Origin of the sequence: Mesorhizobium sp. M0239 (genome assembly GCF_040321815.1) — a bacterium.
Classification (GTDB): Bacteria; Pseudomonadota; Alphaproteobacteria; order Rhizobiales; family Rhizobiaceae; genus Mesorhizobium.
This window is the reverse complement of sequence record NZ_JAMYSG010000009.1, coordinates 166,071-215,592: the sequence shown is the minus strand read 5'-3', so window position 1 is coordinate 215,592 and position 49,522 is coordinate 166,071. Positions and strand designations below refer to the sequence as shown.

Genomic DNA, 49,522 nt, shown 5'->3' with positions numbered 1-49,522 from the left:
CACCCGCGGGCGGCGGGCCCCGCCCCCGCTTTGCACGGGCTGGGGGTTGCGCCCGCGGGCGGCGGGGGCCTCGTGGCGGCGCCCAACCCCCCCCCGGGTTTCCGCGGCGGGCCCCCGGGCCCCGCCCGCGTCCGTTTCAGAACCAGACGTCGCTGAGGCGATGCCCTCGTGGATAAGGGTCTGTCGGGTCGAGGCCGTACTGGCCAATGCTGGTAATCCAGGCCTGCCCGGCAATGGTGACCACGACAGCGTCGCGATCGCCGACGCGCGCATTGGCGATCACCCGGGAATCGAAATGGGTCCCGATGATCGACTTGTTGCGGAACAGCTCTCCCTTGGCGATCTGCCCCTTTGCCGACATCACCGCCAGCCGCCCGGTGGTGCCGGTGCCCGTAGGCGAGCGGTCGAGCCTGCCATGCAGACACACCGTGCCGTTGACGCTTTCCACGCGACCGTCGACGCGCTTGATCGGGCCTTCGAAAATCACGTTGGACACGTCGCGGATCTTAGCGTTCTCCGGATGCACGACAACGAGCTGTTCGTTGGCCGCCTTCTTGATACGTTGGCCCATCAGCGACATCTGGTGTGCCTCGTCGGGTGTTATGGAAAAGCCCAGTGCGCGCGCGTTCACATGGGCGAAAGTCATGCCGCCATAGGAGGTGTCGACGGTGATCGTGCCGAGCCCCTCGACTTCGACAGGTGTGTCGAGGTGGAACGCGAAAGCCGGCACATTGGTGAACTCCACCTGCTTCACCTTGCCGTTCTCGCAGAGGCAGCGCACCTCGATCATGCCGGCCGGCGCCTCCATGCGCAGCCGCGTCTCGGGTTCCTTCATCGGCACCATGCCCGTTTCCAGCGCCACGGTGGCGACGCAGATGGTGTTGGAGCCCGACATGGGCGGGTATTCGGTGCTTTCAATTATGACGTAACCGAGATCCGCCGAGGGATCGCAAGGCGGCAGGATGATGTTGCCGTTGACGTAGGGCGCACCGCGCGGCTCGAACAAGAGCAGCCCACGAATGTCGTCCATATGCGCTTCGAGATACTCCTTCTTTTCGAACATGGTCTTGCCCGGAACGTCCTTGACGCCTCCGGTGATCACATTGCCGACTTCGCCCTCGGCATGGCAGCCGACGACCGTGAATGTTTTCGTCCAGCGCATTTTTCTCCTCCAGTGATTGATCTTGGCCCTGGCGATACCGATTCAGACCGTGTCGAGCCCCCGTTCGAGAAAACGATCGAGTTGTTCCATTTCCTGGTGCGAGAGGACGATACCGTCGCGCTCCGACGTCTCGCGGGCTAGGAACCGCCTTTGCGAGGGTAGGCGCGCACCTTGGCCCAAGATCGCCTCGAACAGCGCTTCAGCACGGCCCAGCGGATTGCCGGGCCGGCCGGCGGCGAAGGCTTTCGGCGAGAAAGCGATGACCAACTCTCCGTGCGACGGATAAAGCGTCGTGGTGCCAAGCAGCTCGAGCGCCCCGGGGCTGGTCAGGTCGCCGATCATGATCCCGGCGAGCAGTTCGATCATCGTCGCGATGGCGGAGCCTTTGTGCCCGCCGAAGGGAAGCATGGCGCCCGCCAGGGCAGCTTCGGGATCGGTCGTTGGCCTGCCGTCCGAATCCATGGCCCAGCCTTCCGGCAGCTTCTTGCCTGCCCGGCGGTGGAGCTCGATCTCGCCGCGCGCGGCAACCGAGGTCGCGAAGTCGAAAACGTAGGGAGGCTGCTCTTTACGCGGCCAGCCAAAGGCAAAAGGATTGGTGCCCAGCAACGGTCCGTTGCCACCGGTCGGAGCGACGGTGGCATAGCTCGGGCACATGGCCAGGCCGGCAAGGCCTGCCTGGGTCAAGGCTTCGACTTCCACCCAAAGGGCGGAAAAATGCACGGCATCGTTGATCGCTAGCGCGGCGATGCCGCAGGAGCGTGCCCGCTCGACCAGCACCGGCAGGCCCAGTTCGAAGGCCGGGTTGGCGAAGCCGTGCTTCGCATCCACTTTCACAATGGCGGGAGCGTCTTGCGGCAACAGTTCGGGCACCGCGTCTGGGTTTACCTTCCCTGCCTTGATCGTTCGCAGCGCGCCTTCGATCCGGTAGATACCATGCGATTTGCAGGCATCGCGCTCCGCCGCGACGATGACCCGTGTGATGGCGCTGGCCTGGATGGGGTTCAGTCCGGCCTTGCGGAAAATTGCATCGACGCGCTTATGCAAGGCATCGATGGTGAGGGCGGTATTGTTCATTTCTGGCCTTCGGGTTTGGCTGCGCGCAAACGCTGCCTTTAAAAATCCAGACCGCCGGCAAAGGCTCTTATATTCTGTGCAAGCAAAGCGGGCTGCTCGAGGGCTGCGAAATGACCACCGCGCGGCATCGCTGTCCACTGGCGGATGTCCTTGAAGACGCGCTCGACCCAACTCCTGGGCGGCATCGGCAGCTCTTTGGGGAACAAAGCCACTGCAAGCGGGACGTTGATCGCTGTGCCGGACGCGAATGCAAGCGGACGGGCGCGCGTTTCCCAATAGAGTCGCATCGACGAAGCGACGGTCCGGGTGAACCAGTAAAGCGAGATGTTGGCGAGCATGTCGTCGCGCGAAAATGCGGCGTTGGCCAGATCGCCATCGCAATCGCTCCAGTCGCGGAACTTCTCGATCATCCACGCTGCCAGTCCGACCGGCGAATCCGTCAGCCCATAGGCAAGCGTTTGCGGGCGCGTCGCTTGAATATGAGCATAGGCGCCATGAATATCCGCCCATTCGGCTTTCCGTTCCAGGAAGGCGCGTTCTTCCAAGCTTAGGTCGCCATCCGGGCCTGGATCGTGAGGAGGTGAGTATGAGCCGGGGATGAAGTTCAGATGCACCCCGGCGAGACTGTCTGGATGCGCGTGCGCCAGGCAGGTCGACACGCCGGCGCCCAGATCGCCACCTTGCGCGAGATATCGTTTGTAGCCGAGACGGCTCATCAACTCGGCCCAAAGGTCGGCGACGGTGAACAGGTTGAGACCAGGCCTGGTCGGTCGGCTTGAAAAGCCATAGCCGGGAATCGAGGGGACCACGACGTTGAAGGCGTCCTCCTGTCTTCCGCCATGCGAAAGCGGGTCGGTCAGAAGCGGGATCAACTCATGAAATTCGAAGACGCTGCCTGGCCAGCCATGGGTGAGTATGACCGTTCTGCCGGTTGCGACAGCGGCGCGCGCATGGATGAAATGGAGGGTTTCGCCGCCGATATCCGTCTGGTAGTGCGGATGGATGTTCCAGGCGGCTTCCTGCTTGCGCCAATCGAAGCCAGTGCGCCAGTGTTGCATTAGTCGGCGCAGTTGCTCGTGCTCCGTTCCCTGCGTCCAGCCTATTGCCTGCAACTGGTCCGGCTCGCGCCAGATCGAGATGCGCTTCTTCAAATCGTCGATTTCAGACTGGGCAATCTCGATGGTGAAGGGGCGAATTTTCATGGAGCCCTCTGCTCGCCGGCCATAAGGTTTCGGGCGGCGATAAAGTCGTGACTTTGCTGCCGGTTCGCGCGAAGCGCTTCTGTCGACGCTTCGATCGAGACCGGCAAGAAACGTAGGCGAGCGCCGACCGGCGCTTGCGCCAGCCGCCAGAAATCGGCTTCGATCACCGTGGCGATCTTCGGATAGCCGCCGCAGGTGTTGGCATCGGCAAGTTGGATGATCGGCTGGCCGGACGGCGGCACTTGAACAGTTCCCGGCACGATGCCGTGGGACAGCAATTCCAGCGGCGAGAGGAGGGAAAGCGTCGCCCCGGCAAGGCGATATCCCATACGGTTGGCGTCGTTGGTGATGCTCCATTCGCTGCCGGTGAAAGCCGCCTGGGCCTCCGGCCTGAAGGCGTCGAACTCGGCGGCCGGCAAAACCCGCAATTCGATTGCCGAGGCCAAGCCGTCCGCCGCGCCTCGCCGCTCTTCCAGCGCTGCGCCGATGCCGCCCGCGGGAAGGCGGCATTGCGCAGGGTTGAGCGCAAGCCGGTCACCGCGGGACAGACCGCGTCCGGCGAAACCGCCGAAACCGCCTTTCACATCCGTCGCGCGCGACCCCATGACGGACGGCAGATCGAGCCCGCCGGCAAAGGCGATGTAGGAACGAGCACCGATGCGCGGGGTTTCGAGGACTAGGGTCTCGCCGGCGCGGATCGTCATGGCCCACCAGGGTGGACAGGGCCGATCGCCGACGCTGACGGCGCAATCCGCGCCGGTGATGGCGACGGCGGTGTCGATATGCACGCGCAGCCGGAACGGATGAAGCGCGACCTCGATCCCGGCAGCCGAGGGGTCATTGCCCAGCATGAGATTGGCGATCGCCAGCGCCTGCCTGTCCATGGCGCCGCCATGGCTGACCCCCAGCGCCAGATGACCGGGCCGGCCGAGATCCTGGACCGTGTTCGGCAAGCCGGTGGTGAGGATCTCGATCATGCCTCGATCTCTGCGATTGCGAATCGGATTTTGTCTCCGGGCCTGAGCAGCACGGGCAATTCCGCTTCGGCCTTGAACAGCTTCACGTCGGTATGGCCGATTATGTGCCATCCGGAAGGCGCAGTCATCGGCATGATACCCGCCTGCGCGCCACCAATGATGACGGCGCCCTCAGTGACTTTGAGGCGAGGCGTGCTGCGCCTTGCCCAGGCAAGCAGCGGGTCGAGACCGGACAGATAGGGAAAGCCCGGCATGGCGCCGATGGCGGCGACGGTGTAGGTGGCCGCCGCGTGGCGGCTGACGGTCTCGTCGACAGACATGCCGCAATGTGCGGCCCAGCCGGCGAGATCCTCGCCGCGCGCGCCGCCATAACTGACGGGAATGGTATGATGCGTGCCGGTCACCGCGTGGGCATCGGTGCAAGCCCAGAGCGACATCAGCTGACCCGTGACGCTGTGGGCGTCCGTAGCGAGTGGGTCAAACACCACCAGCAGGTTGTTCATGCCGGGAACGGCCTCGCGCACCCCCTCTAGGCGCAGCGCGGCATTCGCCACCGCCCAGACCAGTTCCTGGGTGGCATCGCTGAAAGCCCCCTGCACGCCATCGAGCAGCAGCGCGCCCGATCCCGCAAGACTGATGTGAGGCGTACCGACAACCATGGGCGGTCAGTCCTTCACCGGCACCGTATAGTTCAGGATCAGGCGACCGCCATCCGGATAGATGGTCTGGCCGACGATGTAGGAGGCATCGTCGCTGGCCAGGAAGGAAGCGACGCTGGCGATCTCCGATGGTTCGCCGCATCGGCCGCTTGGCGTGCGCGACAGGATGGTCTGGCGCTGCGCTTCGCTGGCCATGACCGAACTCTTGACCATGTCGGTCAGGATGGTGCCGGGGCCGATGGCGTTGACGCGGATGTTATGCGGGATCAATCCGACGGCCATCACCGCCGTCAATTGCTTGATGCCACCCTTGGACACGGCATAGGCAACGGAATTGGGGATGGCCAGGATGGCGTTGATCGACGACATGTTGATGATCGAGCCGCCGCGTCCCTGCGCGATCATGGCCCTTGCCGCGGCCTGCCCGAGAAGGAAGGGCGCCTTGAGATTGACGCGCTGAACCAGGTCGAAGGCTTCCTCGGGGAAGTCGACGAAATCGTCCAGATGGATGATGCCGGCATTGTTGATGAGGACGTCGACACCGCCGAATCGCTCTGTGGCCTTGGCAACAACATCGGCTGCCATTTCCTGCGTGCATTCGGAGAGATCCGCCGATAGCCAGGCGGCACGCTCACCAAGACGTTCGGCATGCTCGCGCCCGCGATCGGCCTGCACGTCGACAAGCACAACCTTGGCGCCATCGGCATGAAAGCGCTCGGCGCAGGCAAGGCCCAGGCCTTGTGCCGCCCCGGTAACGATCACGACTTTTCCTGCATGCTTCACAGCCAATTCCCTTTTTACAATCATGGCGTTTATGGATATGTTATCCAATATATCTTGAACTTTGCCGCCATTGCAAGCCCGGACGGGTGGGCCTTTGCCGTCATGTTTGCCCAAGTGGCGGCGTTTATGGGCTGCTTTGGCTTTTTTCTGCCGACCATTGCAAGCCGGTTGACTCCATTGAATTAATTGTGATTGGATACTATATTCATAAAAGTGCCGACGACGGGGAGTGCAGACGATGGCGGATGGATCACAGGAAAGCGAACTGATCGACGCGTTCCGCGCTCTGGCGACGCCGTTGATCAGCGACAATCTCGCCCGTGTCCCCGGGGCTGTCGGGTTGCGGCCATTTCACCGGGTGGGCGGCGTCATGGCGGGGAGGGCGCTGACGGTCAGGACCCGCCCCGGCGACAACCAGTTCATCCATCGTGCGCTCGATCTGTTGCAGCCCGGAGACGTCATCGTCGTCGATGGCGGCGGGTATGAAGGACGCGCGCTGGTCGGCGAGATCATGACAAGTGTCGCGGCGTCGCGCGGCGCCGCAGGCATTGTCATCGACGGCGCCATTCGCGATGCCGGTGCCATCGGCCGCAATCCGTTTCCATGCTTCGCACGGTCGGCCATCCATCTCGGACCTTACAAGGATGGTCCGGGAGCCATAAATGTTCCCGTCTGCATAGGCGGCATGGTCGTCGGTCCCGGCGACATCGTCGTCGGTGACGAGGATGGCGTCGTGGCATTTCCAATCGAAGATGCCGCGGCTTTGCTGGCCGCCGTCAGGGCGCAAGAAGCGCGTGAGGCCGAGATCATGCAGAGCATCCGGGAGAACCGCTACCAGGGAGCCTATGCCCGGGCTGCCGGCGGCAGTCACTGATCGGCGGGTCAGGTCCTGCCGGTGACCATCGCGTGGCCGGCTGGCGATCCTGCTCAACATAACCGCTCCCCAGCTAACCGAGGGGCGAAACAATGCATTTCGGGCACGCCGCCTGGATGCGCCAACAGGGGAAATGGAGAGAATTAATGGTTGTTTCCTTCAAGAGGCTTGCCAAGAGGCTTGCTTGTGCCACCGCCCTTGCCGGGCTGGCTATGACCACGATGGCCGCGGCTGCCGACATCAAGATCGGCATTGTGGCCCCCATGACTGGCCAACTGGCCAGTGAGGGGCAGGATATGGAGAACGCCGTGAAGATGGCGATCGATGCCGTCAACGCCAAAGGCGGCGTCAACGGCGACAAGATCATCACCACTACCGCCGACGACGCCTGCGATCCGCAGCAGGCGGTGACCGCAGGCAGCAAGCTTGTCTCGGAAGGCGTGACCGCCATCGTCGGCGGCTACTGCTCGGGCGCCGTCTTGCCGACATTGAAGATCTATGGTGACGCCGGCATTCCATTCGTCATCATCGGAGCGAACTCGACCAAGCTGGTCGCCGCCAATCAGGGCAATGCCTTCCTCGCCAATTCGACCGGCGACATGCAGGCGACGACAGCTGTCGAGCTCTTCAAGAAGAACGGCTACAAGAAGATCGCGGTCGTGGACGAAGGCGATGCCTATTCGTCCGACCTGGCCAAGCTGACCGCCGAAGCCTTCAAGACCGCAGGCGGCGAGATTGCCGCCAAGGAGACCACCACGGCCGGCGAGCAGGACTATTCGGCGGTCGTCACCAAGATCAAATCGAGCGGCGCGGACGCTGTCTTCTGGACCGCCTACCATGCCGGTGGCGCACTGCTCACCAAGCAGCTTCGGCAGGCCGGGTTCCAGGGTGGCGTCGTGCTTGGCGATGGCAACAATTCGCCGGAGTATCTGGAAATCGCCGGCTCGGCCGGTGAGGGCGTGTATCTGCTGTCCCCGCCCACCGTCGACCTCCTGTCTGGCGCCGCCGACTTCAAGGCCAAGTACAAGGAGGCCTATGGCCGCGACGCCGGCGCCTATGCAGCTCTCTCCCATGATGTGGGCGACCTGATCGTCGATGCCATCACGCGGGCCAAGTCGGCGGATCAAAAGGCAATCATCGAAGCGCTCAAGGCAAGCGACTTCAAGGGCCTTGCCGGTGAAATCAAGTTCACCGACAAGAACACGCTCCAGACGTCAAACTTCCGCCCGGTGATCGCCAAGGGCGGCAAGTGGGTAGCCGAATAAAGGCCAACCGGATTGACGCCGAGGCAGGCCTTGTGGCGGCCTCGGCGTCACCGCCGATTGTCTGGTGTGCCGACGCTGCGCTCAGACAAGACTTTTTCAATTCTGCCCTGGAGCATCAATGACGCTCGACCTGCTTATTCAGCAACTGGTGAACGGTCTTATCGTCGGCTCGTTCTATGCCCTGATCGCGCTTGGCTACAGCATGGTCTTCGGCGTCATCAAGCTCCTGAATTTCGCCCATGGCGACATCTACATGAACGGCGCCTTCGTCGGCCTCATCGTGTTCTCCTTCGTCGGCATATGGGTCGGCAATGGCTGGCTGGGCGTGGTCTGCGCCCTGCTTGTGTCGATGCTGGCTGTCGGCTTGCTCGGCGTCATCATCGAACGCTTCGCCTACAGGCCGATGCGCAATGCGCCGCGCCTCTCCATCCTCATCACGGCGCTCGGCGCGTCGATGGTGCTGAACGGCACGGCACTCGCCCTGACAGGCGGGCGGCATTACGCCTTCAACACGGACCTCGGTTTTGCCGGCGTGGATATTTCCACCGTTCACATCACCTACACGCAGATGGTGCTGGTGGCCGCCTCCATCGCTCTTATGGCCGGCATGCAGGCCTTTGTCTCACGCACCATGTACGGCAAGGCGATGCGCGCCGTGTCCATCGACATGGGGGCGAGCCGCCTGATGGGCATCGATGTCGACCGGGTGATCGCCTTGACCTTCTTCATGGGCTCGGCGCTCGCTGCCGGCGGCGGGGTCATGGCCGGCGCCTATTATGGCAGTGTCCATTTCTTCATGGGCTTCATCATGGGGCTCAAGGCCTTCACCGCCGCGGTCATAGGTGGGATCGGCAGCGTGCCGGGCGCCATGCTCGGCGGATTGCTGCTCGGCCTGCTCGAAGCTTTCGGTTCGTCCTTGCCCTTCGTCGGCTCGGAGTGGCGTGACGTCTTCGTGTTCGGGACCCTGATCCTGTTCCTTGTGTTCAAGCCGACCGGCCTTCTTGGACGCTCTGTCGTGGAGCGGGTGTGATGACCGACGAAGTGAGAACCATGCCGACCGCCGGGCAACCGCAATTGATGCGCTGGTCCGTCGTGCTGCCCGGCCTGGCGGCGCTCACCTGCGCGCTGGTGTTGCCGCAATTCGCCAACGCCTATGTGACGGAGGTGGCAACCACGGCGCTGCTCTATGTCGTTCTGTGCCTCGGCCTCAACGTTGTCGTCGGCTATGCAGGCCTGCTCGATCTCGGCTACGCCGCCTTCTTCGCGGTCGGCGCCTACACATCAGGCATCCTGACCGCGGAATTCGGGTTCAATTTCTGGCTTACCATCCCGGTCGCCATGGTCGCCGCCTGCGTGGCCGGCATCATCATCGGGGCTCCGACATTGAGATTGCGCAGCGACTATCTGGCGATCGTGACGCTGGGCTTCGGCGAAATCGTGCGCATCATCGCCCGCAACCTCGACATCACCGGTGGCGCGAGCGGACTCATCGGCATCGAGCGCCCGGAGATATTCGGCTTCAGGCTGATGCAGGTGCAGCACTTCTACTATGCGTTCCTGGTGCTTGCGCTTCTCACCGCCTTCGTCTGTCTGAGCGTCGAGCGATCGCGAATGGGACGAGCCTGGTTCTACGTTCGCTACGATGAGGACGCCGCCGCTGGCATCGGCATCAACCGTGTCACGGCCAAGCTGCAAGCCTATATGATGGGCGCTGTGATCGCTTCCGTGGCCGGATGCCTCTACGCAGCCAAGATGACGGCCATCTCGCCGGAGAGTTTCACCTTCAACCAATCGCTGCTCATCCTTCTCGGCGTCGTCCTGGGCGGCATGGGCCGCATTCCCGGCGTCGTCCTTGGTGCTGTTCTCGTGGCCCTGCTTCCGGAGGTGCTGCGCGGCGCGGGAACCTATCGTCCCCTGGTGACCGCGGTTGCGCTGCTGGCAATCATGCTCTTCAGGCCGAACGGGCTGTGGCCGGACAAGCGAGTTTGACCATGGCGCTGCTGGAAGTCCGCGACCTGCGTCTCAGTTTCGGAGGACTGAAAGTCCTTCACGACATTTCGTTCTCGGTTGAGAAAGGCGCCATCAACAGTCTTATCGGGCCGAACGGGGCCGGCAAGACATCACTCTTCAATTGCCTGACCGGCTTCTACAAGCCGAAGGGCGGCTCGATCAGTCTGGGCGGCCGGCCAATCACCGGCTTGCCGCCGCATCGCATCACCGCGCTCGGCCTCGCCCGCACGTTCCAGAACATCCGGCTGTTCAAGGAAATGACCGTTCTGGAAAACGCCATGTCCGGCCAGCATTGCCGCAGCCGCCACGGCATCATGTCGGCGATCCTGCACTTGCCGGCACAGCGGCGCGAGGAGGAGACGATCCGCGCGGCTGGCATGCGCTGGCTCGATTTTGTCGGCATCGAGCAGCATGCGCATCGCCGTGCCGGTGGTCTTTCCTATGGCGATCAACGGCGGCTCGAACTCGCAAGAGCCCTGGCGTCGGCGCCCGAGCTCATCCTGCTGGACGAGCCCGCCGCCGGCCTGAACGAGCGCGAGAAGCTGGACCTTGTTCACCTGATCCGCCGCATCCGTGACGAAACCGGTGTCACCGTCCTGCTGATCGAGCACGATATGGGCCTGGTCATGCAGGTGTCGGAGAAGATCGTGGTGTTCGACTATGGGCAGAAGATCGCCGACGGACCGCCGGAGGCCGTGCGAAAAGACCCCAGGGTCATCGAAGCCTATCTCGGTACGGAGGACTGATGGACGCCGAAATCGTTCTTTCCGCGGACCGCATCGTCGCACGCTATGACGGCATCGAAGCCCTTCATGGTGTCAGCCTTTCGGTCAAGCGCGGCCAGATCGTCGCCCTGCTTGGCGCGAATGGTGCGGGCAAGAGCACCACCCTGCGCACGCTGTCCGGCCTTGTTGCCGCATCCTCCGGATGTGTCCGCTTCCTGGGCGAGGACATAACCAAAGTCCCTGCCCATCGCCTGCCGCATCGCGGGCTCGTCCACGTCCCGGAGGGAAGGCGTATTTTCGGCGACATGACGATCAGGGAGAACCTCGACCTGGGCTCGTTCACGCTTGCCGACGACGTCGAGCGCCGGCGGCGGCTGGATCATGTTTTTGAGCTCTTCCCCATCCTGGCGCGCAGACAGAATGGCGATGCAAGGAACCTCTCGGGAGGCGAGCAGCAGATGCTGGCGATCGGCAGAGCCCTCATGGCCGCGCCCAAGGTGCTGTTGCTCGATGAGCCTTCCATGGGTCTGGCGCCGCAACTGATCAAGGAAGTCATGAACATCGTGCAGCGCCTCAATCGTGAAGGCGTGACCATTCTGCTTGTGGAGCAGAATAGCAAAGTCGCCTTGAAATTCGCCGACTACGGCTACGTTCTCAAGGCCGGACGCGTTGTTCTTGAGGGACCAGGCAGCGATCTCGCGAGCAATGAAGCGGTTATCAGCGCCTATTTAGGTGGCGTCGCTGCTTAGCTGGCAAAGCTGCCAACGCCCGGATTTTACAGAATGAGGCCGCCGCTCCAGTCCATGATTTGCCCGCCTTGCAGGAGTGGGATCAGCCACAACGAGTTGATTCTGTAGAAACGTTGACCTTCCGGGCCTACCATCCAGTCTGTGTTCCGACCCCGGGGACATAGCTGACAAAACCTCGAGGGACGCACGGAAACCAGCGGATTGCCGCAACCGCGACGGCGATCCCATAATGGCTCAGGAGTGATTGTTCATCCGCTCGAACAAAGCTTCGCCCATCCGGCGCGTATGGGCCAAAATACCGACAAGCACCTCGTCCTTGTCCGCTTCGAATGCGCAGCGCCTCGGTGGCGAATTCGTCCGGACTGACCATCATACGGTTGGCTGTTCCTCCGCTGCGGGTGCTGCCAACGAGACCGGTATCGACAATTGGCGGAGCCATCTCCACCACCCGAATTCCGCTCGACCTCAATTGATGACGCAGACTGAGCGTAAAGGAATGGATCGCGGCCTGTGAGAGCAAGACAAGCGCCTTGCTGTCGAGTTCCAGGAACATCCGTCGTTGATTTGCGTTTGCTCTCCGAGGTTAGACGTTTTCAAACCGAAGGAGAACGGTGTCATGGACTGGAACCGCGTGGAAGGAAACTGGAAACAGGTGAAAGGCAAGGTCAAGGAGCAGTGGGGTAAACTCACGGATGATGACCTTGACCGCATCGCCGGCAAGCGCGATCAACTCGAAGGCAAGATCCAGGAGCGTTACGGCCTCGAAAAGGACCGTGTGCGGCGCGATATCGATGACTGGTACGGTCGGCAGGGCTGGTAGGCGTGTGAGCCCCGGCTGCGGCCAACTCCAAGACGCGGCCCGGGTGCCAATTCGGCAGGTCCGGGCCATGCAGGCGCCGAGCCTTATCGTCAGTTGAATTTTGCAGCAAGGATTTCGTACTGTGTCAGAAGATATCTCTCGCAAGCAAGAGCAACGGGGGACAAGAAGGATTGTCATGTGGGCGGTCGCAGTTATCGCTGTGATTTTCCTTGTTCTGCTTGCTACATTCGTGTTCGGCCCGTTGGTGTGATTTTCGTTGCGATGATTGAGCTGTTTCCTGCACGATCCAGGGATGATCGGGCGTTTGAGGGCGCTTGCAGCGGCCACCAGTGAGCGACGATGTGTTTGGCGAGGATATGCGGCTGGCGCTGCTTCCGCGGCCGGACGGCGCAACAAGCGGCGCTTATACCGACTGCCGTCGCGCGGCTAACAGTCTGCGGTAGCCTGAAACCGTTTCACAGGAATTTCGCTGAACACGATTTCGCCGGGAACTATCAGCAAAGGATTGGTTTGGTGGCGGTACACAACCAGGAGATCCACCATGATTGTCAAACTTCTCTCCACCGCTGTGCTCGCGCTCACATTGGCCACATCGGCAATGGCGCAGTCGAACGGTTCAAGCTCCAACAGCGGTTCGGGCACGACGCCCGGAACCACGAATGATGCCAATGGTACCGCCGGTTCCGGTTCCGGTACTTCGACAACCCCCGTTGACCCGAACGCAACAAATTCGACAACCACCCCGAACGGCATGAGCGACCGCTGCAAGGACGCCGCGGGCAATGATACCGACACAAACACCGCCTCCGGCACGACAACGTCGAATGTGCAGAACTGCAACAAATAGATTGGTGCCTCGGAGCGCTGCCGGACATTGCTCCTTTCCCTGGGGCTGCGATCGGGCCGCGTTTTGCGACTGCGATGGCATGCGCGGATGAGCCGACAACCCGTCAGGCTGATGCCATCCGCGCTGCCCTGGGTGGCAGGCGTATCCGCGGCAATCGTCATTATTCCGGTAGTTTGCGCCGTCAACTTGGTCCGCGGCGACAATCTCCGGGAAACCACCATTGCACAGGCCATCGGTGGCGACCCTGACCGGGCCGTCCCGGCAATGATCCGCCACGGCTGTGGCGGATGTCACGAAATCCCGGGGGTACCCGGCGCCCATGGCACCGTCGGTCCGTCCCTGCAAGGCGTCGTCGAAAGAGGATATATCGGGGCGTCGCGAGCCACCCCGGATGCGATGATGCGCTGGATCAGCAGGGCGCGGGATGTAGACCCGAAGGCGGCCATGCCCAATACAAATCTGTCGCTTCAAGAGGCGCGCGACATTACCGCCTATCTCTATGCGCGAACATGAGGCGCGCTGAAGTCGCCCCACGGCGCAGGCGTCTTGCCAGCAAAAGCAGCAGGCCAAGCATCAACACGGCGGCGCCCGCTACAAGTGATTGAGCCGCCAGAATCATGATTGTCTGGCTGGTTGTCGTTCCTGCTCGCATCTGGCGTACATCGGCCGCGGTGACGCTGAGGTCGGGATTTCCGAACCGCGCGGTGACGTAATTTGCAAGAGCTGCCATCTGGCCATTGTCCAGCCAGCCGCCGAAGGCCGCCATCGATTGACGCCCGGCCACGTCACCAGCTTTGACGCCTTCAAGGATGGTCATGACGACATCCTCGGGCGTGGCCGCGCCGGGGGTGCTGTTGCGGGTCAAGGACGGATAGTATCCGTCGGGCGATCCGCCTCCGTTCGCCCCATGGCACGTCGAACAGAGCGATCGATAGAGATCATCGCCGGTTGCGGTCCCGCTGCCTTGCGTCATCCCCTCGGTTCCAGCATCGCCGTCGGCCGCGGCCGCGGCCGCGTTACCCCATGAGAAACGCGGCTGCTTCTCGTCTCCCGGTTGGGTGGGCACGTCCCTGAGATAGGCGACAATAGCCTGGATGTCGTCGTCGGAAAGATGCTGCAGGCTGTTCATGACCGTTTCCGCCATCGGCCCGCCCGCGTAGGCCTTCCCGGGCACGGCGCCGGTTTTGAGAAATCGAGACAGCTCTTCGTTGCTCCAGCCGCCGACGCCTGCGATCTTGTCGCTGGTGATGTTGAAGGCGTGCCAGATGCCGGCGGTGCCGCCGGCAAGCTTGTGGTCTTCATCCATGCCGAACGTCGCATTCCTTGGCGTGTGGCAGGCACCGCAGTGGCCGAGCACCTCGACAAGGTAGGCTCCCCTGTTCCATGCGGCGGTCCGGCTCCGATCAGGCGTGAAACTGCCGGTTTGGAGATTCGCGAGCTTCCACAGCGCAACCGTCCAGCGCTGGTTGAATGGAAAAGGCAGAATGTTTCGCGGCCGCGGCTGGGAAATCGGCGGCTGCGCAAGGATATAGGCCCGAATTGCAAGCACGTCCTCGCGGCTCATTGCGGCGAAGCTGTCATAGGGCATGGCGGGGTAGAGATCGGCTCCGTCGCGCCTGATACCTTTCTTGACGGCTCGCACGAACTCGTCCGCGGAATAGCGTCCGATGCCCGTTTCGAGATCTGGTGTGATGTTGGTCGAGTATACATCGCCGAACGGTGTCGGCACGCGATAGCCTCCAGCGAAGGGGCGGCTCGGATTGGACGTGTGGCAGCCGATGCAGTCGGCCGCTCGCGTGAGATATTCACCCCTCTGGATTTCGCTCGCCCGCAGCTCGGTGCAAAGCGCCAACGACGACAAGACGAGTACGACCGCCCGAGAAATGACGGGTGGGAATGGAATGCCCGTGGCAGGCCAAAGCGCGTACCGGCGGTGGATGGCCAATCTCCGCGTCTTTGGCGTCGTCACAGTTCGCACCCGCTGAAGATCAGCCCTGCCACCACTTGCGCCAGCAAGATGAGCGTGAACAGCGCCCCGACGCCCACCGAAGTCCTGGCAAGGAACGCACGCGTGCGCGCCCTCCGGGGCGGGATCGTACCATGTCCGCGGTCATGAACGGCGTGCCACGACAGCAGCGTGCCTGCCAGGGCGACAGCGGCGCCTATCAATGAGAACAAGGCAGTGGGACGAAAGCCGGCATGGCACTGCCAGGATGCAATGGAGTAATCGAGCTGCAGGGCTATTGCCCACGCAACTGGCCCGCTGACCAGGCCTGCCCAGGAAACGCCGGTACGGATCGCCTGCATCTCACATCCTCGGAGCCCAATAAATAACAAGATAGAGCACGACCCATGAGACGACGACGAAGTCCCAGTAGAACGCATTGTCCGAGACGTCGCTGAAGCGGCGGCCCGCCTTGCCTTTTTGCGTGAACATGAGAACCGCCAGGACGATCGTGTCGCCGACATCGGTAAGAAGATGCGTCGTATGCAGTCCAAGCAGGAACCACACGATCGATCCGTAAGCGTTCTGATCCCAGGAAATCCGCAGAGCCGGAAATTCCCAGATGCGAACGATCAGCGGAAGAATCCCGACGATCGACATGACGACCATGCCAAGGCGAACTTTCGCGAGGTCCTGGCGACGCGCCCAAAACTCGATCAGGTGGTTGGGCACGACGCTCGCAACCAGAATAATCAACGCTGCCGTGCCCGGCAGCAAATCTGGCGCCGGGGCTCCGATGGGCCAATGCCGGGCCAGCACAGCCAGATAGAAGTAGGTGCCTATCGCCAAGGCAAAACCTGTTGCCTCGAGAGCAATGAAGGCAAGGGTTCCCCACCACATCGGGCTCGCCGACCCGAAATCATATGTGGGCAGGTGGCTGACGTCGGCGACGGGACGGTGCCTCATTCCTCGTCCTCCGGCTCGCCTTTCGGCCAGAACCAACAGATGAAGCCGATCGAAACCGGGATCGCTCCCCAGACCACCGCCCATGGCGTGTATATCGAACCGAGAAATGCGCCGCCCACCGCAATGGCCGACAGCAGCGGCCAGATCGAGTTGTCAGCCGATGGCACCCTTAGTTGCGGCACCGCATCGGCGACCGTGCCGGCGAGCACCTCGCGTGCGTCGACACGCAGACCCTCGACCACGGGAAGCGTATCGGGCTCGGCCCAAAGCGGTTCGCGGTGAGTTACCACGGGCAGCCGCGAAAAATCGTAGGAGGGCGGCGGCGACGTCGTCGCCCATTCGAGCGTGCTCGCGCCCCAGGGATTGTCTCCGGCAATGCGGCCGTTGCGAAGGCTGAGCAGGAGGTTCAGGAAGAAAAGCGCAAAGCCGGCGAACACCACCAGTGAAGAGAGGCTGATGAGGAGGTTCATCTCGCCCCAGCCGCTCGCCGGCGGATACGTATAAACGCGGCGCGGCATGCCTTGCAGACCGAGAATATGCATGGGGAAGAAGGTGAGATTGAACCCGAGGAAGACGAGCCAGAAATTCCAGCGGCCGAGCCTCTCCGACAGCATGCGTCCGGTGATCTTGGGAAACCAGTAATAAACGGCGCCGAGCAGGGGGAAGACGGCGCCCCCGACCAGCACATAGTGGAAATGGGCAACCACGAAATAGGTGTCGTGCACCTGCAGGTCGAGCGGCACCGAGGCGACCATGACCCCGGTCAGGCCGCCGATCACAAAGGTGAAGATGAAGCCGAGCACGAAAAGCATGGGCGTGGCGAAGATCGGCCGGCCGCCCCAGATCGTCGCAATCCAGCAGAAGATCTGAATGCCGCTCGGAATGGCGATCATCATCGAGGAAGCGGTAAAGAAGCTTTCGCCGAGCTGCGGCAGGCCGGTAGCGAACATGTGGTGCACCCACAGGCCGAAGGAAAGAAAACCGATCGAGATCAACGACAGGACGATGCCGAGATAGCCGAAGATCGGGCGGCGAACGAAGGTCGGCAGGATCGCGGAGACGAAGCCGGTCGCCGGAATGAAGATTATGTAGACCTCGGGATGGCCGAAGAACCAGAACAGATGCTGCCACAGCAGTGCATCGCCGCCTGCTGCGGGATCGAAAAATTTCGTGCCGACCAGGCGGTCCAGGATCAGCATTGTACTCGAGACCATCACGGCCGGCATGGCGAACAGGATGACGAAAGCCGTAACGAGGACGGACCAGACATAGAGCGGGATGCGGTCGAGCGACATGCCGGGAGCACGTTGTTTGAACACTGTCGCGATGATCTCGACCGCTACCGCGAGCGCGGACACTTCAGTGTAGGTCACCATCTGCGCCCAAAAATCGGGGCGCTTGCCGATGCCATATTCGGGTCCGGCGAGCGGTACGTAGGAAAACCAGCCGGCATCCGCACCGGTTTCGAAGGCAAAGGCGATCCAGATCATCAGCCCGCCGGAAAGATAGACCCAGTAGCTGAATGCATTGAGCCGCGGAAAGGCGACATTGCGAGTGCCGATCATCAGCGGCACCAGGTAAATGGCGAAAGCTTCCATCACCGGCACGGCGAACAGAAACATCATCGTCGTGCCATGCATGGTGAACAGCTGGTTGTAGAGATCGGGGCCGATGTGGCCGGCCTCAGGCTGGGCAAGCTGGAAACGCATGGCGAGCGCTGATAGACCCGCAAGGATGAGAAACAGGAAAGCCGTCACGATATAGCGCCGTCCGATCAGCTTGTGATCGACCGTGACCAGCCAGCCGTAGAAGCCTTTCGGCGTTCGCCAGGCATGCGCCAGAAAAGCGCGCAGTCTCACCTCTTCGAGGCCGGTGTCACGGATGCCTTTCAAGCCCTGCTCGGTATGCTCGGCCGGCTTTCCCGCAATGCCGCTCATTCGAGGCTTCCGAGATAGGTGACGACCGCGTTGAGATCGTCGGCGCTAAGGGCAATGCGCGGCATCTTGGCGCCAGGCTTTATCGACTGTGGATCGGCAATCCAGGCGGCGAGTGCGCCAGGGGTCATGGCCAGCGTATCCGCGGCCAGTGCACGTCGGCTGGCGAGATGGGTAAGATCAGGTCCGACCGTTCCGCTGGCAGGCGTGCCTCTTATCGTATGGCAGAGCGCACAGCCGGTGGAAAGAAATGCCTGTTGGCCGTGGCGTTCTTCCTCGCCGCCAGGCGCCGATGCGACGGCGTTTTGCCTGGATTGCCATGCTTCGAACGCTTCGCGGCTTTCCGCGATGACGGTGATGGCCATATGGGCGTGCTGATAGCCGCAGAATTCGGCACACTGGCCACGATAGATGCCGGGCTTATCGGCGATGAGGGTAAGCTGGCTTAGCCGGCCCGGAATGAGATCGCGCTTACCGGCAAGGTTCGGCACCCAGAAGCTATGAATGACATCGAGCGAATCGAGTTCGACCTTGACCGGTTCGCCAACCGGGACATGGATTTCATTTGCCGTGACGATCGATTGCGAGGGATCATTACCGGCATACCGGACCTCCCACCACCATTGGTGCCCCGTGATCCGCACGGCAAGCGTTTCCGTTCCGCTCAGCGAAGCAATGGATTTGCCGGCGAAAAAACTCGCTATCGTCATCATGACGAGCACCAGAACGGTCAACGCAATGGCGCTGCCGACAGCGCGGGTAAATCGGCGCTCCTGATGTGAATCGATCTCGAGCGGCGAGCGCGTTGTCTCGGACAGGCGGCGATGCAAAAGCGCTGCCGCCAAGACCAGCATGACAAGCAGCCACGTGGCCACCGCGACTGCGCTGAAAGACCAGATCAGATCAAGGATTCTCCGGGCGTTCGCACCGTGTGCATGGAGGGCCGACTGCCGATCGCCGCATCCTGCCAATACCAACATCGGCGCTGCGCTGACCCACCTCAAACGCTGTTGCGCGGCCTTTCCCGGAACAATGTCAGTCAGGATTTGCGTTGGACATGTAAAGGCAAGCGACATTCGCGGTCGTGTCCGCCTGCGAGAGCCGGCCAACGGACTCATGCACCTCGCCATGAAGGATCCACCATCGTTGCCAAGGCCATAACGCAGCTGACTGAAAAAGGATGCTTGGCAACACCGCCCCGGCGAAAACCGACGTGAAGCGGTGCGGGTTAGACGATGCGCAACTCCTGGGGAGCCTGATGCCGCCGACTGCTCGTTTGAATCCAGAAAGCGACCAAGAGCAGTGCGGCTCCGCCATAGATCAGGCCAGCGGGAATCCACATGATCAAGCCTGCAAGTTGCTGGTCCTCGAGCGGGCTGAGCCCCCACAGATCCGAGCCGACGGCGTTGGCCGGATACCACAGCTTTGGCGAGACAACGAGCAAAGCCCCGAGCAGCCCGGTGTGGAGCGAGGTGAAGAAGAGATGCATCACCGCATTGCCGCGAGCGTGCTCGCGGCCAGGGCGAGGCAGCAGCACCCACCAGAACAAAAGCCCGGTGCCGAGGAAGCTCGCGTGCTGGGCATAGTGCAGGAAACCCTGCTGGAGGGCAGCCTCGAACAGCGCCGGGAGATGCCAAATCCATATCGCGGCTCCGTGCAGGACGGTCGCGACCACAGGGCGGCTGATGAACGCCCAGATCGCCCGAAGCGTATTTGCATGTCCGGCCGCTCCGAATATCTGGCGCAGTTGTACCGGCAGTGCCCACATCATCGCCGCTGTCGGGCGGGAGGTAACCAGCAGAGGCGCTGCGACCACCATCAGCAATTCATGCTCGATCATGTGCGCCGCAAACACATGTTCGCCCAACGCATGGATCGGGCTTACAAGGGCGAACGCCAGGACGGCCCAGCCGGCAGCAAACTGGAAGGCCTGCCGTGATCGCAAGCGACGTCCGCGTCCGCTCCGTCGCCACAGTCGGTTGGCGCCGGCAACATACAGCAAAAGGATTGCCGCCAGTGGCAATGTGATGGGGAGCGCCAGAGTCCAACCGGCCTGCGGAGCGCCGTTACCGTAGCAGATGGAGGTCGAAAAAAGCGCGTCGAAGCTCATGATCCGCATCCGTCACCCGGAAGAGCACCGGTTCATCTGGAAAGATCCAGAATGAAGCCAAGGAGGCGCGCTGTTCCCACCTCCTTGCGCCGCCTCTAGGCGTCCATCATCGATTTCGCCGGCTCCCGGGCGATATTTTCTTCTATGCGTTCGTGTCCCGGTGTTCGCGGCAGGGCCTGGCGGAAGTTCTTGGCATAGTCTGCCGGCATTTTGGGCGGCATCAGCGGCTCATAGGCATCGACCAGCGCTTCGATCACGACAGGGCCTTCCGTGGCGAAAGCCTGGTCGAGAACCGTCTCGATCTGATCGGTCCGCTCGATGCGAAAACCCTTGGCGCCCATTGCTTCCGCCGCCATGGCAAAATCGATCGGCTGCAATTCGCAGCCGAATTGCGGATTCCCCAGAAACATCATCTGCTCCCAGGCGATCTGATTGAGCATGTTGTTCTTGATCACCAGAACCTTCAGCGGGATCTTGTAGCGCACCGCCGTCGAGAATTCGCCGAGCTGCATGGCAAAGCCGCCATCGCCGACGATGGCGGCAATCGGGCGACCGGGGAATGCTATGCCGGCAGCGATGGCGTAGGCGAGACCGCAAGCCATCGACGCCAGCGATCCGGACACCCCAAATGCCTGGCCGCTGCGAAGATCGACATGGCGGGCGGCCAGTTCCGTGTTCTGACCGGAATCCGTGGCCAGCACCGTGTCGTCGGCCAACCGTTGTCCGAACGCCCGGGCAATCGCCTGTGGCTTCAAGGGTCGCGCCTGCATGTCTTCCGACTGCCGCATCATCTCGCGCCATTTTCTCATGGTCTCTTGGGAACGGTGCAGGAACTCATCGGAGGGCTTCTGCGTCAGACGTTGGTTGAGCGCGCGCAATGTCTCGGCCGCGTCGCCGACAAGGCCGGCTTCGACTGGAAAGCGCAAGCCGATCCGCTGCGCATCGCAGTCGATCTGGACGCCACGGGCCTGCCCGGGCTGCGGGTAGTATTCGATATAGGGAAAGGTCGAACCGACAATCAGCACCGCGTCACAGCTCTCCATCGCCTCTTGCGAAGCCAGGGTTCCAAGAATGCCGATCCCGCCGGTGGTGTAGGGATGGTCGTCCGGCAGCACCGCCTTGCCCAGCAAGGCCTTCGCGACAGGCGCCTGCAGCAGGCGCGCCGTGTGTTCGAGTTCGGCGGCCGCGCCGATGGCGCCGCGTCCGGCCAGGATCGCAACCCGCGAAGCGTCATTGAGAATGTCGGCGGCTTTGTCGAGCTCAACGTCCAGCGGTACGCTGTGAGCGGCGAACATATCCTGCGGCGTGTGCGCCGGGCGATTGCGCTTGGAGCGCTTCGACGGATCGCGCTCCTGCTCCTGGATGTCGCTGGCAATCGAAAGATGTGCGACGCCCTTGCGCGCCAGCGCGGTTCGGCAGGCAAGGCTGGCGACGTTTTCCATATGCGCGGCATCGGCAACATGGGCGTTATAAACGGAGACATCATTGAACACGCGCGTCAGATCGACATCCTGTTGCGTGAACGTCTCGATCAGATCGTGGAACTGCATGCCCGTAATCGCCAGCACCGGAGCCTGGTCGAGCTTGGCGTCATAGAGGCCGGTCAGAAGATGTGTTCCGCCGGGACCGGACGTCGCAAGGCACACGCCCAGCTTACCTGTCCACTTGGCATACGCACATGCCATGAAGGCAGCCGATTCTTCATGCCGGACCTGAACGAAGGCAATCTTGTCGCGCCGCGTCCGCAACGCTTCCATGACGCCGTTTATGCCGTCTCCCGGCAAGCCGAACACCACCTCCACGTCCCAGGCGACGAGCGTATCGATGAGAATTTCTGCTGCATTTGGCATGTCAGGGTAGCTCCGGCGGATGGTGTCCGAACCGGTGAATCCCGAGTTGGTTCCTTCGTCACAATAAATCGTGACAGGTTTCTGGAAGCGATCTCCCCGGAGCGGTCTATTCGATCTGCTCGAACGTGCATTGCCGTGGCGCCTTGTCGGGGCGCCAGCGCAGCAGTTTGGTGCCGTGGCGAAACCGATTGCCGGTAACGTGGTCGAAGCGGACCTCCACCACCAGTTCAGGTTCCAAGGGTTCCCATTGTCCGCTGCGCTCCGTGCTCCAGCGGCTCGGGCCGCCGGGCGCCTTGCCGGTGAATCCGGGCTCTGACCGCAGCCCTTCCAGCCGGCGCGTGAGCGCTCCTCTGTCGGTCCTGGCGATGGTCGACGTGAAGCCGACGTGATCGAGCTTGCCGTCGTCATTGTAGAGGCCGAGGAGCAGCGAGCCGACCTCACGACTGTCCGCGAGATAGCGGAAACCGCCGACAACGCAATCGGCGGTGCGCCTCGGCTTTACCTTCACCATCGCACGTTCGCCGCACAGATAATGCTCATCGAGCACTTTGGCCACGATGCCGTCGGTCGATGCATGGCCGGAGCCGTTTAGCCATCGAGCCGCCGTGGCTGCATCATAAGCGCACTTCGACAGGCGAAGATCTGGACTGTTCGAGGAGGTCGCGAAGTCCTCGATCGCTCGCCGCCTTTCGACAAGTGGCTTGCCCGTGATGACCTCGCCGCCCGGCCTGGCAAGCATGTCGAAGAGGATCAGACTGGCAGGCGTCTGCGAACTCAGTTTGCGGATTCTGCTTTGTGCTGGGTGAAGGCGCATCTGCAGCGCTTCGAAGGAAAGCTCACCGTCAACCTCAATGACAATCTCGCCGTCGATGACGAAGTGCCCGCGCTTGAGGTCACGCAAAATCTCCGTGATTTCTGGAAAATAGCGGCCGAGCGGCTTGCCGGATTTGGCGCGCAGGTCAACGGCGTTGTCGCTCTTGAAAGCCAGGCAGCGAAATCCGTCCCATTTGGGCTCGTACTGCCAGCGGTTCCCGTCCCTGGGGATTTCATCGGCAAGCCTGGCCTCCATCGGAGGAGTGTCCAGCGGGAGCGGGAAGGCGTTTATCGGTTCATGCACGGGTCAGGCCTCCAAAACCGGTTCAGGAACGGCTCCGGCTTTTCAACTTCCAGGACTGGCACCGCGTTCCATCTGACGGTTCTGCCTGGTTCTTCGCGATGGGACATTTTCATTTGCCGCGGAACCCGGATGACGGCTGGTCGCTTTGATGTCATCGGCAACGCGAGCGGAGATGTCCCATCGATCCCTCATTGTGGATAGCTTTTGTCGGAACCGTCATTCTGATGCAGATGCCGCCAGGCCCCGACAGCATGCTGGTGATGGCACGCGGCATCGGGCAGGGGCGCGACGTGGCGCTGTTCACGGTGCTCGGCATGACGCTGGGCGCCGGACTTGTGCAGCTTCCGCTGATTGCATTCGGCCTGTCCTCGCTTGTCCACGCCTCGCCCCTGGCGTTCAATCTGCTTCGATGGGCCGGGGCGGCCTACATCGTCTGGCTGGGTATCCGGCTGCTGCTTTCATCCTCGGCAACCATTCCCACGGGTGACCTCAAGGCCCTGCGGCCGCTCGCCGCCGCCCGGGAAGGAATGATCGCCAATCTGAGCAATCCCTGGCCTTTGATGTTCATGGTTGCGTTCCTGCCGCAATTTGTCGATCCGCATAGGGGCTCCGTCACGTTGCAGCTGGTGCTGCTTGGCGCAACACAGAAGATAACCGGTGTGCTGGTGCTGGGAGCCTACGCCTTGGCATCGGGCGCGGCCGGCGCATGGGTCATGCGGCACCCTCGCGCAAGGCTTTGGCAGCAGCGGCTCGCCGGCTGTCTCATCATCGGCCTCGGCGTGCGGATGGTGATCGGCGGCGGTACGAGCCGCTGACGAAGCGGATGAACAGCCGGGCCCCACACTCGACTTTGGCGCCGCTGGACATTCCTTCAAAGAATAATTTTGTGCCACGTCGCCTGAATGACAGGCTTCGACACAAGCATTCTCTTCTTCAGGGGAACGGAGCATTCGCTTCGATGTTCGGCTCCGCCGAAAGAACCCGCATGGGATGAATCGCCGTCGCGGACCGGGACTGTGTCCAGGAACAAAAAGCCTGACCAGAGGTTCGAACTCGATCTCAATGCAGCTTGAAACGGCTGCTTCATCGGCATCCGATTGGAATGTTCGTCATGATTTCTTGCGTGGCCCCGGTAAAGACGCGCCTTCAATGAACAAGCCACCTGAAGAGGGCCAAAGGGCAAGAGAGCCAAAAAAAGGCGGCGTCGTTCGGGCTCTCGGGCTTGGTCTGATCACCGGCGCGGCCGATGACGACTGCTCGGCTATCGGTACCTACGCGAGCGCCGGAGCGCGGTTCGGGCCCGACCTGCTGTGGACGGCACCTGTCACGCTGCCGATGATGTATCTCGTCGTCTATCTTTCATCCAAACTTGGCCAGGTTTCGGGTCGCGGGCTTTTCAAGGTCATATCGGACTTCTATCCGCGTTGGCTGCTATGGTCTGTGCTGGTGGGCGTACTGATTGGCAACACGATCGAGGCAGCCGCCGACCTTGGCGCCATGTCGGCGGCCATTGTGCTGTTTGTTCCGCTGCCTGCTCCGTTGGTCGTCATTGTCGTCGCGATCGTCATTTTTGCCCTGCAGGTGTTCGGATCGTATAAATTGATCCGAAATGTGTTCCGGTGGCTGGCTCTGGCTCTGCTTGCCTATGTGGTCTCCGCGGTGCTTGCCAAACCGGATGCCGCCTCCGTTCTGCGTGGCACGCTGTTGCCAAAAATCGAGTTCAGCCGCGAATACCTGTCCATCCTCGTCGCCATCGTCGGGACCACGCTCTCCGCATACCTTTACACGTGGCAGTCCAATCAGGAGGTGGAGGAGGAGATCGCCAAGGGTCGAACGAGCCTCGAAGAGCGCAAAGGAGCCACCGAGGGCGAGCTGCGCCGATCCCGCCGCGATATCCTGATCGGCATGACGTTTTCCAATCTGATCATGTATTTCATCATCCTTTCGACAGGGTCGACGCTCTACAAGGCCGGGCAGACGCAGATCGAGACAGCGGCACAGGCGGCCGAAGCGCTGCGGCCGCTTGCCGGCGACGCTGCCGGCATTCTCTTTGCGGCCGGTGTAATTGGCGTCGGCTTTCTGGCCGTGCCGATCATGACCGCTGGCGCTGCTTTCGATTTCGCTCAGGCGATGGGATGGAAGAATAGCTTGCATGCCAAACCCCGGCAGGCTCCCAAATTCTACATCGTGATCGGGGTCATAACGCTGGTGGCGGTGGGCCTCAATTTCTTCGGCTTCAACCCGATGAAAGCGCTGGTCTGGTCCGGCATCGTGCAAGGATTTTCAACGCCGCCGCTGCTGCTTCTCATTCTCATCATGACCAACAACCGCAAGATCATGGGTGACAAGGTCAACAGCACAAGTACGAACATCCTGGGTGGGGTGACGATCCTGGCGATTCTTGCGGCGTCGGCGGGGCTGGTAGCAAGCTGGTTCCTGTAGCTCGCCGGGCGTGAAGGATGTTCAGGCCTGGTGGAACATCGGCGGTCAAATGTCGTTGAGACGTTTGTGGGAGAAAGAAGGTTGTCCATGTCAAAGTTGCAGGCCGCCACTCCGGATCGTTTAAGGCAACTCAGGCTTGAAGCTTCAGCACATTTCGCTCCGTTGATGCTGAACGAGGCCCTGTTGCGCCTTTCCCATGCCTGCGGAGCCGACAGCCTCGACCGCTTCGAGAAAGCCATGGTTGATCAAATCGAGGCAGCAAAGGACGATCGGGCCGATTTCGAATCGATCAAGGAATTCGCGATCGAGCAGCTTTACGCCCTGGTCCGGAACGCCAACGATTCGCCAAAAAAGAAACAGGCACTTGAGAAGATAGACACGCGCAGAACGCCCGGCCGTTCCGAAGAACCACAGACGCTCGAGGACCAACTGCAGGCGGGGTTGGAGGATTCCTTTCCGGCGAGCGATCCGCCCTCGGTGGTGTCCACGACCATTTCAGGCGGAGCAAAGAAGCTGGTCGGGACCGACGAGGTCCTGGAAAAGCAGCGGCAACAAGCGTCCAGCAAGGAAGGCCGCTCGTAGATCGCGGTGGCGGCTGGTGTGGCGGCAACCAAGGCCTGCGGACACGCCAACGGAACAGCTGGCGCCATCGCATCAAAGCTTGACAGCCGCCTCCCGCGCCCAGAGCCGCAGTTTGCGGCATGACTGCACAAACGCAGTTACCGAAGCTGCCGAATCCAGCCGCGTCAACCCCTCATCGGCATCGGGAGCGACGCCTGCTTTGATCAGGAGCGGCTCGGCCCCTGTGGTGAAGCCGATGAACTTGCAGTGCGCAAACGCATCAGACACGAAATCCTTCGCAGCGGCCTCCTTGACCAGCAACTCGGCGCCCGCCTCGGAGAGGAGCAGCACCACCGCGTCGAACAATACGGATGGACCGCCGTCGATCATGTGCCTTGCCTCGATGTGAGTGCCGTCGGCGGTTTCGACGCCGCCCACCTTGGGCGCAACCACCTCCATCACCGCGCCTTCCGCTTCGATGGCGGAACGAAGTTCCTCGAACAGCGCGACATCGGCTCCATCGCTAAGCATGACACCGACTTTGCGGCCTTCAAAACTATCAGGCCCATTTTGAATGATGCTGAGCGCCGGCGACGGCGGCAAGTCATCACGCGGCGTAACGGCGGCTTCGGCAGGTTCGGGCAGGTCACGGACGCCGAGCTTGTCGGCGACCGTGGTCGCCAGCGTTTCATCGATGTTCAACAAATGCGAAACCATGCGCTCGCGGATCGCCGGTGCCTGGACCTTGCTCAGTTCAAATGTCAGCGCCATCGCGATGTGACGCTGCTCCGGTGGTGTCTGGCTGTTGAAGAATTGCCGGGCCTGGCTGTAGTGATCGGCGAAGCTCTCCGCGCGCAGACGTACTTTCTGCCCTTCTTCGGCATCGGCGAAAGAACGGAAGCCACGCTGCGGATCCTCGCGCGGTCCCAGTCCCCATGAGTTCGGCTCATAATTGGCGCGACCGGCCGGGTTGCGCATGGCCATGTGCCCGTCCTGTTGAAAATGGGCGAACGGGCACTTCGGCGCATTGATCGGCAGATGGGTAAAGTTCGGGCTGCCCAGCCGTTTCAATTGGGTATCGAGATAAGAGAAGTTGCGGCCTTGCAGAAGCGGATCGTTGGAGAAATCGATTCCGGGCGGCACATTCTGCGTCATGAACGCCACCTGCTCGGTCTCGGCGAAGAAATTATCCGGCATCCGGTCGAGCACCAGCCGACCGACCGGAATTGGTTCGAGGACCTCTTCGGGAATGATCTTCGTTGCATCCAGGATATCGAAGTCGAAACTGTCGGCAAACGCCTGATCGAACAGTTGCACCGTCAACTCCCATTCCGGGAAATTGCCGGCCTGTATGGCCTCCCACAGATCGCGGCGATGGAAGTCGGGATCGGCGCCATTGATCTTGACCGCCTCGTTCCAGACCACCGATTGCATGCCGAGCTTGGGTTTCCAGATGAACTTGACGAAGGTGGATTCGTCCTTCGCGTTGACGAGGCGGAACGTGTGCACACCAAAGCCCTGCATGAAGCGGAAGGAACGCGGGATCGCGCGATCCGACATGATCCACATCACCATGTGCATCGATTCCGGCATCAGGCTGATAAAGTCCCAGAAATTGTCGTGCGCCGTCTGTGCCTGCGGAAAGGCACGGTCGGGCTCCTGTTTGGCAGCGTGGATCAGGTCGGGAAACTTGATGGCGTCCTGGATGAAGAAGACCGGGATGTTGTTGCCGACCAGGTCCCAATTGCCTTCCTTGGTGTAGAGCTTGACCGCGAAGCCGCGCACGTCGCGGGCGAGATCGAACGAGCCCTTGTTGCCGGCAACCGTCGAGAAACGAACGAATGCCGGCGTCTTCTCACCAACTCGCTGGAAAATGTCGGCACGTGTGTATTTGGCAAGTGACTCGTAGGTCTCGAAAAAACCATGCGCACCGTAGCCGCGGGCATGAACGACCCTTTCCGGGATGCGTTCGTGGTCGAAGTGGAAAATCTTCTCGCGAAAGTGAAAGTCCTCGATCAGCGATGGTCCGCGCTCACCGATCCGCAATGTGTTTTGGTCGTCGGAGACAGGCGTTCCGAGCGCCGTCGTAAGGGCAGGCGTTTCGTCCCCCGCGATCTGGTGCAACTCGCCGCCATTTCCGCGCGCGCTATTCTGATCCAGTCCACTTGCCGATTGGCGAGCGGAGGGGCGAGCGGATTTGGCCATGACAGGTCCTCGATCGATACCGGAAGGTTGAAGTGGTCAAGCCATCAAACTGCCGGTGAGCGGCTTTGTTCCCGTAAAAAATGGACGCTGGAGACACCGCTGTCGGAGGAGCCGTGACTGCTGCGGCGATGGTGCGCGCCGATCGGATGACAGATATCTCCGCCTGCGCAGAATTTATGAAGAGTTGTCTCCAGCACGAGGAACGAACCAAACTTCCATGCATTTAGCTGGGGCTGCGTTCACACACTCTTTCTTCTGGGAGCTGGACCATTGTCATCCGGAGGCTGCCTTTTGGCCGACCAGGAAACCAGTGAAGTTTCCATCGTTGACCTGATACCTGCCCTGCGGGCATTCGCGCGCACCTTCTGCCGCGTCCCCGACGACGCCGACGATCTCGTGCAGGAGACACTGACCAAGGGTCTCGCCAACATCGACAAGTTCGAACCCGGTACGCGCATGAAGTCGTGGCTCTTCACCATCATGCGCAACACTTATTACACCCGGGTCAAGATCGCTGCCCGGGAGGCGCCCGGCCTGCTCGATTGCGCGTCTTCGAGGCCAATTTCGGAAGCTACCCAGGAATGGACGGTTCAGAGCAGGGAAGTTCACGGCGCCATTCAAAGGCTGCCTGAACACCAACGCGAGGTCCTGATGCTGATCGGCGTTTTGGGAGTGAGCTACGAGGAAACCGCCGACATATGCGGTTGCGCGGTCGGGACGGTCAAAAGCCGCCTGAACCGTGCGCGCGCCAACATCCTTGAATTACTGGGGGAGAGTTCGCTGCAGACATTGATGGAAAGACGAAACCAGCTGTCGGATGGTCAGCTCGATGTCGAGGTCGACGGCCGCAGATAGTCAGTTCTTCACGTCGCGTCGACGTTTCTCGACGAGCGCGTTTTGCAATTCGATCGCCAGCTCGGTCAGGCGATCTGGAATTTTTTCCTGCTCTATGGCGGCCAGCAGGGAAGCAATCTCCTGATCCACAGCCATCTCGACATGCGGATCCGCGGTATCGTCGCTCGAACGAGACATCACATTCTCTTGATAGCGGTCCCTTGATCCTAGTGTGGTGGTAAGCGCCTTGCATTACAAGGCGGTGTCCACCGCCAAGAAGCTCACCAGCGGCCCCTTGCACAGGTTTATTTCCTTGCTGCTCCTTCGTCGCCGCGGGCCATGGACGCGCTGCGGTAGCGTTCAGTCCTTAGGCAATCGGTCAGCGGCGTGACCCGGATATTGATCGGACTTGATCCGATTGCCGTCCTGCCCGCGCTCCTGGCCATGCTGCTTCTTGTCGCGATTCGACAAGACCGCGTTTTCTTCGATCTCGTCCTTCTCCGGTGAGGTCACCGCGCCGGCGTCGGCACTCTTGCCTGGCTGCTGCGGCCGAAATGTTTTTTACCGCCGGATGCCATGATATCCTCCTTCGAATCGGGGACACTCGTCGGTGCCCGTTGTTCGACGTCCGAACTGGCATCGCGCTGTAATGTTCCGCTTCACCCAGCGAGCAGAAAGGCGTCGCCATCCCACGACCGAAACGGCTTCTCGCCGTCGATGAGGACCCGCAATTGATGAGCTTGCGCCAGACGGCCGATGTCATCGCGGTCTGAGAGAAGTGATCCGCGATAGGAATAGTTCAGCAAGGCGAGCCAGCCCGGCCGTTTCAGAACGCGCGCAATTTCGTCGAAATGCCGATCAGCCATGCCGGCCAGAACCAGATAGGGAAAGCTGTCCACCGCCAGCACGCAATCGAAACTGGCATCGGCGAATTCGGACAGATCGAGACCGGAGGTTTGTCGCAACTCGACATTGCCGAGTGCGGCGCATTGCTCGGAGGCGATGGAGATCATCCGCGGCGATATGTCGATGCCGACCATCCGCTTGAAGGATTTGCACAGCGCACGCTCGAAACGGCCGATGCCGCAACCGATGTCGAGGATGCTCCGTTCCCTTCCGGTGAATTCTCGCGCTTCCAGCCATGCAACGATTTCGTTGGTCGTGGCTGTGAGCCTTGCCTCATCGCCGAGGGATGCCAGTTGGACACTCGCGGCTCCCGAAATCGCTGCCGCGGCATCGAAGCTGGAGGCCAGCCGCCTGACGACAGCGACATTCGTCTCATCCTCATTGCGCTCATGCCGAACGGCGCCACCCGCTGCCTGCAACATGGCGAAGACGTCTGGCTTGCAGCGCAGCAGTCCGGCGACCTTTCGCAGCCTTGCTGCGTCGCCGGCATCCGCCGGCTGGACCTTCAGCACGACCTCCGCCAATTCCGCCGCTCCAATTGTGGGCGGCAGGTGGAGCGCCAGTCTGACGAGAACGCCTTCGGCGCAAATGCCATCGGCCACGCAGTCTTCAACCGCCAGCCTGACCGATGTCAGGCGCCGGGCGGCTTTCGGTGCGGTTACACTCATGCATCAACTCCGCGTCCAGACCCTGCGCATCGTCCACCTGTCGACGGCGCCCCAGCCATATTTATAGGCCTCCTGGCCGCGCAGGAAATCGAACTCGCGCGCATCTTCGCGGATCGCTTCCGCGATTGCGTGGCCAATCAGGATCGCGCCTGGGCTCTCCTCGGCATAAGCAGGGTCGAAGCCACCGAGGTAAGCATAGGCACGGCCGCAGTGGTGAAATCCGTAATAGGCGCCGACGGTCCCGCCATCGATCGCGAACAGCCAGCATCGCACCAGACCGTGAGCATCGAGCACGGGAAGTGAGAGCCGATGGAATTGCTCGACGGCGGCGTTGGCCAACACACCGCCTCCTTGTTCGGCCCAGCGCATATTGTGCAGGCGGATCAACTGATCGAGGAAGGTTTGCGGACTGCCGCTCGCCGACGACATCGCGATCCGGCCGCATCTTGATGCGGCTTGACGCGCCCGACGCAACTGGCGTCTGCGTCTTGCGGGGACGCAGCCTGCAAGCGTTTCGTCGCCGGCGAGGGCGAGCACGGGGCAGGCGGCATGGGCGGTCGGCCAATCCATCTCGGGATGCGTCATCGCAAGGGCGACGCTGTCCTGCGGCAAGTCCGACAAGATCCATTGCACCCACCCGATCGAGAGGATCGACTCGGCGACAATGGCGACGACCTCGGCTTCGATCCCAGGGACAGCCAGAATGTCCAGGTAGTCGCTGAGCGAAATGCCGACCGGAAGCAGCTTCGAACCGGCGGTCCCATGCTCGAGATAGAGCGGCGCCAGCCCGACCAGATCGCCGCCGCGCCATACCGCGACCGTCGCCAGTTCACCGGGTGCGAATGCGTGCCACCACGGCACCAGCCAGGCGGGAGATTGAAACGGCGTCGCCGAGGGACTCTGCTGCCACAGTTTCCACCAGTGCGGCGTCAAGGCGTCGAATTGTGCGAGGTCACCGATGATTTCGCTGCGCAGCACAGCTTTACTCACGGCACCGCGGCGAAGCGCCGGCGACCACTGCCAAGCTGTGCCAGCGCCTGATAGGCGTCCATGTAAGACGAGATCATCCGTTCCAGCGAAAACCGCCGTCGCGCTTCGGCCCTGCATGTCTCGGCATCCAAGCTGGACGCCGCAAGAATGGCTTGGGCCATCTCATCGACCGTGTCGACGAGAAAGCCCGTCCTGCCGTGCTCTATGACATCGGGAAGCGCACCATTTGGAAAGGCGACCACCGGGGTACCGCAGGCGAGGGCCTCCATGGCCACAAGCGAGCTGGTCTCGGCTGCGAGGCTCGGAATGACCAGACAGCGCGCTGCGTTGAGAATGCGTCGCTTGGCGGTGAAGCCGAGCGGGCCAAGGAAGCGGCGGCGGCCATCGAGGCGAGATTGGACCTCATCGCGAAAGTACCGCGTATGCGTTTCATAGGGATAGACCTTGCCGCCGATGACCAGCGGCACATCTGCCTGTTTGGCTGCGTCGAGCGCCAGGTGGACGCCCTTTTCCGGGCAAACCCGGCTTAGAACAAGGGCAAAGTCGCGCTTCGGCTGCAGCAGGGTCAGTGCTTCGATGTCAACGCCGTTTGGAATGGGCGCCGCCAGCCTGGCGCCTGATGGCGCGGTTTTCTGCTGGCTGGGCGAGACCGCATGGAGCCAGAGGTCACAGCGCGTCGGGCGCAATGCCGCGGCCGGATACCAATCCAATGGCAGGTGGAGGGTCACCAAGGTCGGACCATCGTCGGGCAGATAAGCGTCGAAATCAATGCCGTGCAGATGAACCACGTCGATGGGCCATCGGGCGCGGGCAGCCGCGATCGCGTCGCGATGGGCCTGTTGCGCGCGGCTCTTCGCCGCCTCGTCGAGTACGCCGTTTTCGGCCGGTATTTCCACAAGCGTGCCGCTCGTTCGGGAGCCTCCGCAGCCAATGACGATAGACCGATGACCGGCCTGAACCAGTGCCCGATCGAGCATCGACAGAACCTGTTCGGCACCGCCGACAGCGTCGGGGCCGACGGGCGCGAGAGGGTAGGCGACATTGAGGACGGTGAGCGTCGCGGCCGGTCGCTTCTCGTTGCCCTGCGCCGCATCTCCACCTGTCAACGGCGTCGCGGAGCCCGGCATCTGATGCATGGGCACCATGACATTTCACGCGGCCGAGGCCCGCTGCGTGGGGAGCGAGGCCGATGTCATGCCAGGCGCATAGCGGCGGATCATGGTTGAACAGAATTCCGCGAACTCCTCCGGCACCAGGGGGGGGCTGGTGTGGTGGGGCATCATTCCGCGGTGCTGAGGTGTGAAGCAGAAGGTGACCGTCACATCGAAATCGGCGAGTGCTTCCATCTGCCGGTCGAACCAGTCCAGCGCATTCGGCCGAAAGCTGTCCGCCCAGGAAAGCCCGGTACGCATGTTGGTGACACCCAGCCGCTTCATCCAGGCGACGGCATCGTCCAGCCGCGGGTCTTCGAAATGAAACCACTGCACCAGGCCCATTGCAGGTGCATGGCGCAGGAATTCCTCCAGCGCGGGCTTTGGCGTGCCGTCCTGGCGCAGCAGCCCCATATGGAAATGCCGGTAATAAGACGAGCCCTCGGCTTCGCGGTGCCGCGTCGTTGCTTCCCATTCACGCGGAAGATCATAGAGGCTGTACCACTGGATGCGTGGCGCATTGCCGAGCAGCAATTCAGCTGTGCGCTTGAGCCCCCAGACTTGGATTTCCTCGGCGCCGAAGGTCGATACGCCGACTTCGCTGACCCAGATGGGAAGGTCGGTGACGGTCGCGATCTCGCCGATCTTCTGCGGCCATTCCTGGATCTGCCACAGATTCCAGTCGAGGGGAAAGCCGTGCACAGCGACGGCATCTACATGATCCAGCACGCCGAATTCCTTCATGCGGGTGATGAACCCCGGATCTATCGGCGAGATGCCGCCGAGCACTTTGGTCAAAGCCGGGTTTTCAGATGCGATTGCGTCCGCCGACAGGATCGCCATCCTGGCAAAGCGGCTCCAATCAGGGTCGAGTTCCGGGTCCCAATGCGATTTGTTGTTGGGCTCGTTCCAGATCATCGCGGCTTCAATCATGGCGCTGTCCTTTCGAGGGGTAGACGGGACCGCCACTGGCCGGGTCGCCGGCGGCGCGGCAGAAATAGACCTCCTGCTCCGGATGCAGGACGATTTCAAATCCGGCGCTGCGCAGCATCGCTTCGGTGCAGGCGCGGTTGGGAATCCACCAGTTGGTCGGGTCATCGGCATAGCGGTGCTCGATGAAATGGAGCTTGGGAAATTCCGGCCGGTCGAACAGGTCATGCGTCCAGAAATGATAGTTCTCTTCCATCTCGGGCAGATCTGTGCTGCCGCGCTGCATGGACTGGAAGATCATCAGGTCACCGGCGACATGCTCACGGATAAGGTCGAGCGCGAGCAAGGGGTGGCGCAAGTGATAAAGCACCCCCATGAACAGCACGATATCGAATGTTTCGCGCAGGGCGCCGACGTCGTAGACCGAAAGTCTCTGGAATTCGATTTCGCAATTGGCGATCTCGGCGGCAAAGCGGGCCTGCGCCAGATAGGCCTCATCGAAATCGATGCCGAGGACACGGGCAGCACCTCGCCGTTTCATCTCGATGGAATAGAAACCGGCATTGCAGCCGATATCCAACACCGTCTTGCCTGTCAGATCCGCGGGAATGGCCTCGGCGAATTTGCGCCATTTGATCAGCGGATAATTGCCGAGAAAATGGTTGGGAGCGGTTTCGACACCCGCCAGTTCCATGTTGTGGAACCATGGGCCGAGAGCATCGATACGGCGGCGGATTTCGGCATGGGAATGCAGCATGATCAGGCTCCTTCGCCGGGAACGACAGGCACATGCGAACGGGCACCTGGCATAATCGTGGCCGTTTGGTGATGGACGGGTGCGGCGCCGTCCTCGAGCAGCCGCAGAGCCGTGCGATAGCCATTGAACGTGCCGACATCGACATAGGCGGACCCAGCCTTGACGCCGGAGGCTTGACCTCCGGCCGCAAGGTAGGCGTTGACCAACGTGCCGATATATTCGTCACGGCATTCCCGCTCGCGCCAGAGTGCCGCAAGCTGATGCAGGATCTGGCCCGGCATCTTGAACGCACCCCAAACCCAGTTCGTGCCGGCATCCTGTTGCTTGACCTGGATTTCGATCACGCGTTCGTGGTCATCGACAATGACGGCGTCGAAGAATTCCGGACGATCCACCGGGAAGAGCAGAAATGAAAGCTGATCGTCAGGCAAATGACAGAAGCCGTCCTCGGGAAACCAGATCGTGTCGGGAAGGCCGACCAGGACGACCTCATCGGGCGCGACGAGAGGAGCTGCCCGAAAAATCGCATCGCAAAGCCCAACCGGATTGGGCTGCACCACGAAGAGAGCCGCGGCGTCACCATAGCCGGCGGCGTAATATTCGAGAATGTCGGATTTGCCCGATCCAATGATGAAACAGATCTTGTCGACGCCGGCGCGCACCATCCGCCGCACCAGATACTCGCTCACGGCGCAGGGACGCTCGGTCTGCCCATCGATCCGACTGCCGACCGGCAGCAGCTCTTTGGAGAAGCCGAGCGGCTGAATGCGGCTGCCGCGCCCGGCAGCGGGCACAATGCCCAACATCAGACTGCTTCCATCATCGGTTCGCCGGGAGATCTTTGAAAGGCGTCGTTTAGAATGTGGTCCAGCTCCGCCGCGCGCCGAGCAGAGGTGTGTTCGTCGAGAACCCGTTCGCGCGCTCGGGTTTTGATGGCATCGAGTTCTCCTGCGGGTAAGGCGAGCGCCGCGACGACGTCATCGGTGTCGTGGGCCAGCAGGATCTCGCTGCCGGGTTCGAAGAAGCTGCTTAGGCCCGGCCAGGTGTCGGTTATGATCGGCACTCCACATGCCGCTGCTTCAAACAACCGGCCCGAAGGGCACCAGCCCTTTTGCGCCATCGCCTCGCGGGTGACATTCAGCGTCAGACGAGAGGATGAGAAAAACGCCGGGTGATCGGCCGGCGGAAGGTGCCTGACGAAGAAGATGTTGTCGCTCCACGGGAACTCCTGCGGGTATTGTGCGCCGCCGATGACGAAGCGCTGGTCCGGCAAGCGCGCAGCTGGGCGAACCAGCAGATTTTCGACCGCCGCCTGGCGATCTGGCGCATAGGTTCCGAGATAGGACAAATCGGCCCTGAAATCGGCTCGCGGCGCTGCCGGCCGGTGTTGGTCGGGATCGACATGCCCATAGAGCGGCACCACGTGGCGCGCACCCAGCACCGTCTTTAGCGCGTCGATCGCCGGGCCGCCTGTGTAACTCAGGACGAGATCGAAATCCGCAAGACCCTCGGGGCCGAAATAGGGTGGACGCTCACCTTGTTCGATGCGGGCAAGCGTGACTGGAGTGTCCAGATCGTAGAAGACCCGCACTCCGCGCCCTGCCTGCTGCGCCAGCCGCGAGGCGTCCACGGCGTCGGGACAATAAGAGGTGACGATCACGACATCCGATCGTTTGATCGTTTGCTCCGCGACCCGGCGGATGTCCTCCCAGTCCGGGTAGAGCACGACGTTGCCGCCGTCCAGATGATCGAGATCGCGCGTTCCGGCATAGTAGGGTGTGTCGCGTTCGAAGAAGGTAATGGACCAGCCGCGCCGGGCGAGGGCTCTGATCAGTCCCCTCCATAAAGTGGCATGGCCGTTACCCCATGAAGACGTGACGGTAAGACCGAAAATGACCATCTGCATCCGGCAAATCCTCGTCAGGCAACTTCGTTCAATCGGATCAGCTTCGCCCCCCAGTCCCCCGACACGATCGTCGTGATCGAGGCGGGATCGATGTCGAAGCGAAAGCAGTCACCGGCCGGCAAGCCAAGGACGGTGCAGACGGCGACCTTGATCACATCGGCATGGCTGACCAGGGCGACGCATTGGTTCTGATGCCGCTCGCGGACCGCGGCCATCAGCGACACAATGCGTTGCTGGACATCCTGCATGGTCTCGCCACTCGGTGTCCTTGCCTCCTGCCGCTGGTCATTCCACGCTCGCCAACTGGCGTCGCCATTCAGCTCATCGAAAGTCTTTCCCGACCAGTCGCCGAAGTCGATCTCGTCGAGTTCGGCGCAGATCGCGATGTCCCCGACACCGCAGGCTAGCGCGATTGGCAGCGCCGTCTCTCGCGTACGCTCACGCGGGCTGCACAGGATCGCGACGATAGGCTCCCGGGCCATGCGGCCGCCAAGCTGCGCTGCCTGTGCCTTGCCGGCATCGCCGAGGCAAACGCCGTCCATCCGGCCTGCAAGATAAGAGCCGACATTGTCGTGTGCCGCATGGCGGATCAGAAAGAAGGTCGTCGTCATTCTGCGGCATCGAGCAAAGGCTCGTCCTTGCCAGCGATGAACGCAAGCGTGCGCTGCCGCGCTTCGGCGTCGGTGAACTGTTCGGGAGGCGACTTCATGAAATAACTGCAGGGACCGGTCAGGGCACCGGCTATGCCGCGATCGAGCGCCAGCTTGGCGCAGCGTAACGCATCGATCACCACGCCGGCTGAATTTGGAGAATCCCAGACTTCCAGCTTGAGTTCGGCATTGAGCGGCACGCCGCCGAAAGTCGTGCCTTCCACCCTTATATAGGCCCATTTGCGATCGGTGAGCCAAGGCACATGGTCGCTCGGGCCGACATGGATATTGCCCGGCTCCAGGGGAACATCGAACTGGCTGGCCACGGACTGTGTCTTCGAGATTTTCTTCGATTCCAGCCGCTCGCGTTCCAGCATGTTGAGAAAATCGGTGTTGCCGCCGAAATTCAGCTGATAGGTGCGGTCGATGCGCACGCCGCGTTCGCGAAAGAGATTGGCCAGCAACCGGTGCACGATGGTCGCGCCGACCTGGCTCTTGATATCGTCGCCGACCAGCGGCAGTCCTCGCTGCTCAAAGCGCCGGCGCCATTCCGGACGTGAGGCGATGAAAACGGGTATGCAATTGACGAAGGCGCAGCCGGCCTCGAGTGCGCATTCGGCATAGAAGCAGGTCGCCTCCTCGGAACCCACCGGCAGGTAGGAAACCAGCACGTCAGCGTTGCTGTCGCGCAGGATCTCGCTGACATTGGCAACCGGCTCCGGAGCTTCTTCAATCTCGTCACGCAAATATTTGCCGATCCCGTCCAGCGTCGGTCCGCGCTCGACGCGAACGCCGGTTGTCAACGCGTCGGCAAAGCGGAACGTGTTGTTGGGGGCGGCGTAGATCGCTTCCGCGACGTCGAGGCCAACTTTGCTCCTGGCGACATCGAATGCGCAGACAATCTCGATGTCGTCGACATGGTAGCCGCCGAGGTCGGCATGCATCAGCCCAGGGATTGGTTCGTTGCTCTTCGCGTGACGGTAAAAGGAGAGGCCCTGCACGAGGGAGGATGCGCAGTTGCCGACACCAACGATACCAACACGAACCTTTTTCGATCCCACGAACCGCCACCCTATGTTGTTCAAAGGTAAGTTCCTGGCGCCGAACCATCAGCGTGCCGGAATGTTCCTCCGCCCATCGAAAAATTGCGCGAGACAGCATGGATCGAAGCTGCATTCGATGCGTTGCCGCACGGCAAGCATTGGAAAACCGACCGATGATCGTCTACGGCGACCACAAGCAGACGCAGAACGCACAACAGCTTCGCGAAGCAGCAAGTGAAATGGCCGAAAGCCTGGATCGGATGTCTCATGGCGTCCGACGCCACGCTGCATTGGTCGGACTGTTCATCAGCGTGTCGGAGCTGGTTCAGGCGCTTGCCGATGTCGACTTCGAAACCAGCGGCATCGACATCTTTTCGCCGCGACAACAGCAAGGCGCGAGGTTGCTGGTCGGACTTGCGGCAGAGGTGGCGAAGTCGTGGCGAAGCGGTTTCGACGTCGGCGGTGGCATCGACCCGGGACTTCTCAAACTGCTGGCCGGGCTCGACTGCCAGGCCGAGGTTGTGACCGGCTCTGCCGAGGGTTATGCGCATTATGCGCTTTATCCCGAAAGCTATTTGGACGCGGCGCAGAAGTCGGGTCTCGATGCGAACACATGCGTGATCGGCGTCCGCAGCATTGGCCTTGGACTGGCAGCTATGGTGGCGGCCTCGATTGGCGCGGCGGCGCCATTCAGCGTTCGTCCGATCGGTCATCCCTTCCGCCGGCATGTCAACGCCGATCCGCGGTCGATCGCCACCTGGAAGAACAATCCGTCGGCTCGCTTTGCCGTTGTCGACGAGGGTCCCGGCCTTTCCGGCAGTTCGATGCATGCCGTTGTCGTGTGGCTGCGTGAACTGGGTATCGATACGGACCGCATTCACCTGTTTCCCAGCCATTCAGGCGGCCCGGGCACCGAAGCGTCGCGGGAGTCTTGGGAGACATGGTCGCGCTGTCCGAAACATGTGGCGACGGGGTTTGAATGCACCTTCTCCGAAAACTCGAAAATTCCCACGCTGCGCGATTGGGTGGCCGAGGCGGTCGGCAGGCCGGAATTAAGCCTGACCGAACTATCTGGCGGCGAGTGGCGGGCCGCCCACTACACCGACGAAGGGCGCTGGCCGCCGAGCCCACGCGGTACCGAGCGGCGCAAATTCCTTGCGTCCGCCGGGCGTGACCGCTGGCTCGTCAAATTTGCCGGCCTCGGCGAAACCGGACTGCGCAAGAAACGAGCCGCGGCGATGTTGCATGAAGCCGGGTTCGGATCGCAAGTTGTCGCGCTTTGCCATGGCTTTCTGGTTGAACGGTGGATTGACGGCACCACGATGGATCAGGCGCCGCTGCCCAAGGAAAGGCTGATCGCGGAGTTCACAAATTACCTGGCCTGGCGTGCGCTTAATCTTCGAACTTGCGAACCGGGTGCATCATTGCTTGCACTCGCGGAGATGGCTGTTTCCAATGCGTCGGAAGCCCTGGGCGAAAAACGCGCGGCGACGTTGCGCGGTTGGCTCTCGAAAAAAACTCCCGCGCATGTGCTTCAGCGGGTTGAAATCGACGGAAAGCTACAACCGTGGGAGTTTCTCGTTCGTGCCGACGGCAGGGTGCTCAAGACAGATGCTGTCGACCATTGCCGGGCACACGATTTGATCGGCTGCCAGCCGATTGAGTGGGACATTGCCGGCGCCCGTGTCGAGTACGGGCTATCCGACAGCGATGTGAGGACCCTGGTCCAAGGAATGAAGCTTGCCATCGACAACGGCCACATCGGCTTTTTCGAACCGTGCTATTTGGCATTCCAGCTCGGGCTCTGGAGCACGGCTGCGCAATCCGAAAATGGCCGGGAAAAAGCAAGGCTGGCCGCCACGGCAGACCGATATAGGATGCGACTGAGACGGTTCCTGGACGAATGCCGGGCATGATCGTTCCGATCAGTCCAGCCTTCGCAACATGTCTGCTTCCTGCTCGAGAATAGTGGCCACTTCCTCCCGCTGGAGATGCGTCATCATCAGGCTGACGCAGCACTCGAGATAGGTGATCGAGGCGCGCCGCAGATAGGCAGCCGTCTCGCGTTCGGCCATCTGGTCGATATCCCTCGCGGGTCGCTTGGGTTGCATGAGGATGATCCTCCGTATCGGGTCCTCCCGCCAAACCACAAGCTTGGGCGGATGTTCCGCACGATCTCGGGAAAGATTCGACCGCCGGCTCGCATCATGCCGGAAGGTTCTGCAGCCCGCCGGATGCGGGTCTCGCCCTTTTGGCAAAGCCTGTCATCTGATCGCCGATGCGACTGCCTTCGAGCGCCGCGAAATAATCGATCGTCAGCTTGAGCCCTTCGTTGAGGGGCACCTTCGGTGTCCAGCCGAGCAGCGCTTTTGCACGCGAAATATCGGGCTGCCTGCGCCGAGGATCGTCTTGCGGCAGCGGCAGAAATCTCAGATCCGATTTGGTGCCGGTCATCGCCTTTACCAACGCCGCCAGTCGCACGATGCTGAATTCTCCGGGATTGCCCAGGTTGACCGGCTTGCCCGGATTGGGATCGATATCCATCAGTCGCCTCAATCCATCAATCTGATCGGAGACGTAGCAGAAGGATCGCGTCTGCAAGCCGTCGCCGAAGATCGTCAGAGGACGTTTCTCGAGCGCCTGCATGATCAGGTTCGAGACGATGCGGCCGTCCGCCGGATCCATTCTCGGACCGTAGGTGTTGAAGATGCGCGCGACGCGCACGTCGGCTTTGCCGGCTCTAAGATAGTCGAAGCAAAGCGTTTCGGCGGTGCGCTTGCCCTCGTCGTAGCAGGCGCGTGGGCCGGTGCAGTTCACATGGCCAACATAGTCCTCCTTCTGAGGATGTTGCTCCGGATCGCCATACACTTCGCTCGTCGAGGCCTGTAGCAGCCGCGCGTTATTGTGGGCAGCGAGTTCAAGCAGGTTGAGCGTGCCGATCACACAGGTTCGCGTGGTGTGGATCGGGTCGGCCTGGTAACGCGGCGGCGAGGCAGCGCATGCCAGATTGAAGATACGCTCCACGGGCTCGCCGAGATCCAATGGCCGGCAGATGTCCTGCTCGATCAATCGGAAACCCGGCTGGTCCATGATCGAGATGATGTTCTCCATGCGCCCAGTCAGGAAATTGTCGGCGCAGATCACGCGCCAGCCGTCGCGGAGCAATGCTTCGCAAAGATGCGAACCGAGGAATCCCGCACCGCCGGCAACAAGCACTGCCTTTGCCCTTTGCGCGTTTCTTTTTTGTCGCATCGTCGTTTTCTCCTGTATGCCGGTCATGCTGCGCTTCCGATGTCGAAATCGAGGGCCGCCGCCCTTGGCTGTGTCAACGCCGCCACGAATTCGCGGGCCCTGGCCGCACCGGTGTGGAATGCGAGGACGCGTTCGCGGGCCCGGCGGGCCATGGCCCGGCGTGTGCGCTCGGACTCGCCGAAGAGGATCTCGACGACAGCGTCCGTTTCTCCGGCGGTGTGGATCGCCGATGCGGGAAAGAAGCTGTCGAGCCCTGGCCAGCGATCGCTGATGATGGGCGTGCCGCAAGCAGCCGCTTCGAACAGGCGCACACTGGGCGACCATCCGGCAGCGATCATGGAACTGCGTGTGACGTTCAGCGTGTAGCGCTGACGGCTGTAGAACGCGGCATGATCGGCGGGCGGCAAATGTTCGATGCGTTCGACATTGTCCGGCCAGGTGATGTCGGATGGGTATTGCGAGCCCGCTACGACGAAACGGCGGTCCGGCATATGCCGTGCGGGTTCGAGCAGCAGCGCGTTCAGCGTTGCCTGCCGATCCGCGCTGTAGGTGCCGAGATAGCCGAGATCCCAGCGGATCGGATCGCCGGTCCGGTGATGCCGTTCCGGGTCGGCCGAGCAGTAGAGCGGTTCGGCTCGGCGCGCGCCGAACTCCTCCACCAGATGGCCAAGCATCGGCCCGCCGGTGAACGAGAAGTAGACATCGAAATACGGAATCTGCCGCCAGCTCAGATAATCGCAATCATCGGCCGAAAGCTGCGCCACGGTCACCGGTGTGTCGATGTCGTAGAAGCAGAAGCGCCCCTTGCAAAATGAAGCGACGATGTCGATGACCACGCGCCCTTCCGGCACGAAGGAGCCGATGACGACGATGTCGGCCTGCTCCAGGCACCGGGCGTAGTCGCGTTGCAACTCCGCAGTGGTTTCGTAGTAGCGCAAGGCGCAGAAATCCGGATCTCGCAGATCGCGGTGGTTGGCGTACCACGGCACGTCGCGCTCCAGAAAGGTCACGCGGTGGCCGAGTTCGTGCAGACCTTTCAGCAGGCCTCGAAACGTCGTGGCGTGGCCGTTTCCCCAGGACGAGGACAGCGACAGGCCGAGAAAGACGATGTTCAATTGCTTGGTCATTCCGCTGCCTCCACGGTCCCCTGCTCGAAATGACGTTTGAAGACGGCATCGGCCACGTCCGCCCGCAGCGCGTAGGTATGGTCGGCCAGCACGCGGCAAAGTGCGGCCTGGCCGATTGCTTTTGCACGACTGGAGGTCAGCGAGCGCATGATCTCGGCGACATCGCCGCCGTCGCGTGCCACCAGGATCTCCTCGCCTGGTTTCAGGAACAGTTCCACGCCCAGCCATGCGTCGGTGATGAGGCAGGCACCGGCGCCAGCCGCCTCGAAGACACGCGTGGCCGGTGAAAAACCGTTTACGGCCATGCTGTCGCGGCTGATGTTCAGCACTGCCTTGGGTGTGACGTTGAAGGCATTATGATCGCGGGTGCCAACGTGACCAAGCCAGCCGACGTTGGCGGGAAGCGGCTTGTCCCCCCAGCCAGATCCGCCGAGCAGAAAACGCTGTTTCGGAAGCTGGCTTGCGGGATCGAGGAAGAACGCTTCGACGCGTGCCTCACGATCCGGCAGCCGGTTGCCCAGGAACGCCAGATCGCAAGCGAAACGCGCATTGCTGGCGACCGGGTGATGCGTTTGGGGATCGAGCGCATTGTAGATCGGCACGCATTCGTTCGCCCCCATGGCACGGTAGGCCCAGACGACGGGGTCGCCGCCGCCATAGGTCAGCACAAGGTCGATTTCTTGCAGGGCGCCATGGAGCGGATGGTCCGGTTCGTCGCGCAGCTGGGCAAGGGTTGCTGGAGCGTCCACGTCCCAGAATACCACCAGCGCGTCGCTGCGGGCGTGGTCGAGGACGGCGCGCAGCAGCGCCTCGTCCTCGAAACCGACGCCACTCGCCTTGACGACGATGTCGGCGCTGGCGGCGCGTGCCGCGACCTGCATCAGTGCGTGCTGGGTCGCTTCATATACGACCACAGTGCACCAGTCAGGCGCCTCGATGTCGCGGTTCTTCTGCCGGTCGTAGACGTCGGGCTCATAGAAGGTGATTTCGTAGCCCAATTGGGAAAGCGCCTTCAGCAACCCGCGATAGTAAGTCGCGGCACCGTTCCAGTAGGACGACATGAGGCTCGATCCGTAGAATGCCATCTTCATGCGGCGGCTTCCTTTGCGGTGGTCTTGTTGATGGTGTGTTCGGCTGTGCATTCCGTGAGCACGCCGAACAACTCGTCGACGCGGTGCGAGCAGGTGTGCCGCGAGCGGATGGTCTCGAGACCCGAAGTCACCAGGGAAGCCGCGAAATCCGCATCGGCCAATACCGCCCGCAGGTGTTGCCGCATTTGCGAGCCATTGTGGGCAAACAGAAAGTCGACGCCGGGCCTGAACAGCTGCTCGACATCGGACCATGGTGCTGAAATCAGCGGAATGCCGCAGGCGAGCGCCTCGAACATGCGGATCGTCGGAATTCCGGGCAAACCCTCACGATAGGGGCGCCGTGGGATGTGGACGGTGACACGATGCGCGGCGAACGCCTTCGGCACGTCGGCATTGGCGATCCATCCGTCATAGCGCAGTCCGGCGGCGGCTAGGTCCGTGAGCGCCGGCTTGGGATAGCGGACGCCGTGCACCGTGGCCTCGAGGCCGAGATCGCGGACCGGCTTGATCAGAAACTCCCTGAGTTCGACGGTTCGTTCATCGTCGCCCCAGTTTCCAATCCAGACCAGATCGGACGTGACGTGGATCTCCGGGTGCGGCTTGAACAGGCGATCGTCCGCGGCTTCATGCCAGGTGAAGACGCGCTTGCCCCAGCCGGCGCGCAGATAGCTCTCGCGCAAGGCCTCGCCAAAGGCGAGAACGCCGTCATAGTGCTCCAACCGCAGCGCCGAGATTGCCTCGGTGGCCGATACGGCCCGGTGGTGGGTGTCATGAAACAGAAGGATGAAGTTGCCGCCAGCGGCCCGGGCACGGCCGAGGCGTGCGACAAGCTCCGGATCCGTCCACTCATGAACGATCACAACGTCGGCCTCAGCGATCCACGCTTCGTGATCGAACCCGGCATCGTAGGTCACCGGCATCAGTTCTGGGAAATCCTTGCGGAAGCGTTCGATAGCGAAGGATCCCTTCTCGGCCAGCAGGTTCGAACGGCTCCAGCCGTCCGCGGGCTCCAGCGCGACCGCCTGGTGCCGGCGCGCGACCAGTTCCCGCATGATACCGCGCAGGAAATGGGCATTGCCGTGGTTCCAGTCGGAAACGACCGAGTGGGTGTAGAACAGAAAGCGCATGGTCAGCGCCCCGCCATGGCCAGGGCCGCCTTGTCGTAGACGCCTCGCATGGCAGCCGCTTGCCTGACCAGTGTAAACCGGCGGCTCCGTCGCATGGCTGCCTGGCCGAGCTCCCGCCTGAATTCGGCGTCGCTGGAGAGACGATTGAGGCAGGCAGTGAGGTCGTGCGGATTGCGCGCATCAAAGAACATCGCGGCCCCGTCCCATAGTTCGCGATAGGTTGCGATGTCGGAAAGCACCAGTGGCGTTGCCGACATGGCAGCTTCCAGCGCGGCCAGACCGAATGGCTCATAGATCGATGGCGACACGAAAATACCGGCGCGCGCCATCAAGGAGCGCACCTCGTGAGACGGCAGTGCTCCCAGAGGAACGGCATAGCTGAAGCCGGCACGCCCGCCGTTGGGACCGTGCATCGAACCGGCGGCAAAGATGGGCCATTGCGTCAGTGACGCGGCCTGGTCGATCACCGCCGCATTTTTGCCCTCGTCCCACCAACGGGCGGCGGCGAAGACGAGCGGTTGACGCTTTTCGGCTCTCGGGACGGGGCGGGCGCTATTCGCCACGACGTGCAGGCGCGCGATCGGGCCGTAGCAGGTCTCAAGCATGTCGGCGTGGCTGCGGCTCGGCGCAATGACTGCGTCGGCCCGATCCAAGCCGCGCCTGTTGCGCTCCTTCTGCCAGGCCCATGCGCCATCCACTGCCTGTTTCCTGACGGCGTGGAACCATGTCGTCACGCAGGAATGGGAGACCACCACGGCTGGGCATGGCGCATCGAATCCCGATGCCTGCGTCGGCGCGTTGAAATGGACAAGGTCGATGGCGTGGTCGCGCATGGGCGCAAGCAATTCCCGCGGCAGCGCGTCGAGGTCGCCGCCGTCGCGGGTCATCCAATCCGGCGGCGTACTCAACCAGATCAGCGTCGTGAAAGCCTCCGCCTCCTCGGCTTGCTGCCTCGACGGTTGTGGACCGAGGCCGGCAAGCACCACGCTGTCGCCGCCGTTCACAAGTTCCCGTGCCAGATCGAGGGCATAGCGCCATACGCCGCCCACGGCATCGACGGTCATCAGGATGCGCCGCGAGCGCGGCGTCAGTGTCCGCAACATGTCGCCTCCAGTTCCGCCAGCGGCCGCGGCCGCCTCTCCTGGATGTCACTGAATTTCTGGAAAGATGCGAGGTAGTGGTCATGGGCGCGTTCCCAGGCAAGGTCGTCGGGTTCGCCCCAAAGCTCGCGGTAGCTGGGCGAACTTGGATACGGGTAAAGCGGCACAGGTTCGTTGGCCCATACGCCGTGGTCGATCAGGTGGGTTCGCCAGTGCTCGACCAGGGCGGGATCATCCTCGACCACGCCGATCAGATTGGCCTGGACGAATGGAACGTGACGTCTGGCATCGACGAGCAGCGCGGCGAGTTCCTCGGTCCCCAGCCGGCAGCGCTTGGCCAGCATCGCCCGGCCTTCGACGGTCAGGCTTTCGAGACCGGCCTCGATGGAGACGCAGCCCGCGGCGCCCAGCAATTCCAGCAGCTCGGGCTTCCACAGATCGATGCGGGTCTGTACGCCGAATTTCACGTCGCGATCGACCAAGGCTTCCAGCAACGCTTTTTGCGGCAGGAAGATCTCGTCGATGAAGTAGATGTAGCCGACACCTTGGGCAATCAGCCGATCGATCTCCGCTACCACCGCTTCGTGGTTTCGACGGCGATAGGCATCACGGAAATCGATCTTGGCGCAGAAGCTGCAATTGTAGGGACAGCCGCGCGATGCCTCGACTTCCGCGCCGAACCCGACCTGACTGTCGTCAAACCTGTGATGGTGATGCGCATGGGCTGCGATCCAGTCCGCTGGCCATTCGAGTGGCGGATGATCGACAAACGAGCTGGCGTGGACGCCGCCGTTCGAAACAACCCTGGCATCCCGCAGATAAGCGGTTGAGGGCACGGCGCTCCAATCGTCGCGCCGGGCAAGTTGCTCGACGACTTCTTCGCATTCGCCGCGCACGACGATGTCGACGCCGAGCTTGCGCAAGGTCGGCGCCGGCGTTGCAGAGCCGTGCGGCCCGACCGCGACCGTGCGTCCACCGCGCCCGGCCAGACGGTTGAGGAAATCGGCCGGCACACGCAATTCCGGCGGTGCGCAGCGCCAGAACAGATAGGTCGGGGCGGTACTGACGACGGTCATAGCCGGGGCGAAATCAGCCACCCGCTCGCAGAGACCGGAATTATCGAGCTTCTGCAACTGGCCATCCAGCATCAGCACCTGATGTCCGGCGGCTTCGAGCAGGGCCTTCGAATAGCCGAGTTCCAGCGGCAGATGCGGTTGGCGGCAGCCGAAATAAATGCTGTCGTCATACGTCCAGGACGGGTTTACCAGGGCGATTTTCATGCAACGTACCTCACGGCTTCAGGGCGAGGCTCGAGCCGATGGCGGCGCAGCCAGTCGGCAAGGTCGCGGATGCCTTCGCGCCATGAAACATGGGCCATCCAGCCAAGCGCGGTTTTGATCTTGCGGGTGTCGGCGACGAAGAAGGGCTGGTCGCCGGTGCGTTCCCCATCATGGCGGATTGAAAGATCATGGCCGGTCAGGCTACGGATTTCGCTCAACAACCTGCGCAGGCTGACCGCATTTTCCGGGCCGCCGCCAAGATTGAATGCCTGGCCTTTGGTGGTCTCGATGCGATCGAGCACGGCCCTGTAGGCGGCGACGGCATCGGAGACATGCAGGATATCGCGCACTTGCCTGCCGTCGCCGTAAATGGTGATTGGGCGTCCCGTCAGCGCGCTGAGCAGGAAGTGTGCGACCCAGCCCTGGTCCTCGGTTCCGAACTGGCGCGGTCCATAGATGCAGCTCATCCGCAGAACCGCCGTCGGCATGCCGTAAGATTTGGCATAGTCGAGCACATACTGATCCGCCGCGCCTTTGGAGCAACCGTAGGGCGTGCAGAAGTCCAGGCCCCGAGCCTCATCGATGCCGTTCGCCTGGATGACGCTGTCGCAAGGCACATAGCAATCGCCGTCCTCGCGGACCGCGACGTCGGGCAGGCTGCCATAGACCTTGTTGGTGCTGGCAAAGATTACAGGGATGCGCTCACCGCTCAGTCGCGCCGCCTCCAGAACGTTGAACGTTCCGCGAAGGTTGATGTCGAAATCCTCGCCCGGCTGGACCAGGCTTGTGGTGACGGCGGTTTGCGCGGCCAGATGGAAAATTGCCCTGGAAACCATCAAGACAGGCGCCAGTGCGTTGGCGTCCCGCACGTCGATCGTCTCCACCGTGAGGCGACCACCGTGTTTTTGCGCCAGCCATTCAAGGTTCTGCTGGACGCCCGGACGGCTGAGATTGTCGATCACCAGCACCGGTTCGCCATCCGACAACAGGCTGTCGGCGAGGTTCGATCCTATGAAGCCGCTGCCGCCGATGATGGCGACCGGCGCGTCGCGTCGATTGCGTGTGTTCATGACACCAACCCACGTTCTTCGAGCTCGCGCTTCATGTCGGCGCCGCGGTCGACGGCGGACGTGTTACGCACCCAGGAAACGAACTCGCCGAGCGAATTCTCCAGTTGCCGCACCGGCTCGAAACCGAGCAGCTCACGGGCCTTGGAGATATCGGCGAAGCAGTTCCGGATATCGCCGGAGCGGGCTTTGCCGAGCAGTTCCGGCGAGCGGTTCGGTGTCCCCATGGCCTCGGCCAGCAATCGCGCGACTTCGCTGATCGCATAGGCGCGGCCGCTGCCGATGTTGATGACATGACCCCTTGCCTGGCGTTGCTGCAGCGCAAGGCGAAAGGCACGGGCGACGTCATGCACATGGACGAAATCGCGCTTCTGTTCTCCATCCTCGAAGATCATTGGCCGTTGGCCGTTGGCGAGACGCGAAGCGAAGTTGGCAAGCACGCCGGTATAGGGATTGGATAACGCCTGGCCGGCGCCGAAGACATTGAACAGGCGCAGCGCGACCGCATCGACGCCATAGGCTTCGCCGAAGATCAGCACGGCGCGTTCCTGTGCGTATTTTGTCAGCGCATAGATGGAGGCGAGATCGACCGGCTTTTCTTCGTCCGTCGGCAGCGGCGAGAGGGCGTCTCCCTCTGGCGACAGCGGGTTCCATTGCCCGCTCCTGATGTCGCTCGCCTTGCGCCGAGCATTGTCGACACGCCGGCCGTCTGGCGTTGCATAGAGCCCTTCGCCATAGACGCTCATCGACGAGGCGACGACGATCCGTTCGACCGGGTGCTTGATCAGCGCCTCGAGCAGCGTTGCGGTGCCGAGATCGTTGGCGCCGACATAGCGCGCGATCTCGTACATCGATTGTCCGACGCCGACTTCCGCCGCCAGATGAATGACCGCGTCGACACCTTCCAGCGCACTGGCGACCGCCTCTCGGTCCCGGACATCGCCCTTGATCAGCTCGGTTCCAGCGGGAAGCGCGACGGCTTCGCCCGCATGCACCTGCTCCAGCAGCGCATCGAGGATGCGAACCGAATAATCCTGCTCGACGAGTTCCTGTGCGACATGCCGGCCGATGAAGCCGCAGCCTCCTGTAACCAATATGCGTTTCACGACGACTCCTCAGACAAGTAACCTCGGCGCCCCGAACTTTTCGGCAAAAGGTTTGTTCCCTTGCTTCAACAAAGTTCCTTTGGCCGGTCCCATTGGGAGCCGGCGCAGCGCGATCACGGCGCGGTGCTGGAACATTGACGTGCTTGTGCTGTTAGGACGCCCGACAGCCCGCGTGTCCTATGTGGCAACGTGATGATCAAAGGAGATTTCAATGTCTCAGTCGCAAACGACCACCAACCACGACGAAATTCGCAAATGGG

General features: G+C 62.0%; 51 protein-coding genes (1 of these 51 running past the window's edge). 15 read left to right on the top strand and 36 right to left on the bottom strand.

Annotation, left to right across the window (positions count from 1 at the left end; all coding sequences use genetic code 11):
• Positions 1–136: 136 nt before the first annotated feature.
• The 6 genes from NKI99_RS12125 to NKI99_RS12100 are packed head-to-tail and all read right to left on the bottom strand — an operon-like array spanning position 137 to position 5,857.
• Positions 137–1,162, bottom strand: coding sequence for a proline racemase family protein (locus NKI99_RS12125; protein ID WP_023809519.1), 1,026 nt, complete (start codon positions 1,160–1,162; stop codon positions 137–139).
• Between the two features lie 42 nt (positions 1,163–1,204).
• Positions 1,205–2,236 (bottom strand): Ldh family oxidoreductase, encoded by a 1,032-nt coding sequence (locus tag NKI99_RS12120; RefSeq protein ID WP_023809518.1) that lies wholly within the window; start codon positions 2,234–2,236, stop codon positions 1,205–1,207.
• Positions 2,237–2,274: 38 nt separating this feature from the next.
• Complete coding sequence (locus NKI99_RS12115) at positions 2,275–3,438, bottom strand: epoxide hydrolase family protein (RefSeq protein WP_352610934.1); 1,164 nt, start codon at positions 3,436–3,438, stop codon at positions 2,275–2,277.
• Positions 3,435–4,415, bottom strand: coding sequence for a 5-oxoprolinase subunit C family protein (locus NKI99_RS12110; protein ID WP_023809516.1), 981 nt, complete (start codon positions 4,413–4,415; stop codon positions 3,435–3,437). The genes NKI99_RS12115 and NKI99_RS12110 overlap by 4 nt, the downstream gene beginning before the upstream one ends.
• Positions 4,412–5,074, bottom strand: a complete 663-nt coding sequence (gene pxpB / locus NKI99_RS12105) for a 5-oxoprolinase subunit PxpB (protein WP_352441939.1) — start codon at positions 5,072–5,074, stop codon at positions 4,412–4,414. Before pxpB ends, NKI99_RS12110 begins: the two co-directional genes overlap by 4 nt.
• Positions 5,075–5,080: 6 nt before the next feature.
• Positions 5,081–5,857, bottom strand: a complete 777-nt coding sequence (locus NKI99_RS12100; protein WP_023809514.1) for an SDR family NAD(P)-dependent oxidoreductase — start codon at positions 5,855–5,857, stop codon at positions 5,081–5,083.
• Here NKI99_RS12100 and NKI99_RS12095 point away from each other — a divergent pair.
• The 7 genes from NKI99_RS12095 to NKI99_RS12065 all read left to right on the top strand — a co-directional run bounded on the left by NKI99_RS12095 (position 5,849) and on the right by NKI99_RS12065 (position 11,480).
• On the top strand, positions 5,849–6,043 hold the full coding sequence (locus NKI99_RS12095; protein ID WP_352610943.1) for a hypothetical protein: 195 nt from the start codon (positions 5,849–5,851) through the stop codon (positions 6,041–6,043). The genes NKI99_RS12100 and NKI99_RS12095 overlap by 9 nt on opposite strands.
• 52 nt (positions 6,044–6,095) lie before the next feature.
• Positions 6,096–6,731, top strand: coding sequence for an RraA family protein (locus NKI99_RS12090; protein ID WP_023809512.1), 636 nt, complete (start codon positions 6,096–6,098; stop codon positions 6,729–6,731).
• 146 nt (positions 6,732–6,877) lie between these two features.
• Positions 6,878–7,996 (top strand): branched-chain amino acid ABC transporter substrate-binding protein, encoded by a 1,119-nt coding sequence (locus tag NKI99_RS12085; RefSeq protein WP_352610932.1) that lies wholly within the window; start codon positions 6,878–6,880, stop codon positions 7,994–7,996.
• A 118-nt stretch (positions 7,997–8,114) separates the two neighbouring features.
• On the top strand, positions 8,115–9,026 hold the full coding sequence (locus NKI99_RS12080; protein ID WP_023809510.1) for a branched-chain amino acid ABC transporter permease: 912 nt from the start codon (positions 8,115–8,117) through the stop codon (positions 9,024–9,026).
• Positions 9,026–9,985, top strand: coding sequence for a branched-chain amino acid ABC transporter permease (locus tag NKI99_RS12075; protein ID WP_245273097.1), 960 nt, complete (start codon positions 9,026–9,028; stop codon positions 9,983–9,985). The genes NKI99_RS12080 and NKI99_RS12075 overlap by 1 nt, the downstream gene beginning before the upstream one ends.
• A gap of 2 nt (positions 9,986–9,987) precedes the next feature.
• Positions 9,988–10,752 carry an ABC transporter ATP-binding protein gene (locus NKI99_RS12070; RefSeq protein ID WP_023809508.1) on the top strand — a complete coding sequence of 255 codons (765 nt, stop codon included), beginning with the start codon at positions 9,988–9,990 and terminating at the stop codon, positions 10,750–10,752.
• Positions 10,752–11,480, top strand: coding sequence for an ABC transporter ATP-binding protein (locus tag NKI99_RS12065; protein WP_023809507.1), 729 nt, complete (start codon positions 10,752–10,754; stop codon positions 11,478–11,480). Before NKI99_RS12070 ends, NKI99_RS12065 begins: the two co-directional genes overlap by 1 nt.
• Positions 11,481–11,607: 127 nt before the next feature.
• On the opposite strand, the gene NKI99_RS12060 is transcribed toward NKI99_RS12065, so the two are convergent.
• Complete coding sequence (locus NKI99_RS12060; protein WP_352610931.1) at positions 11,608–12,033, bottom strand: Rossmann-fold NAD(P)-binding domain-containing protein; 426 nt, start codon at positions 12,031–12,033, stop codon at positions 11,608–11,610.
• A 63-nt stretch (positions 12,034–12,096) separates the two neighbouring features.
• Between NKI99_RS12060 and NKI99_RS12055 the strand changes: the two genes are divergently transcribed.
• Positions 12,097–12,300 (top strand): CsbD family protein, encoded by a 204-nt coding sequence (locus NKI99_RS12055; RefSeq protein ID WP_023809505.1) that lies wholly within the window; start codon positions 12,097–12,099, stop codon positions 12,298–12,300.
• A 426-nt stretch (positions 12,301–12,726) separates the two neighbouring features.
• Here NKI99_RS12055 and NKI99_RS12050 read toward each other — a convergent pair whose 3' ends face one another.
• Positions 12,727–13,308: a hypothetical protein gene (locus NKI99_RS12050; protein ID WP_352610942.1), complete on the bottom strand. Its 582-nt coding sequence runs from the start codon at positions 13,306–13,308 to the stop codon at positions 12,727–12,729.
• Between NKI99_RS12050 and NKI99_RS12045 the strand changes: the two genes are divergently transcribed.
• The gene (locus NKI99_RS12045; protein WP_128303875.1) at positions 13,235–13,660 is read left to right on the top strand and encodes a c-type cytochrome; all 426 of its coding nucleotides are present in this window, start codon (positions 13,235–13,237) and stop codon (positions 13,658–13,660) included. The genes NKI99_RS12050 and NKI99_RS12045 overlap by 74 nt on opposite strands.
• On the opposite strand, the gene NKI99_RS12040 is transcribed toward NKI99_RS12045, so the two are convergent.
• From NKI99_RS12040 to NKI99_RS12005, 8 genes are all read right to left on the bottom strand, one after another.
• Positions 13,632–15,092 (bottom strand): c-type cytochrome, encoded by a 1,461-nt coding sequence (locus tag NKI99_RS12040; protein WP_352610929.1) that lies wholly within the window; start codon positions 15,090–15,092, stop codon positions 13,632–13,634. The genes NKI99_RS12045 and NKI99_RS12040 overlap by 29 nt on opposite strands.
• Before the next feature lie 20 nt (positions 15,093–15,112).
• On the bottom strand, positions 15,113–15,454 hold the full coding sequence (locus tag NKI99_RS12035) for a hypothetical protein (protein ID WP_352441943.1): 342 nt from the start codon (positions 15,452–15,454) through the stop codon (positions 15,113–15,115).
• Position 15,455: 1 nt separating this feature from the next.
• The gene (locus tag NKI99_RS12030) at positions 15,456–16,058 is read right to left on the bottom strand and encodes a cytochrome c oxidase subunit 3 (RefSeq protein ID WP_023809500.1); all 603 of its coding nucleotides are present in this window, start codon (positions 16,056–16,058) and stop codon (positions 15,456–15,458) included.
• Positions 16,055–17,995: a cytochrome c oxidase subunit I gene (gene ctaD / locus NKI99_RS12025; RefSeq protein ID WP_050592652.1), complete on the bottom strand. Its 1,941-nt coding sequence runs from the start codon at positions 17,993–17,995 to the stop codon at positions 16,055–16,057. The genes NKI99_RS12030 and ctaD overlap by 4 nt, the downstream gene beginning before the upstream one ends.
• Complete coding sequence (gene coxB / locus NKI99_RS12020; protein WP_352610940.1) at positions 17,992–18,972, bottom strand: cytochrome c oxidase subunit II; 981 nt, start codon at positions 18,970–18,972, stop codon at positions 17,992–17,994. The genes ctaD and coxB overlap by 4 nt, the downstream gene beginning before the upstream one ends.
• Positions 18,973–19,220: 248 nt before the next feature.
• Positions 19,221–20,102, bottom strand: a complete 882-nt coding sequence (locus NKI99_RS12015; RefSeq protein WP_352441946.1) for a cytochrome c oxidase assembly protein — start codon at positions 20,100–20,102, stop codon at positions 19,221–19,223.
• A gap of 95 nt (positions 20,103–20,197) precedes the next feature.
• The gene (locus NKI99_RS12010; protein ID WP_352610928.1) at positions 20,198–21,952 is read right to left on the bottom strand and encodes a thiamine pyrophosphate-dependent enzyme; all 1,755 of its coding nucleotides are present in this window, start codon (positions 21,950–21,952) and stop codon (positions 20,198–20,200) included.
• A 106-nt stretch (positions 21,953–22,058) separates the two neighbouring features.
• On the bottom strand, positions 22,059–23,069 hold the full coding sequence (locus NKI99_RS12005) for an ATP-dependent DNA ligase (RefSeq protein ID WP_023809496.1): 1,011 nt from the start codon (positions 23,067–23,069) through the stop codon (positions 22,059–22,061).
• A 224-nt stretch (positions 23,070–23,293) separates the two neighbouring features.
• On the opposite strand from NKI99_RS12005, the gene NKI99_RS12000 reads away from it, so the two are divergent.
• From NKI99_RS12000 to NKI99_RS11990, 3 genes are all read left to right on the top strand, one after another.
• A complete protein-coding gene (locus NKI99_RS12000) occupies positions 23,294–23,884 on the top strand; it encodes a LysE family translocator (protein WP_050592649.1) in 591 nt (196 codons plus the stop codon).
• Positions 23,885–24,218: 334 nt separating this feature from the next.
• The gene (locus NKI99_RS11995) at positions 24,219–25,511 is read left to right on the top strand and encodes an Nramp family divalent metal transporter (protein ID WP_023809494.1); all 1,293 of its coding nucleotides are present in this window, start codon (positions 24,219–24,221) and stop codon (positions 25,509–25,511) included.
• A gap of 87 nt (positions 25,512–25,598) precedes the next feature.
• Entirely contained in the window at positions 25,599–26,093 is a 495-nt protein-coding gene (locus tag NKI99_RS11990) for a hypothetical protein (RefSeq protein ID WP_023809493.1), read from the top strand.
• Positions 26,094–26,165: 72 nt separating this feature from the next.
• On the opposite strand, the gene katE is transcribed toward NKI99_RS11990, so the two are convergent.
• Positions 26,166–28,277 carry a catalase gene (gene katE, locus NKI99_RS11985; RefSeq protein WP_023809492.1) on the bottom strand — a complete coding sequence of 704 codons (2,112 nt, stop codon included), beginning with the start codon at positions 28,275–28,277 and terminating at the stop codon, positions 26,166–26,168.
• A 291-nt stretch (positions 28,278–28,568) separates the two neighbouring features.
• Here katE and NKI99_RS11980 point away from each other — a divergent pair, with 291 nt between their 5' ends.
• Entirely contained in the window at positions 28,569–29,132 is a 564-nt protein-coding gene (locus NKI99_RS11980; RefSeq protein ID WP_352610927.1) for a sigma-70 family RNA polymerase sigma factor, read from the top strand.
• Here NKI99_RS11980 and NKI99_RS11975 read toward each other — a convergent pair whose 3' ends face one another.
• From NKI99_RS11975 to NKI99_RS11930, 10 genes are all read right to left on the bottom strand, one after another.
• Complete coding sequence (locus tag NKI99_RS11975) at positions 29,133–29,309, bottom strand: hypothetical protein (RefSeq protein ID WP_023809490.1); 177 nt, start codon at positions 29,307–29,309, stop codon at positions 29,133–29,135.
• A 461-nt stretch (positions 29,310–29,770) separates the two neighbouring features.
• Positions 29,771–30,685, bottom strand: coding sequence for a class I SAM-dependent methyltransferase (locus NKI99_RS11970; RefSeq protein ID WP_128303880.1), 915 nt, complete (start codon positions 30,683–30,685; stop codon positions 29,771–29,773).
• A 3-nt stretch (positions 30,686–30,688) separates the two neighbouring features.
• Entirely contained in the window at positions 30,689–31,675 is a 987-nt protein-coding gene (locus NKI99_RS11965; protein WP_128303881.1) for a GNAT family N-acetyltransferase, read from the bottom strand.
• The gene (locus NKI99_RS11960; protein ID WP_352610926.1) at positions 31,672–32,820 is read right to left on the bottom strand and encodes a glycosyltransferase family 4 protein; all 1,149 of its coding nucleotides are present in this window, start codon (positions 32,818–32,820) and stop codon (positions 31,672–31,674) included. Before NKI99_RS11960 ends, NKI99_RS11965 begins: the two co-directional genes overlap by 4 nt.
• A gap of 6 nt (positions 32,821–32,826) precedes the next feature.
• The gene (locus NKI99_RS11955; protein ID WP_023809485.1) at positions 32,827–33,759 is read right to left on the bottom strand and encodes a glycoside hydrolase 5 family protein; all 933 of its coding nucleotides are present in this window, start codon (positions 33,757–33,759) and stop codon (positions 32,827–32,829) included.
• Positions 33,752–34,513 carry a TIGR04290 family methyltransferase gene (locus NKI99_RS11950; protein WP_352581125.1) on the bottom strand — a complete coding sequence of 254 codons (762 nt, stop codon included), beginning with the start codon at positions 34,511–34,513 and terminating at the stop codon, positions 33,752–33,754. Before NKI99_RS11950 ends, NKI99_RS11955 begins: the two co-directional genes overlap by 8 nt.
• Before the next feature lie 2 nt (positions 34,514–34,515).
• Positions 34,516–35,319, bottom strand: a complete 804-nt coding sequence (locus NKI99_RS11945; RefSeq protein WP_352581126.1) for a sugar phosphate nucleotidyltransferase — start codon at positions 35,317–35,319, stop codon at positions 34,516–34,518.
• The gene (locus NKI99_RS11940; RefSeq protein ID WP_128303884.1) at positions 35,319–36,419 is read right to left on the bottom strand and encodes a CgeB family protein; all 1,101 of its coding nucleotides are present in this window, start codon (positions 36,417–36,419) and stop codon (positions 35,319–35,321) included. The genes NKI99_RS11945 and NKI99_RS11940 overlap by 1 nt, the downstream gene beginning before the upstream one ends.
• 14 nt (positions 36,420–36,433) lie before the next feature.
• Positions 36,434–37,030 carry a histidine phosphatase family protein gene (locus NKI99_RS11935; protein WP_023809481.1) on the bottom strand — a complete coding sequence of 199 codons (597 nt, stop codon included), beginning with the start codon at positions 37,028–37,030 and terminating at the stop codon, positions 36,434–36,436.
• Positions 37,027–38,130, bottom strand: a complete 1,104-nt coding sequence (locus tag NKI99_RS11930) for an inositol-3-phosphate synthase (protein WP_128303885.1) — start codon at positions 38,128–38,130, stop codon at positions 37,027–37,029. Before NKI99_RS11930 ends, NKI99_RS11935 begins: the two co-directional genes overlap by 4 nt.
• A 155-nt stretch (positions 38,131–38,285) precedes the next feature.
• Here NKI99_RS11930 and NKI99_RS11925 point away from each other — a divergent pair, with 155 nt between their 5' ends.
• On the top strand, positions 38,286–40,028 hold the full coding sequence (locus tag NKI99_RS11925) for a hypothetical protein (RefSeq protein WP_352610925.1): 1,743 nt from the start codon (positions 38,286–38,288) through the stop codon (positions 40,026–40,028).
• Positions 40,029–40,037: 9 nt separating this feature from the next.
• Here the strand turns inward: NKI99_RS11925 and NKI99_RS11920 are convergent, their stop codons facing one another.
• From NKI99_RS11920 to NKI99_RS11880, 9 genes are all read right to left on the bottom strand, one after another.
• Positions 40,038–40,223, bottom strand: coding sequence for a hypothetical protein (locus tag NKI99_RS11920; RefSeq protein ID WP_032900517.1), 186 nt, complete (start codon positions 40,221–40,223; stop codon positions 40,038–40,040).
• A 94-nt stretch (positions 40,224–40,317) separates the two neighbouring features.
• Positions 40,318–41,364 carry a UDP-glucuronic acid decarboxylase family protein gene (locus NKI99_RS11915; RefSeq protein ID WP_023809477.1) on the bottom strand — a complete coding sequence of 349 codons (1,047 nt, stop codon included), beginning with the start codon at positions 41,362–41,364 and terminating at the stop codon, positions 40,318–40,320.
• A gap of 23 nt (positions 41,365–41,387) precedes the next feature.
• On the bottom strand, positions 41,388–42,491 hold the full coding sequence (locus NKI99_RS11910; RefSeq protein WP_352441957.1) for a CgeB family protein: 1,104 nt from the start codon (positions 42,489–42,491) through the stop codon (positions 41,388–41,390).
• Positions 42,488–43,582 carry a CgeB family protein gene (locus NKI99_RS11905; RefSeq protein ID WP_352610924.1) on the bottom strand — a complete coding sequence of 365 codons (1,095 nt, stop codon included), beginning with the start codon at positions 43,580–43,582 and terminating at the stop codon, positions 42,488–42,490. Before NKI99_RS11905 ends, NKI99_RS11910 begins: the two co-directional genes overlap by 4 nt.
• The gene (locus tag NKI99_RS11900; protein WP_023809475.1) at positions 43,579–44,709 is read right to left on the bottom strand and encodes a CgeB family protein; all 1,131 of its coding nucleotides are present in this window, start codon (positions 44,707–44,709) and stop codon (positions 43,579–43,581) included. The genes NKI99_RS11905 and NKI99_RS11900 overlap by 4 nt, the downstream gene beginning before the upstream one ends.
• A gap of 2 nt (positions 44,710–44,711) precedes the next feature.
• Positions 44,712–45,812, bottom strand: coding sequence for a glycosyltransferase family 4 protein (locus NKI99_RS11895; protein WP_352441958.1), 1,101 nt, complete (start codon positions 45,810–45,812; stop codon positions 44,712–44,714).
• On the bottom strand, positions 45,797–47,089 hold the full coding sequence (locus tag NKI99_RS11890) for a TIGR04295 family B12-binding domain-containing radical SAM protein (protein ID WP_352610923.1): 1,293 nt from the start codon (positions 47,087–47,089) through the stop codon (positions 45,797–45,799). The genes NKI99_RS11895 and NKI99_RS11890 overlap by 16 nt, the downstream gene beginning before the upstream one ends.
• On the bottom strand, positions 47,086–48,159 hold the full coding sequence (locus tag NKI99_RS11885; RefSeq protein WP_352610922.1) for an NAD-dependent epimerase/dehydratase family protein: 1,074 nt from the start codon (positions 48,157–48,159) through the stop codon (positions 47,086–47,088). The genes NKI99_RS11890 and NKI99_RS11885 overlap by 4 nt, the downstream gene beginning before the upstream one ends.
• Positions 48,156–49,262 carry an NAD-dependent epimerase/dehydratase family protein gene (locus tag NKI99_RS11880; protein ID WP_352610921.1) on the bottom strand — a complete coding sequence of 369 codons (1,107 nt, stop codon included), beginning with the start codon at positions 49,260–49,262 and terminating at the stop codon, positions 48,156–48,158. The genes NKI99_RS11885 and NKI99_RS11880 overlap by 4 nt, the downstream gene beginning before the upstream one ends.
• A gap of 211 nt (positions 49,263–49,473) precedes the next feature.
• Between NKI99_RS11880 and NKI99_RS11875 the strand changes: the two genes are divergently transcribed.
• Positions 49,474–49,522, top strand: the 5' portion of a protein-coding gene (locus NKI99_RS11875; protein ID WP_127255003.1) for a hypothetical protein. 224 nt of this gene lie beyond the right edge of the window; the window shows 49 of its 273 coding nt (coding positions 1–49); its start codon is at positions 49,474–49,476; its stop codon lies beyond the right edge, outside the window.

Bases quoted from the DNA above. Each gene is read 5' to 3' on its own strand.
- NKI99_RS12125 (WP_023809519.1), bottom strand. From the start codon at position 1,162: ATGCGCTGGACGAAAACATTCACGGTCGTCGGCTGCCATGCCGAGGGC.
- NKI99_RS12120 (WP_023809518.1), bottom strand. From the start codon at position 2,236: ATGAACAATACCGCCCTCACCATCGATGCCTTGCATAAGCGCGTCGAT.
- NKI99_RS12115 (WP_352610934.1), bottom strand. From the start codon at position 3,438: ATGAAAATTCGCCCCTTCACCATCGAGATTGCCCAGTCTGAAATCGAC.
- NKI99_RS12110 (WP_023809516.1), bottom strand. From the start codon at position 4,415: ATGATCGAGATCCTCACCACCGGCTTGCCGAACACGGTCCAGGATCTC.
- pxpB (WP_352441939.1), bottom strand. From the start codon at position 5,074: ATGGTTGTCGGTACGCCTCACATCAGTCTTGCGGGATCGGGCGCGCTG.
- NKI99_RS12095 (WP_352610943.1), top strand. From the start codon at position 5,849: ATGCTTCACAGCCAATTCCCTTTTTACAATCATGGCGTTTATGGATAT.
- NKI99_RS12090 (WP_023809512.1), top strand. From the start codon at position 6,096: ATGGCGGATGGATCACAGGAAAGCGAACTGATCGACGCGTTCCGCGCT.
- NKI99_RS12085 (WP_352610932.1), top strand. From the start codon at position 6,878: ATGGTTGTTTCCTTCAAGAGGCTTGCCAAGAGGCTTGCTTGTGCCACC.
- NKI99_RS12080 (WP_023809510.1), top strand. From the start codon at position 8,115: ATGACGCTCGACCTGCTTATTCAGCAACTGGTGAACGGTCTTATCGTC.
- NKI99_RS12075 (WP_245273097.1), top strand. From the start codon at position 9,026: ATGACCGACGAAGTGAGAACCATGCCGACCGCCGGGCAACCGCAATTG.
- NKI99_RS12070 (WP_023809508.1), top strand. From the start codon at position 9,988: ATGGCGCTGCTGGAAGTCCGCGACCTGCGTCTCAGTTTCGGAGGACTG.
- NKI99_RS12065 (WP_023809507.1), top strand. From the start codon at position 10,752: ATGGACGCCGAAATCGTTCTTTCCGCGGACCGCATCGTCGCACGCTAT.
- NKI99_RS12060 (WP_352610931.1), bottom strand. From the start codon at position 12,033: ATGTTCCTGGAACTCGACAGCAAGGCGCTTGTCTTGCTCTCACAGGCC.
- NKI99_RS12055 (WP_023809505.1), top strand. From the start codon at position 12,097: ATGGACTGGAACCGCGTGGAAGGAAACTGGAAACAGGTGAAAGGCAAG.
- NKI99_RS12045 (WP_128303875.1), top strand. From the start codon at position 13,235: ATGAGCCGACAACCCGTCAGGCTGATGCCATCCGCGCTGCCCTGGGTG.
- NKI99_RS12050 (WP_352610942.1), bottom strand. From the start codon at position 13,308: ATGACGATTGCCGCGGATACGCCTGCCACCCAGGGCAGCGCGGATGGC.
- NKI99_RS12035 (WP_352441943.1), bottom strand. From the start codon at position 15,454: ATGCAGGCGATCCGTACCGGCGTTTCCTGGGCAGGCCTGGTCAGCGGG.
- NKI99_RS12030 (WP_023809500.1), bottom strand. From the start codon at position 16,058: ATGAGGCACCGTCCCGTCGCCGACGTCAGCCACCTGCCCACATATGAT.
- ctaD (WP_050592652.1), bottom strand. From the start codon at position 17,995: ATGAGCGGCATTGCGGGAAAGCCGGCCGAGCATACCGAGCAGGGCTTG.
- coxB (WP_352610940.1), bottom strand. From the start codon at position 18,972: ATGTTGGTATTGGCAGGATGCGGCGATCGGCAGTCGGCCCTCCATGCA.
- NKI99_RS12015 (WP_352441946.1), bottom strand. From the start codon at position 20,102: ATGAGCTTCGACGCGCTTTTTTCGACCTCCATCTGCTACGGTAACGGC.
- NKI99_RS12010 (WP_352610928.1), bottom strand. From the start codon at position 21,952: ATGCCAAATGCAGCAGAAATTCTCATCGATACGCTCGTCGCCTGGGAC.
- NKI99_RS12000 (WP_050592649.1), top strand. From the start codon at position 23,294: ATGCAGATGCCGCCAGGCCCCGACAGCATGCTGGTGATGGCACGCGGC.
- NKI99_RS11995 (WP_023809494.1), top strand. From the start codon at position 24,219: ATGAACAAGCCACCTGAAGAGGGCCAAAGGGCAAGAGAGCCAAAAAAA.
- NKI99_RS11990 (WP_023809493.1), top strand. From the start codon at position 25,599: ATGTCAAAGTTGCAGGCCGCCACTCCGGATCGTTTAAGGCAACTCAGG.
- katE (WP_023809492.1), bottom strand. From the start codon at position 28,277: ATGGCCAAATCCGCTCGCCCCTCCGCTCGCCAATCGGCAAGTGGACTG.
- NKI99_RS11975 (WP_023809490.1), bottom strand. From the start codon at position 29,309: ATGTCTCGTTCGAGCGACGATACCGCGGATCCGCATGTCGAGATGGCT.
- NKI99_RS11970 (WP_128303880.1), bottom strand. From the start codon at position 30,685: ATGAGTGTAACCGCACCGAAAGCCGCCCGGCGCCTGACATCGGTCAGG.
- NKI99_RS11960 (WP_352610926.1), bottom strand. From the start codon at position 32,820: ATGGTGCCCATGCATCAGATGCCGGGCTCCGCGACGCCGTTGACAGGT.
- NKI99_RS11955 (WP_023809485.1), bottom strand. From the start codon at position 33,759: ATGATTGAAGCCGCGATGATCTGGAACGAGCCCAACAACAAATCGCAT.
- NKI99_RS11950 (WP_352581125.1), bottom strand. From the start codon at position 34,513: ATGCTGCATTCCCATGCCGAAATCCGCCGCCGTATCGATGCTCTCGGC.
- NKI99_RS11945 (WP_352581126.1), bottom strand. From the start codon at position 35,319: ATGTTGGGCATTGTGCCCGCTGCCGGGCGCGGCAGCCGCATTCAGCCG.
- NKI99_RS11940 (WP_128303884.1), bottom strand. From the start codon at position 36,419: ATGCAGATGGTCATTTTCGGTCTTACCGTCACGTCTTCATGGGGTAAC.
- NKI99_RS11935 (WP_023809481.1), bottom strand. From the start codon at position 37,030: ATGACGACGACCTTCTTTCTGATCCGCCATGCGGCACACGACAATGTC.
- NKI99_RS11925 (WP_352610925.1), top strand. From the start codon at position 38,286: ATGATCGTCTACGGCGACCACAAGCAGACGCAGAACGCACAACAGCTT.
- NKI99_RS11920 (WP_032900517.1), bottom strand. From the start codon at position 40,223: ATGCAACCCAAGCGACCCGCGAGGGATATCGACCAGATGGCCGAACGC.
- NKI99_RS11915 (WP_023809477.1), bottom strand. From the start codon at position 41,364: ATGCGACAAAAAAGAAACGCGCAAAGGGCAAAGGCAGTGCTTGTTGCC.
- NKI99_RS11910 (WP_352441957.1), bottom strand. From the start codon at position 42,491: ATGACCAAGCAATTGAACATCGTCTTTCTCGGCCTGTCGCTGTCCTCG.
- NKI99_RS11905 (WP_352610924.1), bottom strand. From the start codon at position 43,582: ATGAAGATGGCATTCTACGGATCGAGCCTCATGTCGTCCTACTGGAAC.
- NKI99_RS11900 (WP_023809475.1), bottom strand. From the start codon at position 44,709: ATGCGCTTTCTGTTCTACACCCACTCGGTCGTTTCCGACTGGAACCAC.
- NKI99_RS11895 (WP_352441958.1), bottom strand. From the start codon at position 45,812: ATGTTGCGGACACTGACGCCGCGCTCGCGGCGCATCCTGATGACCGTC.
- NKI99_RS11890 (WP_352610923.1), bottom strand. From the start codon at position 47,089: ATGAAAATCGCCCTGGTAAACCCGTCCTGGACGTATGACGACAGCATT.
- NKI99_RS11885 (WP_352610922.1), bottom strand. From the start codon at position 48,159: ATGAACACACGCAATCGACGCGACGCGCCGGTCGCCATCATCGGCGGC.